Raw genomic sequence first — 57,671 nt, forward strand, 5'->3', positions numbered from 1 at the left:
CCGCGCGGGCGGCCGTCTACCGCGTCGCGATTACGCAGGCGGACGGCGCTGGCATCGCGAGGTTGGCGCTGCAACTCCGCCTGTGCCTCTCGCACCTGTTCGGCGGTTGATGACGGTGCGGCGATGATGCGTTTGAATTCCGCGCGACGCTGCGCAAAGCGGGCGACGACTACCCGACGCTGTTGATCGCGGGAGATTTTGCTCTTTTTGGCCATCTACTTAACGTTCCTCTTTGAACTCCACGTGCCGCCGTACTATCGGGTCGTACTTGCGTAATACGAGGCGCTCCGGATCATTGCGGCGGTTCTTCCGCGTGACATAGGTGTAGCCCGTACCGGCCGTCGATTTCAGCTTAATCACGGGGCGCAGATCGGTTGATTTCCCTGCCACGTCAGACCCTCTCGCCCTGCGCGCGCAGCCGCTTCACGACGGCCTCGATCCCCTGCTTGTCGATGGTCTTAATCCCCTTGGCCGACACTCGCAGTCTGACGTACCTGTTCTCGCTGGGCAGGAAGAACCGTTTGACCTGGATATTTGGGTCCCATCGGCGGCTGGTGCGCCGATGGGAGTGTGAAACGGACTTACCAAAGCTCGGCTTGGCACCCGTTACCTGGCAGTGCATTGACATGTGGTTCTCCTCGGATCGCTCCGCCGTCGTTCCGGCGGTCGCAGGGGACCACGATAGGCGCGCTACTTCCCTTGCACAAATGGGAAGTTGGCCATATTCGCACGCGAATATGAGTGCCTTCACGACACCGGTTCGCCAGTGACCGGCAGGCTGCGTAGGATCCGGTTATGTTCTCTGTTTTTGTATCTGCCCCTAACGCCGAAGACCCGATGGCCGCCTTGGAGCTAGGCGAACGCCCCGAACCGGCTATTGCCGATGGCTGGGCCCGCGTCCAGGTCAAGGCCGCTTCGCTCAACCACCACGACGTCTGGTCCCTGAAGGGTCAGGGCCTGCCCGAGGACAAGATGCCGATGATCCTCGGCACCGATGCCGCGGGGATCGATGAGGACGGCAACGAAGTCCTGATCCACTCGGTCATCTCCTCCCCGGGGTGGACCGGTGACGAAACGTTTGACCCGCGCCGTTCACTGCTCTCGGAGGTGCATCAGGGTACGTTCGCCGAGTACGTCACCGTGCCCAAGCAGAACCTCATCGCCAAGCCGGCCGAGTTGTCGTTCGAGGAGGCGTCGTGCCTACCGACCGCGTGGCTGACGGCGTACCGCATGCTGACCAAAGACTCGGGCCTGAAGCCGGGTGACACGGTGCTGATCCAGGGTGCCTCCGGTGGTGTGGCGACGGCTGCGACAGCCATCGCCAAGGCGATGGGTCTGCAGGTCTGGGTGACCGGCCGCACCGAGGAGAAGCGCGCCGCTGCCGCCGCCAACGGAGCACATCAGACGTTCGAGTCCGGCGCTCGGCTGCCTGGAAAGGTGGACGCCGTACTCGAGACCGTCGGCGAGGCGACCTGGTCGCATTCGCTGCGCTCGCTGCGTCCCGGCGGCACCGTGGTGTGCTGCGGCGCGACGAGTGGTTTCAACCCGCCGGCTGATCTCGCTCGCGTGTTCTTCCTGCAGATGCGCATCGTGGGATCGACGATGGGCAACAGCACCGAACTTGCCGCGCTGATGAACTTGCTGAAGACCACCGGAATCCGCCCGGCGATCGACAAGACGTTGCCGCTGGCCGAGGCGAAGGCCGGATTCCAGGCGATGGTGGACGGCGAGACGAACGGCAAGATCGTCTTTACCATCTAACTGCGACCATGACGGGCCCCGTAGCAGCCGCTACGGGGCCCGTTATGTTGTAACTCACAGCGCGTGCCGAACTCCGAAAGGACCCGCAGATGAGCACCTCAGCTATGGACCGCATCCTCGCCGCGCAGGAGTCGATCGCCTCCTGGCAGGATGACCTTTATCTACATTTCCACCGCAACCCCGAGTTGAGCTTCGTCGAGCACGCAACGCACGACAAGATCGCGGACGAGCTGTCATCGATGGCGGGCGTCGAGGTCGTGCGCAACGTGGGCGAGACTGGGCTTGTCGGTGTGTTGCGCAACGGATCCGGCCCTACGGTGCTGATGCGCGCGGATATCGACGGCCTGCCGGTACGGGAACTGACTGGGTTGGATTACGCCAGTACTGCGCGGGGAACATCGGTGGACGGTGAGGAGTCCGCAGTGATGCACGCTTGCGGGCACGACGTGCACATCACGGGCCTGCTGTCGGCGACACGGCTACTCGCGGAGAATCCGGACTGCTGGTCCGGAACCTTCTTGGCGTTGTTCCAGCCTGCCGAGGAGCGCGGTGGCGGGGCGCAAAAGATGGTCAATGACAACCTGACCGAGCGGATCCCGGTTCCCGACGTCGCGTTCTCACAGCACGTCACGCCGTACCCGGCTGGTGAAGTACACGCGTGCTCGGGGCCAGCGTACTCCACAGCCGACTCGATCAAGGTAACCGTGTTCGGACGCGGCGGACACGGCAGCGCACCCCATACGACGATTGATCCGGCGCTGCTAGTGAGCTCGATCGTGCTGCGGTTGCAGGGAATCGTCTCGCGCGAGGTCCGCCCCGGCGACTTCGCCGTGGTGACGGTCGGCAAGATCGCGGTCGGCAACAAGGTGAACATCATCAGCGATTCCGGCGAACTCCAGATCAATGTGCGCTCCTACAGTGACTCCACGCGTCAGCGCGTGTTGAGCGCGATCGAGCGGATCGTCACCGCAGAGTGTGAGGCGTCCGGATCGCCGAAGCCGCCGACATTCGAGTACTTCGATCAGTTCCCGCTCACCGTGAACGACGGGCAGGTGACCGAGCGCCTGCAGCAGGCGTTCGCGGCGGAGTTCGGCGATTGGTATACCGAACGGCCACGGTCCGGCGGCAGCGAGGACTTCAGCCATATCCCCAATGCGTTCGGAATCCCGTTCTGCTACTGGAACGTGGGCGGCATGGACCGCGAGACGTATAAGGATGCGGAAAAGCGCGGTGCGGTGATGAGCGAGATCCCAATGAACCACTCACCGTTCTTTGCGCCGGTAATGCATCCAACGCTGGATGCGGCTACCAAGGCGATCCTTGTCGCGGTGTTGGAGTGGGCGCCGACTGCGTGAGGCGAATCGCGTGCTTGACTGCTGATATCGCTCCGGGGCGGTAATCATTGCCGCCGTCCTGCAGGCCTAGATCCCGTCGCTCGGGGTGCCGTCGGCGTCGTAGATGGTGCCGTCCTCGTCGCCGTAGCCGACGAGATATCGCAGCGGGACGTCGACCTCGTACGGGTCCTGCCCGGCATCGGTGAGTTGCGTGTTCTCCTCGTCGCTGATGCCACGACTGACCTGCACGTACCGATTCGCCTTATCGATCGGCTCGGCGTTCGTAGCCGCGTCGCTGGCGTCGATCACCTGCTGCAACGCATCGCCGCTGACCTCGCTCAATGCGAAAGTCAGCGGTGGCGTTGAACTCACGATTGGGTCGTTGGTGGTGGCGAACCCGCCGTACGGTTGCTCGAGCCGAATCATATTGCCACCGACGACCATATCTATCGCGAAACCGGTACCTGCTCCCGACAGCGAGGATGCAAACGATCCGCCCCGAGAGCGCAGCACGTCGAAGCCAAATTCGTGCCCATTCTTGATCAGAATCGCCCCGAGGTCGAAGGGGGCATAGCCGAGTTCGTCAAGCGTGGCGCCTAGCTGCTCGTACCAGGCGTCCATATCGTCAAGAGCCCATAGCGGCGCGAGCGTGCCGTCGAGTCGGCCGTGCACATAGGTGTAGTTACCGCCCTCGCCGTACTGAAACTCGATCTCGGCTTGGCTCGGCGCTGGAGCGTCGGTGTCGACAGCAGCGATCTGGATATCCGTGGGTTCACCAAGCCCTGCGTCGGCATCAATCGTCTGGCTCATCGCGGCGAAATCAGGCAGATTACGGTCCGCGAGACTGAATGTCCCATCGGAGGACGCGAGTTCATCGTCGTACGTCGGCGTGAGATCGAAACTGTTCACGCTGATGTCCTGGCCGGTTTCGGGATCGTGGAATGTGCCGTATGCCCCGGATCCAGGCGTTACTCGCAGGCTCCGCACGTGCTGCGAACTGCCCGGTTTGAACTCGTCCGCGGCGTCCAGGAGGGCGAGGAACATATCGGTGGCCTCTCCGATGGTGACGGACTCGCCGCCACCGGTGGCAGAGTCGTCCGTAGCAGAGGTGATCGACGGTAACTGCGCCGATGACATAGTCACCGGGATGACGACACCGCCAACGACGATCGAAAGGCCCACCGCGGCGGCCGCCAGCGCTGGCCGGGTCCGCGGGCGCGGCGTACGCCCGAGCGGCACTGAGCGCGCTTCCTCGGTGTTCACTCGCGAATGCGCCCGGCCGATAGCGTCGACTCGTGATCGGCTCCCGGACGGGTCCGTGACCTTCAGATCACCCAGTAGCGAACTGAGCTGGTTACCCGGCACATGACCATCGACCACGGTGCGCTTGATAATCCACTCGTCACGTGAATCGCCCTCTGCCCGCCAGGCCAGGTCCACGCTCACTTTGCGACGGTCATCGTGACCGTCCGGGCCGTAGGTGCGCTCTGACTCAATGCCGAGCGGGCGAGCCGCCGTATCGCGGTTACCGACCGCAGTCACCGGCGGCAGCAGGTCGATTCCACTCTGTAAGTCTCGTATTGCACCGACTGACTTACGCAGCGCGCCGCAGATCCAGAAAGCCGATGCAACACCGAGCGTCGCTCCTATTGAGATCCCGAGCGGTCCGGGATTATCTCGGACGACTATCACCGCAAGGGATCCAAGCGCGGCGGATGCGGCACCGTTTACCATCGAGGCTACGGGCAAACTCCGGGGCTTCACGCCGCTGAGACTACAGCGGGTTTCTGGGTCGCCCTTGACTGGGACTGAGGGGCGATGACCACCGCCGACGACGAACACACCGAAGCCGACATGAGGCCGATGCCGTCGGACGTCGAGCCCGCGTGGTACGGCGCGTACATCCGTCAGCCGCACACCAATATGTCCGGGAAGCACCGACAGTTGCTGATGTTTCTGGCACTGGTGCTAGCCGGCATTGCGTTCCTGATTCTCGGCAGCGGATCGATTGCCATCACCGCGGTCATCGCCAGCGCCCTCGGGCTCACCTTCGGCGGGCTCGCGTACGCCACCTCCGGCGGGAAGCGGGTGGGGCTAAGCATCGGCCCGGATACGGTCTCCTTCGGTCGCGACGGCGAGATGCACCACTGGCGTCGTAGCGCCCTGAGATCGGTGCAGATCAATGACACCTACCGTGGCGGGCCAGTGTCACCTGCCATCGGCACGTATCTCGTGCAGGGGTACCGGTACTTGACGCTGCACCGAGTGGACGGCGTCGTCGCGCATGTGAGCTTGGACTCGGCTAATCCGTACGCGGACATCATCGAGGCTGCGTTGGTTGAGGGCGCGCCGCTACCGGAGCTCTCCCATCCGCCGGCACCGTCGGCGAAGTTCAGGAACACCAGCACCTGGCATAGCGCGGGTGCCGACGCGTCAGTGGAGCCGATGCCGTCGAATCCGCCCGTACCACCGACAATCTCGGCCAAGCCCGATGCGACAGGCGCCCCGACGGCAGACGGATCGCCTGGGGCGCACTCGGGACGCGCCGCGGCCGGTGTGCACACCGGTAACACCACCGGCATGAGCGGGCAGGCGCGCCCCGAACCGGAGGAGATTCTCTGGCGTCGGGCCCGCGAGCGGCACGACGCTGTCTTACTCGCGTACTCCCCGTACGAGGTGGACCCAGGCATGGTCATGCGGTTCCCCGCGATGACCGATGTGACCATCCCAGCGACGGCCGAGTTCATCGAGGCACTCAGCGATGCGTCCGCCTTTCGCACCGACGAGTTCCCCGACGGAAAGCTATCGGCGGCGTACCGCGACTCCATCAGCGCGCTGGAGATGGCGTGGAGTGCCGCAGAACGCCACGCTCGCAGCGTGGGTACCTCGTTGCTCGCCGATACCGACCGCAGGCGTCTGGACCAAGCCTACAAACTGTTGAAGCATGCCGAAGGTGCATCGACCGATGCGGAACGTGCGACCTACTTCCAGCAAGTCAAGACGCTGATGGATGATCTGGCGCGCAGCGGTGCGATCATGACGCCGCCGAAGGTGCGACAGGCGATTAGCACCAAGGTCCGTCTCGCCGTGGCCGCCGCAAACGATGCGTAGCGCCGCGGTTCAACCACCCGCGTGAATGCCTCTAAGCAGTCTGCGAAATAGGTCCGAGCGACGGTTTCTCGGCGCAGCGTCCGCGCCACGAATCACCGCTATAGAAGCGAAAACTACTTTGACTTGCCGGCTGGCTCGTCGGTGGACAGTGCTGCGATGAAGGCCTCCTGGGGCACTTCCACCCGGCCCACCATCTTCATCCGCTTCTTGCCTTCCTTCTGCTTCTCCAGCAGTTTGCGCTTGCGGCTGATGTCGCCGCCGTAGCACTTCGCCAGCACGTCCTTGCGAATGGCGCGAATCGTCTCGCGCGCGATGATCCGCGAGCCCACGGCTGCCTGGATCGGTACCTCGAATTGCTGGCGCGGAATCAACTCGCGCAGCTTCGCGGTCATCATCACGCCGTACGAGTACGCCTTGTCCTTATGCACGATCGCCGAGAACGCATCCACTTGCTCGCCTTGTAGCAAAATGTCGACCTTCACCAGGTCGGTTGCCTGCACGCCGGACTCCTCGTAGTCAAGGGAGGCATAGCCGCGGGTACGCGACTTCAGCGAGTCGAAGAAATCGAAGATGATCTCGGCTAGCGGCAGGTCGTAACGCAACTCGATCCGCGTCTCGGAGAGGTAGTCCATCCCCTTCATGACACCGCGCCGTGACTGACACAGCTCCATAATTGCGCCGGTGAATTCTGCGGGCGCGATCAACGTGCATTTCACGACCGGTTCGCGCACTTCGGCGACCTTCCCGACCGGCCAATCGCTCGGATTGGTCACCACCGTCTCGGTGCCATCGTCCATGGTGACGTCATAGATAACGTTGGGCGCAGTCGAAATCAGCGCCAGGCCGAACTCGCGCTCCAGTCGTTCGCGCACGATTTCCAGGTGCAGCAGTCCTAGGAAGCCGCAGCGGAACCCGAACCCGAGCGCAGTGGAGTTTTCCGGCTCGTAAGTCAGCGCGGCGTCGTTGAGCCGTAACTTGTCGAGGGCGTCGCGCAGTAGCGGGTAATCCGATCCGTCGATCGGGAACAAGCCCGAATACACCATGGGCTTGGGGTCGCGGTAGCCACCGATCGCGTCACTGGCTGGTGCAGCTTGAAGCGTGACCGTATCGCCGACGCGGGACTGACGAACGTCCTTCACGCCGGTAATCAGGTAACCGACTTCGCCGACCCCGAGCGACTTCACCGGCACCGGCTCGGGTGAGATCACCCCGAGTTCGAGCAGTTCGTGGGTCGCGTTCGTGGACATCATTTTGATCCGCTCGCGCGCGGAGATCCGTCCGTCGACCACGCGCACGTAGGTGATGACGCCACGGTAGATGTCGTAGACGGAATCGAAAATCATCGCCCGGGCAGGGCCTCCCATCTGCCCGACCGGCGGTGGGATCTCCTCGACAATGCGATTGAGCAGTTCGGGCACGCCCACACCGGTCTTGCCCGAGACCCGCAAGATCGAATCCGGTTCACAGCCGATGATCCCGGCGATCTCCTCGGCGTACAACTCGGGTTGCGCGGCGGGCAGATCGATCTTGTTCAGCACCGGGATGATCGTGAGGTCGTTCTCCATAGCCATGTACAGATTGGCCAGGGTTTGCGCCTCGATCCCTTGCGCCGCATCAACCAGCAGGATCGCGCCCTCGCAGGCTGCCAGCGACCGCGACACTTCGTAACTGAAATCGACGTGCCCGGGGGTGTCGATCATGTGCAGGGTGTAGCCACGCTCGTCCGTACCCGGCCACGGCAGCCGCACATTCTGCGATTTGATCGTGATGCCGCGCTCGCGCTCGATATCCATCCGGTCGAGGTACTGCGCACGCATCTGACGCTGTTCGATCACGCCGGTGACCTCGAGCATGCGGTCGGCCAGCGTCGACTTGCCGTGGTCGATGTGCGCAATGATGCAGAAGTTCCTGATCAGCGCGGGGTCAGTGTGCTCGGCGGTCACATGTTTCCTTCGATGGGGCGGTGCGGGACGCCGGCGATGCCCGGCGCACGCCGCGCGTGGCGCGACTCTAGCCATTCTGCCTTACCTTCACTCGAGCGGACTAATGTGGCGTGCGCCGCTGTCGTTTGTCTTCGCCTTGTGCCCCTTGGTACGCTGTCTCTTTGTGTGCGCGACGACTCGCGCCCAGAACCAACCCGGCATCATCAATCTGAAGAAGGCACCTTCGTGGCGAACATCAAGTCCCAGATCAAGCGCGTCAAGACCAACGAGATCGCGCGTCAGCGCAACCAGGCCGTCAAGTCGGCACTGAAGACCTCGGTGCGCAGCTTCCGTGAGGCCGCTGCATCGGGCGACGTCGAGAAGGCGACCGCCGCGCTTCGTAAGGCTTCGCGTGACCTCGACAAGGCCACCAGCAAGGGCGTCATCCACCGCCGCCAGGCCGCCAACCGCAAGTCGGGCATGGCCAAGGCGCTCGAGGCCATGAAGGCCGCAGCCTAACTCTCCGCTTCACTCGCGAAGCCGCACCCCTCGCCGGTTGGGGTGCGGCTTCGCGTCGTTGCCAGGCACCGCCCGGGCGTTCCCACACACCCCTGCTGACGATGCGGCCTTTGTGTACGAGATCCGCCGGGCCACTGCCGCTAGATCCGCCGGGTACTGCGTCAGGTCCGCCGGGCACTGCGTCGGACGGCCCATCGGAGCGCGCGACCTAGCGCACGGTGCGCGCCTCGGCGATGTCCAGTACTGCCTTCTCAATCGCGTATCGAGGATCAGCGGCCTGCCCCTTGACCTCGCCGTTGAGCCGAGCCGCGACGTTCATCGCGATCGTCAGCCCTGGGGCGCTCCAGCCTCCTGCGGTCTGCTGAATCTTGCGGATCTTCCATGCCGGCATCCCCAACCGAGAAGCCAAGGTATTCGGGTTCCCGCGACCGGCTGCGGCCACTTTCGCGACCGAACGTACCGATTCGGCGATCGCATCGGCAATCACCACCTCAGCGGTCCCCTCGTGCAGCGCCCACCGCAACCGCTCTAGACCCTGCTGAACGTGACCGGCCACTATCTCGTCGGCTACGGCGTACACCTTCACATCCGCGCGTCCACGGTGGTACCGCGCGACGATCTCGGCCGTTATCGCACCACCGGCGTCAGCGACGAGTTGCCGCGCCGCGCTCGACAGACTTCGCGAGTCCTCGCCGACCGCCTCGATCAGCGCCGCAGCGGCTTTCGGATCGATCTTGCCGCCGGCCGCCACGACCTCCGAACGTACGTACTTCACTCGATCGTCGGCCGACTTGATCGTCGGCGCCCGGTGGACCGCGGCACCTGCCTTCTGCAGGTCGGCGGCGAGCGTCTTGGCTCGCCCTCCCCCGGAATGCTCGACGAGCAGGCAGATATCGGCATCCGGCGCGGCGGCGTACTGCGTGAGGATCGCGACGAGATCCTTCGTCGAGGATTCGGCCGACTTCAGAACGACGATTCGTTCCCCGCCAAACAGTGCCGGGCTGAGCGCATCGGCCATCGCGTTGGCCGCATCGGTCGAGGTCGCGTCGACGCGCTCCAGCGATAACGTAGCGTCCGGTCGAGCCGCCCGTTGTGTCGCGATCACCTTCGTAGATTCCTGTGAGCGAAGGAAGTCGTCCTCACCCACGACAAGAACGAGGCGCTCTGCGATCTGCGGCATCACACGATCCTGTCACAGCGCCCAGACAAGGGACTGCACCGACCGACCGGTCGCGCAGCACACTGATCGGGCCCTACGATGACGTGAATACCAACCGGCGGAGGTTTATCCATGTCGACGGCTACCGAGGTCGATCACGAGGTCATCATCATCGGCGCAGGCGTGTGCGGTATCTATCAGGCCTATAAGTTTCAACAGCTCGGCCTGAGCCCACTCGTGCTCGATAGCGCGGGCGAACTCGGCGGCACCTGGTTTTGGAACCGCTACCCCGGCGCCCGGTTTGATTCGGAGAGCTACACCTACGGTTTCTCATTCTCCGAGGAGGTCCTGCAGGAGTGGGACTGGAAGGAGCGGTTCTCCGGCCAGCCCGAGAACCTGAAGTACCTACAGTTCATCGCCGACAAGTTCGACCTTCGCCAATACATGCGGTTCGGTGTCACCGTGCAGCGTGCCGATTTCGACGATGACGAGACGCTCTGGCGGTTGTCCCTGGACGACGGCTCCGAGTTGACGTGCCGGTACCTGTGCCTAGCTGTTGGACTGCTCTCGGTGCCCACGCTGCCCAAGTACGACGGCGTCGAGGATTTCGGCGGGCGCTCGTTCCACACGTACGACTATCCCGATGACGTCGACCTGCGCGGCAAGCGTGTCGGGGTGATCGGGACCGGCGCGACGGCGATCCAACTCATTTCGGCGATTGCGCCCGAGGTTGCCGAGCTCAAGGTGTTCCAGCGTCGTCCCAACTGGAGTGCCCCGCTGAACAACTCGGAGATTTCGCCTGAGGAAATGGCCGAAATCAAGAGCCGGTACGCCGAGATCTTCGAGATCTGCTCACGCACGCCGGGTGGATTCGTCCATGAGCCCGATCGGCGCCCGTTTTACGACGTGCCGCGCGAAGAACGGGTCGCGTTATGGGAGCGCCTCTACCAGGAGCCGGGGTTCGGTATCTGGTTGGCAAACTTCCGTGACACGTTCATGGATGAGGAAGCCAACGCCGAGCTCAGCGCGTGGATCGCAGACCGCATCCGCGAGCGCGTGAACGATCCGGAGGTCGCCGAGAAGCTGATTCCGACCGATCACGGGTTCGGAATCCAGCGAGTGCCGATGGAGACCAATTATTTCGAGGTCTACAACCGCGACAATGTCGAGCTCGTCTCAGTCAAAGACACGCCGATCGAGCGAGTCACCGAACGCGGGATCCGCACCACGGAACGGGAGTACGAGCTCGATGTGATCATTTACGCGACCGGTTTCGACGCGATCACCGGCGCATACGAGGCCATCGATATTCATGGTGTCGGCGGCAGGACGTTGCGCGAGGCTTGGGCTGACGGCCCCATCACCAGTTACGGCCTCCAGGTCCCGGGATTCCCGAACATGATCATGCCGAACGGCCCGCAGAGCGCATCAGCGACGACGAACTTCCCTCGCGGGATCGAGATCGGCGTCGACTGGTGCACTGATCTGCTCACCTACGCGTGGGATCACGGCTACTCGAGGATCGAGGCCACAGAGGAATCGGCGCAGGCGTGGGCTGCCGAGGTCAAGCGGCTCTATCAAATGATGCTGATGCGTAAGGCGCAAGGCTGGTTCACCGGCTACAACTCGAATATTCCTGGACATGAGGCCGGAACGATCCGTTACCTGATCTACAACGGCGGTACGCCGAAGTTCCGCGCGACGATTGCCGAGGAAGCCGCGGCCGGCTACCCGGGCACTATCTTCGCGTGATCGCTGAGGCCGGGGCGGTTCACGCGCCGGGTAGCGCCTGTTGGCTAGCAGCCATCATCATCAACGCCGCCGATTCGCCCGGGGCGTGCTGCACGAGCACCTTCGCATAGTCCGCTTCGACGACGTCGGTCGCGATGACATCAAGCCGGTCAGCGAACTCCGGGCCGTCAAACGCGTCGGCCGCTGCCGAGGCAGCGTCCGCGCCTCCTGGCAGGCACACCACGGACTGGATCTCGGCGGCTTCCTCCCGCACGCCTATCCCAATGAGTCCGCCGTCGCGTTCAGCGATCATCGCTGCGAGAACATCGCCCAGGCACGCCGCTACCGGCGCGACCTCGGGGTCAGCGAACAGACTCCCGGCATCCACCCAGCCAACATCGGCGGCACCGCCGCCGAGCACGACGTCGTCCTCAAGGGGTTTGATCTGTTGGACCGCGAGAGTCACCGGGTTCGCTGAATCCGCCTCCTGCGTCAGCACGACGTCCCCTGTATAGCCGGCCTTCGTTGCCGCAACTGTAATCGCCTCGGGGTCCTGACCGCCAACCAGCAGGCTTACCCGGGTGGGCCCGTCCGAGACCTCCACGGCGTACGTCGCGCCGTCTGGGTCGACGCCGATCGCGCTAGCCGACGATTCGACGGGCAGCAGTCGGTTGCCGGTCGCAGCGATCTCCAGCCACCGCTCATCAGCGGCCCCCAGGGCCAACAACTGCGCGGTCTGACCGAACCGAATCAGTGTGCCTTCAGCCAACGCGTCGGGACTAATTCGGCTCATCGCTTGAGCAAACACGGTCTCGGCGGCGGGCGCCGGCGCTGTCTCGGTGCCGTCCAGCGTCGGCACTGCGTCTTCATCGCCACACGCTGTCGCCGCTGCCAGTGCCAGCACGGCCCCGAGAGCCGTCACAACCCGACGCATGATCTGAACTCCTATTTTGAGCGAGTATCTAGACAATCTAGCGTGTCTGGGTTATAGGACTGCGAGGGCTCCGTCTGCGGTCAGCACCACCACGATGGTTCCGTGCAGGTCGGTGCGTCGCACGAGCATCCCCAGGCTGCGCAGTTCCTCAACGGTACTGGGCGCTGGATGACCATAATCGTTGCCCTCACCTGCGGAGATAAGCGCTATCCGTGCCTGGGTGCGCATGAAGAACTCGTCATCGCGGTTCTTACTGCCGTGGTGCGGCACCTTGAGTACATCGACACTCAGGCATCCGCAGTCCACGAGCTTGGCCTCCGCTTCTTCCTGCAGATCGCCGGTGACCAGCATCGTGACGCCTCGGGTGCTGACCCGGATCACCAGGGAGTTGTTGTTCGGGTCGCTGCTGGTGCCGATCATGGGTTCGCTCGGCGCCACTACCTCAAGGTGAACGCTGCCGAGGGTCAGCCGCCACCCAGCGCCCACTTCTTGCACCCCAACGTCGTGAGCGCCCGCGAGTTCGCGAACGGTGGTTTCCGCATTGCCCCCGTCGAACGTGCCGAAGACGACCTTCTGCACCTCACGTCTGCCTAGGACTGCCGGAATCCCAGCGACGTGGTCCGCGTGAAAATGCGTCAGCAGGATCAACGGGACCTCCGAGACACCCATCTCGTCCAAGCACTCATCCAGCGCCGCCGGGTCGGCGCCCGCATCTAGCAGGACCGCGGAATCGTCGGCGACCCGCGCCAGTGTCGCATCGCCCTGCCCGACATCGCAGGATGCGAAGACCCAATCGGATCCGGGACCACTGTCGATCATGCAGCGCGCCGGGACCGACAGCACCAACACACCGACCAGGAAGGCGCCAAGCGCAACCCGCATCCGCGCTCGTCGGCGGGTCAACACCGCCGCACCAACCAACACGATCAGCGCCGCCGTGACGATCAGCGTGGCGGCGACGCCGGCCGGCAGGGGGAACTCGAACGGGTCGGCGTCGGCCGCGATCCTCGCTACGAGTGCGATCCAGCGGACGCAGTAGCCCGCAGCCCAACACAGCAGTTCGGCAATCGGCATCGCGAAACTCGCGCACAGGGCGGCGAGCACACCACAGATTGTGGCCACCGGGACCGCCGGCGCAGCGACGATGTTTGCGAGGATTGACGCGGTGTTCACCACCGGCAGCAGCAGTACGATCACCGGCAGGGTGGCGATCCCGGCCGCGGCCGCCACGGCGAATGCTGCCGCGACAAACCGCGGCATATGGTCTGCCAGGACCTCAGTCCAGTATCCGCCGAGTACGACGACTCCGGCCGTCGCGAGTACCGACAGAATGAAGCCGATCGACACCGCGAGTTCTGGCATGAGCAACAGGAGCACGATGACCGCGCTACACAGCGCGGGCACTGCCGCGCGCGGCCTACCGGCACCGAGCGCGATGAGCATGACCACTCCCATACCCGCTGCCCGGACGACGCTCGGCTCGGACCCTGTGATCAGCACGAAAGCGATCAGCGCCGCTGCGGCTGCGGCCACCTGTAGCGCGAACGGCGCCCGCAGCAACCGCGCTGCCCAGAGCGCCGCGCCGGTGACGATCGCGACGTTAGCGCCCGATACCGCCAACAGATGGGCCAGCCCGGACCGACGGAACTCCTGTGTGGTCATATCGCTGATACCACTGGTATCCCCATGCACCAACGCCACGAGCAAACCTGCGGAATCCGGATCATTCACCGCTGCCGCGTGCTGCAAGCCATCGCGCACGTGTTGGGCCAGGACGCTCCAGCGTGGTGCTTGTAGCGCCACAGTTGAGTTTCCGGAATCAAAGATCAACGCGACTTCGGAGGACGACCCATCCGGCGTGTGCGCGGTACCGCGGACCTTTACGGGCATTCCTGGCAACGCGGACTGCCACATCTGGGCCTCACCCATCACGGCGACGCTGAGGTCAGTATTCAAAGTTTCAGCACGATACGTCACCGCATGCACGTGGACGTCGACAACAGCCAACCGCTGATCGCCCACCAGGCGAGCCCTGGACTGAGCGGTGCCGTCAATCGTGACGAAGGCATCGGCGGCGGCCGCTGCAGCTAGCGGAGAGGATTCACGCTCGTCCACACGCTGGGCCGCCAGCCACGCGGCAACGGCGCCTGCGAGCGCACAGCATCCAAGGAGAATCGCCACGCCGCGCCGAAGTACTGCCCACTTCGCGGCGGGCGCGGCAAGCAGCGCCAGCGCTATTCCGGCGACAACGCAGGCGGTGAGAGCCCCGCTGGCGCCGAACTCTCCGAGGGCGGTGACCGTCCAGATGGTCGCCGCAGCGGGCGCGAGGCGAGCATCGTGGTCACGCCAGTGCCTCACACTGTGACCAGGTCAGACAACTTCGCCAGGGTCGCCGGTCCGATCCCCGATACGTTCGCCAGTTCGTCGACCGTCGCGAACGGCCCACTCTGGTCACGAAAATCAATGATGCTCTGGGCCAGCACCGGGCCGACTCCCGGTAGTTCGTCCAGTTGCGTTGCGTTGGCCGAGTTGATGTTGATCTTGGCATCACCGCCTCCGGGTCCTGCGTCAGCACTGGACGCATCGGCGGCGCCGGGAATACCAACCGCAATCTGCTCGCCGTCGCTGACTTTGCGGGCGATGTTGATCGTGCTCAGATCGGTGTCGGGCAGCGCTCCACCGGCAGCTTCGATCGCATCGCTGACTCGAGCGCCTTCCGGAAGTGTCACAAGCCCTGGTGATTCAACGTGGCCGACCACCGCGACGACGATGAGGGCATTGTCAGGTTTATCCGTATCGGTGGCCACAGCTGACGACGGTGCCGCATCGGAGGATTCATCGCGTTCGTCGACGCCAATCGCCTCGCTATCGGCGCCCGAACCGGCCGGCACGGCGGTCGGGGTGGGACGCAGCAACCAGGTCACCAGCATCGTGGCGGCCGCGGTAAGCACCGCGACCAGTAGGAACATGGCGATCGAACCTCGTTGACGCACCAGCCGTGATCGCCAAGCAGTCCGCGGAGGCTCGAAGCCATCGCCGAAACCCTCGAGAGCGACCGCGTCGATCTCGCCGTCCTCCGCGACGTCCACCGCGCGCGCCGGCGGTTCGGCATTGCTGCCGCGCAACAGCGCCCTGAGGTCGGCAACCTGCCGGTCCCGCTCGAGCTCATGCGTCCTGGTCATGCTCGCCACGCTACGAACGCGCAACGCCAGCACCCAGCGAGATTCCGCGACTGTGGAAACACTCCGAACGTGTGGATAACGCACTCGCTGCTGTCGCGGATCGCGCACATAGCGAGTAAGTTCGGCGCCAACGGTTGACGAGACGAAGCGGGTTCGCCATGACTGACATCGTCGAGGTAACACAGGGCTCGATTCGCGGGCACACGCGAGACGGATGCCGAGTATTCCTCGGCATTCCGTACGCGGCCGCGCCGGTCGGCGATCTGCGGCTACAGCCCCCGGCGCCCGCGCCGCCATGGGCAGGCGTGCGGTCGGCGGATACGCCCGGACCTACGGCGCCCAAAGGCCCGTATCCCAATCCGTTCCAGTCGCTATTCAACGAGCCCGTCGTCGATGGCGATGAGTACCTCAACCTCAACGTGTGGACGCCGCACGATGCCGATAATGCAGCAGTGCTGGTGTGGATCCACGGCGGCGCCTACGTGAATGGTTCTGGGATCGTGCCGCAGTACGACGGTGCACCATTCGCTCGCGACGGGATCGTCTGCGTCACGATCAACTACCGCCTCGGCGCGGAGGGGTTTCTCGACCTGGGCGACGACGTGTGCAACCTGGGACTTCGCGACCAGATCGCCGCGCTGCAATGGATCCAGAACAATATCGCCGCATTCGGCGGCGACCCCGACCGCGTCACCATCGCGGGCGAGTCCGCCGGCGGGATGAGCGTGACGTCGTTGCTGTCCAGCCCGTTGGCGGCGGGTCTGTTTCACCGCGTCATTGCACAAAGCGGCGCCGGACATCACGCTCTGAGTCGACCCGACGGCCACCGGATCGCTACCGAGCTCGCCAGCCGACTCGGTGTGCTGACCGAACGATCCGCCATCGCCGCCGTGCCACGGCAGCGCCTGCTGGAGGCGCAGTTGAGCATCACCCGGGATATGGCGCTGAACCCTGATCCAGCAATCTGGGGCGGTGCGGTCGCCAACTCGATGGCCTTTGAACCGGTCATCGACGGCGAGGTGCTACCGGCGTTGCCGATCGAGTCGATCACCAACGGAGCGGGCGCCGGTATCGACGTACTCGCCGGCAGCAACCTGCATGAGCAGCGCCTATTTCTCGTGCCGACCGGTGTGTACGCGGCGTCCACCGAGCCCGCCGTGCACGCGATTCTCGCCGCGCGAGGGATCGATGCGACCGACGCTGCTGCCGCATACCCCGAGGCGGACACACCAGGTGCGCTGCTGGATGCCGTACTGACCGACTGGACATTCAGAATTCCAGCGATCCGCCTCGCCGAGGCCGTCGCCGGCAATGGCGCGAACGCATATATGTACCAGTTCGGATGGGAGTCACCGCTATTCGACGGCCTGTTGCGCTCGTGTCACTTCCTGGAAGTGCCGTACGTGTTCGACTCGCTCGATGCTGCCGGCAGCGCCGCACAGACGGGTCCGCAGCCCGATCGGGATCTCGCGCGCCGGATGCATTCCGCATGGGTGTCGTTCATACAGGACGGCGATCCGGGGTGGTCGGTGTATGGTGAGAGGCGCACCACCAAGCTGTTCGCAAGTACCGACGACGTCCTCGCCGATCCAGGTGCTGCATCCCGCCGGCTGTGGGAGGGACGCCGCTAATTGGCATCCGGGCGCGTCAACTCCGGGACGATGATGACCCCCAGCATGCCCGGACCGACATGCGCGCCGAGAACGGCGCCGACCTCGCTGATCACGATCTCGCTGGCGGCGGGAACGGCCTGCTGGAGTTCTGTACGCATCGCCTCGGCACGCTCCAGCGCGCCCAAATGATGCACGGCAATATGCACCGGCGCATCGAACTCATTCGCGGAGGCTGCGGCCAACGCGGTCAACCGCGCGATTGCCTTCGCCGCAGTACGCACCTTTTCCAGCGGCAGGATCATGCCATCGGAGATATGCAGAATCGGTTTGACCGCCAGCGCAGTACCCAATAAAGCTCGCCCGGCGCTGATCCGTCCGCCGCGGCGCAGGTGCTCCAGCGTGTCCACGTAAAAGAAGTTCGATCCTGCGCTCAACGAACCGACCGCAGCCTCGTACACCTCGTCAAGGCGAGCACCGACGACGGCACGCCGAGCCGCTACGAGTACGGCAAAACCGAGCGCCATCGCTGTCGTTCGTGAATCCACCACCCTGACAACTTCGGTGCCGACGTCGGAGTTGCACTGCACCGCCGCCAGCCGCGCGGCGTCCCACGTGCCCGACAGTTCGCTGGAAATATGCACGCTGACGATCCGCTCGTAGCCCTCCGCGAGCAGGCCGCGGTAGTGATCAACGAATTGCTCCGGTGTCGGCCGCGAGGTCGAGACTTTGATCGCCTTGTCCGCGAGCGCTTCAATAACGTCGTCCGGCGATACCTCGACGCCGTCCTCGCCTTGCCGCTCGCCCATGATCACGTGCAGCGGGATGACCCGGATCGGCAGCCCATCAGCAATCCGCGGCGGCAGGTACGCCGTGGAGTCGGTGACGACGGCGGTGGTAGCGGTCATTCTGCGACCTTACCGACCCGTCCGTCGGACTGCGCAAGGCACGAGCGAGATCAATCTCAGTGCGGGTGTTTGATCCGATCGTCACCGGCATCAGAGTCGACGTTCAGTTCGTCGCCCACCAGCGCCTCTGGGCTGCGCAGCGGGTACACATTGTGCGCATGTAACCGCCACTGCCCCGCTTCGGTTCGACGCAGTTCGCTCCAGTGACAGTTACGTAGCGGCGCCAGCAGCGACCAGGTCGATTCCGGTATCCCGATCAACGTCGCGGCGAGCGCCTTCAGCGAGCCGCCATGGGCCGTCAACACAACGGTCCCGCTGTGGCGTTCGAGGAGTTCATCCACCAACTCACGGCCACGCTGCGCCACCTGCGCCGCCGACTCCCCGTTACCTGGATTGCTTCGACCACCGCTGGTCCACGCCGCAAATTCGTCGGGGAATCGTTCGGCGACGCCTGCGCGGTCCAGACCTTCCCAACCGCCGAGGCTGGTCTCGCGCAGCCGCGGGTCGGTGTGCACGGGCAGACCCGCGAGTTCAGCGAGCGTACCGGCGGTTGTCGCGGCCCTGCTGAGGTCGCTGGCATAGATCGCGCTGGGCTCTTCGGCGGCCAGGTACGGTGCGGCCTCGCGCGCCTGCGCTAGCCCCACCTCGTCGAGCGCGGTGTCCAACTGGCCCTGAAATCGTCCGAGCGAATTCCAGGTGGTTCGTCCGTGTCGCCACAACAACAGGCGTTCGAGGCTCACGCCTCGCCCTCGGTGGTCGGTCCGGCCCCGACGAACGGGATCGTTGGACAATCACGCCACAGGCGGGGCAGGTCATAGAAGTTTCGTTCGTCGGAGTGTTGCACGTGTACGACGATGTCGACATAGTCCAGCAGTACCCAGCGGCCCTCGCGTGCCCCTTCACGACGTACCGGCTTGAGTTGCTCGGCGAGCAGCGCTTCTTCGACGGCGTCGGTGATCGCGCTGGCCTGCCGCTCATTGGTCGCGGTGACGACGACGAAACAGTCGGTAATCACCAGTTGGTCGCTGACATCGATGATCACGATGTCCTCGCCTAGTTTGCTGTCGGCTGCGGTAGCGGCGATGGTGGCGATCTCTATCGACCGCTCGGTGGCTGTCATGGGGGTGTTGCGCTCCTTAGCGGCTACTGCTCGCGGTACAGGTGCCGTTTCTCGATGTACTGCACGACCCCGTCTGGCACGAGATACCAGACTGGCATTCCTCGCGAGCGCCGCGCGCGACAGTCCGTCGACGAGATTGCCAATGCCGGCACCTCAACCAGGGTAACCGTGCCGTCGGGCAGCCCGCTGTCGTCGAGGTGATAGCCCGGACGCGTGACCGCAATGAAGTGCGCGAGGTCGAACATGTCCTGATGATCTTTCCATCCCAGGATCTGATGCAACGCGTCGGCACCGGTGATGAAGAACAACTCGGCATGTGGGTACTGCCGGCGCAGATCGTGCAGGGTGTCGATGGTGTACGTCGGGCCGGGACGGTCGATATCGACTCGGCTAACCGAGAACCGCGGATTCGACGCCGTCGCAATCACGGTCATCAGATAGCGGTCCTCGGCCGGCGACACGACGCTGTTCGCCTTCTGCCACGGCTGCCCGGTCGGCACGAAGATCACCTCGTCCAGACCGAACAGCGACGCCACCTCGGACGCGGCCGACAAGTGACCGTTGTGCACCGGGTCGAAGGTGCCGCCCATGATGCCCAGACGCGTCATCGACGAGCCTTAAGCACCCGGCAGCATGTCGTGTACGAAATCTGCAAGCTGCTGTGCCGTACGGCATTCCTTCATTTCGATGACATCCGCATAGCGCGTGGCCACCGAGTCGCCGCTGCCCCACATGCGCTGCGCCTCGGGGTTCAGCCAGTAGGCGTGTCGAGCACGGCTGACCATCTTCTTGAGGGTCTGCAGTGACGGATCGCGATAGTTACTGCGCGCATCGCCGAGGATCAGCAGGCTGGTCTTCGGCCCGATGGCCTCCGGCCACTTTTCCTCAAAGATCTCGAAGGCGTGCCCGTAATCGGAGTGTCCGTCGAACCACACCAGGTTCGCCTCGTTACCGATCCGCTGTACCGCGCGCGGCAGGTCCTCGCCCGGTGAGAAGAACGAGGTGACCTCGTCGGTGGTGTCGACGAACGCGAACGCGCGCACCTTGGAGAACTGCTCTCGCAAGGCCGCGGTCAGCATCAGGGTGAAGTGCGAGAAGCCCGCAACCGAACCCGACACGTCGCACAACACGACCAACTCTGGTTTGTGCTGTTTACGCGGCTTGTGATGGGTGTTGATCGGGATACCGCCGGTCGCCAACGACGCGCGCACTGTCCGCCGGAAGTCCAGTCGACCGCTGCGGCCCAGGCGGCGCCGCGCGGCGAGACGACTGGCAAGCCGCCGAGCCAATGGGTGCACCGTACGCCGCAACTCGGCGAGATCGTCGCTCTGTGCGCGCAGGAAGTCGACCTGGTCAGCCATCGGCCGCACCGTGGTCTTGGCGACCTGTTCCTTACCGCGATCCTCGGCCACTCGGCGCCGTACCTCGGCATCAACGTACTGCCGGAACTCCGCGAGGCGGTCCTTGATGGTCTGCCGAGCCACCTGCTCCTGCATACCGCCGCGCTCGGACTCGGCCTTGTTCAGCAGTCCGTCCAGCAACTGCGCCACCAGGGTGTCGGGATTGAGCGCACGCATGACCCGGTACGAGTAATACGACTCACGTCCGCCGCCGGCCGCGCCCTTACCCAACTTGGAGACGGCCCGACGCGCGAGCCGCTTCAGCGTTTCGGAGTCACCGTCCATCAGCGCATCGGCCAGCGCCTTACGCCAGGCGTCGATATCGGGTTCGCCGTCGCCGAACTCCCCGTCGCCGTCCTCGCCGTCCTGGCCGGGATCGCCACCGCCGGCCTCACCGAGCGCCTCGCCATCGCCGGTGGCCAGTGGCCACCACAGATCGAACATCGTGTCGAACGCCAGGCGGTACGCCGGACGCTTCACACAGACGGTCGCCAGACCTTCACGCAGATCCTCACGGTTAATGACGTCGACCGCCGCGAAGACCGAGGCCGTGTCCACGCATTCACCCACACCCACGGGGATTCCGGCCCCGCGCAGCGCTGCGACGAACCCAGTGAGGTGCGCCAGCAGGCCCTTCGTCTCGACGGTCGCGGTGCTCATGTCAGTTCAGCCGCAACTCGCCGGCGGCCTTAGCCGCATCGCTGGCGTGCTTAAGAACCACGCCGAGCGTTTCCTTGACCGCCGCCTCGTCCAGGGTGTTCAGCCCCAAGGCGAGCAGAGTCTGCGCCCAGTCGATCGTTTCAGCGATCGAGGGCGACTTCTTCAGTTCCATCGCGCGCAACGCGCGTGCCGTACGCACGATCTGATCGGCCAGCGCCGGGGCGATGTCCGGGACACGCGAGACGATGATGTCGCGCTCGCGCTCCGGGCCCGGGTAGTCCAGGTGCAGGTACAGCGCGCGACGCTTGAGCGCCTCGGACAACTCGCGAGTCGCGTTCGAGGTCAACAGCACGAACGGACGGCGCTTCGCGTGCACGGTACCCATCTCGGGGATGGTGACCTGGAAGTCCGAGAGGATTTCCAGCAGTAGGCCCTCGACCTCGACGTCCGATTTGTCGATCTCATCGATCAGCAGGACGGTGGGATCCTCGCGGCGAATCGCGGTCAGCAGCGGACGTTCGAGCAAGAACTCGTCGCTGAAGATGTCATCACTTGCGTCGTCCCACGTCTCACCGGACGCCGTGGCCGCATTACTACCCTGCTGGATCCGAAGCAGCTGCTTCTTGTAGTTCCATTCATACAGCGCGCGGGCCTCGTCCAGGCCCTCGTAGCACTGCAGACGGACGATGTCCGATCGCGTCGCTTCTGCGATCGCCTTCGCCAACTCGGTCTTCCCGACACCTGCCGGACCCTCGACCAGCAACGGCTTGCCCAGACGGTCAGCCAGGAACACCGTGGTTGCGGTGGCGCGGTCGGCAAGGTATCCGGCCTGGCCGAGACGAATCAGGACATCGTCGACGCCGCCGAACTGGGGACGGTGCTGGGCACCGATAGGGGCACTCGCGGACTGTTCAACGCTCAACGCAGACCACCTCAATAGAACTTGACGTTGGAATCACTTTACCGAATCTCGTTCGGGTACGTTACGCCGGATTGTCACGCAGAGCACATCCAGTGCCCCGGGTCACAACTCAGGTTCCATGTGATAACGCCTCAACTGGCGGGTCTGGTCTGGCCCTCGCCCTGCACGACATACGTGGTGGTCGTCAACTCTGGCAGCGCCATCGGGCCGCGCGCATGCAGTTTCTGTGTCGAGATCCCGATCTCGGCGCCGAACCCGAACTCACCGCCGTCGGTGAACGCGGTCGATGCGTTCACCATGACTGCGGCAGCGTCGACGCGCATCGTGAATTCGCGTGATGCTTGCAGCGACGAGGTCACGATTGCTTCGGTGTGCCCGCTGGAGTGCGTGCGGATGTGCGCGATCGCGTCGTCGATCGAATCAACGACGCCGACGTTGAGGTCGAGCGACAGGTACTCGGTGTCCCAGTCAGCCTCCGTCGCCGGAACCACCAATGCGCCAAGCAACTGCTGCGTGCGCTCGTCACCGTGCAGCGTCACCGACACGTCGCCGAGCGCTTTAGCCGCGCGCGGTAGGAACTGCTCGGCGATGTCCGCGTGCACCAGCAGTGTCTCGGCGGCGTTGCACACGCTCGGGCGGCGTGCCTTGGAGTTCACGATGATCTCTTCCGCCATCTGCAGGTTGGCGCTGGCGTCGACATAGACGTGCACGATGCCGATCCCGGTCTCGATCACGGGCACCGTGGAATCGGTGACCACCCGCTGGATCAGCCCGGCGCCGCCACGCGGAATCACGACGTCCACAAGCCCGCGCGCGTGTAGTAACGCAGCCACTGTCGAGCGATCGGTCGCCGGAACTCCCTGAATCGCGTCGGCTGGTACGCCGCTCGCGGCGCACGCGTCGCGTAGCACCTGTACCAGTGCCTCATTCGACTCGCGCGCCGAGGACGAACCGCGTAGCAACACGGCGTTACCGGACTTCAGGCATAGTCCTGCCGCGTCGACGGTGACGTTCGGACGCCCTTCGTAGATCATCCCGACGACGCCCATCGGCACCCGCAATTGCTGCACCCGCACACCGTTCGGCAGCGTGTAGCCGCGAATCACCTCGCCGACCGGATCCGGCAGCGATGCGACCATCCGCAACTGTTCGGCGATAGCCGCGATTCGCTCGACGCTTAGCGCGAGACGGTCGATCATCGCTTCGCTGATCCCGTCGGCTCGCGCGCGTTCGATATCGCGCGCATTGGCATCCAGCACGGTCTCGGTGTGCTTCACCAGCGCGTCGGCCATGGCGTTGAGTACCGCGTCCTTTACGCCACGCGGCAGCACGGACAAGTCCCCTGCTGCGACGCGGGCTCGCTTCCCGAGTTCATGGATGATCGCGGTGGCATCTGACATGTGTTCTCCTCAGAGGACGGCGATGTCGTCGCGATGCATGACCTCGCGACGGTTGTCGACGTCCAGTTCCTGCGTCTGCTTCCCCATCATCGCGCCCACAGCGCGAGACGGGTATTGCACGAGTCCGCGGGCGATCGGCGCGCCGTCGGCGGCGATGAGTTCAACCGCGTCCCCAGCATCAAAGTTACCGCGAACGTCGATGATTCCGGCCGGCAGCAGCGAGCTGCGCCGTACTGCTACGGCACGTACGGCGCCGGCGTCCAGCATGATCTGCCCACGCGGTTCACTCGCCCAGCGCAACCAGAACAATTTCAGCGGCGGCCGCTTGCCCATGGCCGGCACGAACGTGCCGACCCGGTGACCGGCGATGGCCTGCCGCGCCAATGCGGTCGAGGTGATGATGACCGACGTACCCGCACCCGAGGCGATACGGGCGCTGTTGAGTTTGGTGGCCATCCCGCCGGTGCCCACGCCCGCGCTCGCGGCGCCGGACGTGTCGATTTGGGAAAGGTCACGTACATCGCGGATGACGGGGATCAGATTCGCGGGGCCCTTCGCGGGGTTGGCGTCGTACACGCCGTCAACGTCCGAGAGCAGCACCAGACCCTGCGCACTGACCAGGTGAGCGGTCAGCGCGGCGAGCCGGTCGTTATCGCCGAATCTGATCTCATCGGTCGCCACGGCGTCGTTCTCGTTGACGATCGGTATGACGCCGAGCCCCAGCAGGCGGTCGAGGTTGCGTTGCGCATTGCGGTGGTGGGTACGCCGCTGTAGGTCGTCCGCGGTCAGCAGCACCTGCCCGACCCGCAGCCCATGACGAGCGAAGGCCGAAGCGTATGCCTCGGCTAGCAGCAGTTGCCCCACGCTCGCGGCAGCTTGCTGCGTGGCCAGATCCCGCGGGCGGCGACGCAGCGCAAGCGGTTCGAGTCCGGCCGCGATCGCACCGGAGGACACCAGCACGACCTCCCGTCCGCCGGCGACCGTTTCGGCCACCACGTCGGCCAAGAAGGCGATCCGTTCGACGTCCAGGCCGGTCGCCCCGTGGCTTCCGGGCTTTGTCAGCGAACTCGAGCCGACCTTGACGACGATGCGCTTGGCCGCGCCGAGCGCGGCATGCTCTGCGCCGTCATGCTCAGTTGTCATCGTCCTCTCCGATCACGTACCCGTCTGACTCCTGGATCTCATACGGCATGCGGCGCTGACGCTTGGCCGCGCGACGCTCATCCGCCGAAGGCCGGTCCGCGGTCTCGGCGGCTTCCAGCCTCGGGTCGGTGCCACGATGCCCGAATGCGACGACACCTGTTTCACCGGCGACCGATTCGGCCGTCGGTTCCCACGCGAAGGTGACTCCGCCGATGGTGACGTCACAGCCCGGCAGTGCGCCATTCCGCGATAGCGCAGCCTCCACGCCGAGTTTCGCCAACCGGTCGGCGAGGAAGCCGACAGCTTCATCATTGGTGAAGTCGGTCTGTCGGATCCAACGCACCGGCTTGGTGCCCTCGACGATGAATCCGCCGTCACTATCGGGGTCCGGTATGACGGTGAACTCCTGGCCGCCGATCGTCTTGGGCCGGATGATGACCCGTGGCGCCTCGTGCACCTCGTGCTGCAGGCGGTGTTGCTCCACCGCAGCACCGAGGGCGAACTTCAACGCATCCAGCCCCTCATGAGTCACCGCAGAGATCGGAAATACCTGGAATCCGCGCTCACGCAACTCGGCGGTGACGAATTCAGCGAGTTCGCGAGCATCCGGGACGTCGATCTTGGTCAGCGCGACGATCGTCGCGCGTTGCGCGAGTTCGCCGTACTCGTCGAGTTCACGCACCAACGCGTCGATGTCTGAGACCGGGTCACGCCCCGGCTCCAACGTCGCGCAGTCCACCACGTGCACCAATACGGACGTGCGCTCCACGTGCCGCAGAAAGTCCAGACCGAGCCCACGGCCCTGCGCCGCGCCGGGGATCAGCCCGGGCACGTCGGCAACCGTGTAGGTGCTTCCGCCAGCTTGAACGACGCCGAGGTTAGGCACGAGGGTGGTGAACGGATAATCGGCGATCTTGGGGCGTGCCGCCGAGATGACCGAGATCAGCGAGGACTTACCCGCCGACGGAAACCCGACGAGTCCGACATCGGCAACCGACTTCAGTTCGAGTACGACGTTCGTTTCCTCGCCCGGCTCGCCCAGCAGCGCGAAGCCGGGCGCCTTGCGCCGGGATGTTGCCAACGCGGCGTTACCGAGCCCGCCTCGTCCCCCGGGGGAAACGACGTACTCGCTGCCGGCGACGGCCAGGTCGGCGAGCACCTCGCCGTCCTTGGTGGTGACGACCGTGCCAGGCGGTACCCGTAGCGTCAGGTGCTCGCCGTTGGCGCCGGCGCGATGTTTACCCATACCCGGCTTGCCGTTACCGGCGCGCTGATGCGGGCGGTAATGGAAATCCAGCAACGTATGGACGTTCGCGTCGGCGAGGAGGCGTACGTCGCCGCCGTTACCGCCGTTGCCGCCGTCGGGACCACCCAGCGGCTTGAACTTTTCGCGATGGACCGACACACAGCCGTGTCCACCGTTACCGCCGGAGACGTGCAGAACGGTGCGGTCGATGAAATCAGCCATGCGGATCAGGTCCCTTTGACTCAGATGAAATGAGTCGAGGGGCTAGGAGACCCGTCCGGTCCCCTAGCCCCTCGACGAAAGTGTGCTCAGGTGCGAGCCTTAGCCCGCTGCCGTCTCGAGTTCGACGACGCTAACCTGCTTCTTGCCACGTCGCGTACCGAACTCGACCGCCCCGCTCGCCAGGGCGAAGAGGGTGTCATCGCCGCCACGGCCGACGTTCTCACCGGGGTGGAAGTGGGTGCCGCGCTGGCGAACGATGATCTCGCCCGGCTTGACGACCTGGCCACCGAAACGCTTCACGCCGAGGCGCTGGGCGTTGGAGTCGCGGCCGTTACGGGTTGAGGATGCGCCCTTTTTGCTTGACATATCTAAAAACGCCTACTTCCCGCTGTTGATTCCGGTGACCTTGACCAGCGTCAGCGGCTGACGGTGACCCTGGCGCTTCTTGTAGCCGGTCTTGTTCTTGTACTTGAGGATGTTGATCTTCGGACCCTTGACCTGGTCGACGATCTCGGCATCGACAGTGATCTTGGCGAGCGCGCCCGCGTCCGAGGTGACGTCCGCACCGTCGACCACCAGCACGACCGGCAGCGACACCGCAGCACCCGGCTCGCCCTCGAGCTTCTCGACCTCGAACTGGTCACCCTCGGCGACGCGGTACTGCTTGCCGCCAGTCTTGACTACGGCGTACACGGCAACTCCCTGGTTACGTATCTACTCGGGCGCAGGCAGCAATCGCCACCGACGCATTATGCAAAGTCTTTCGCGCCTCAGATCGTTACCAGGCGCGACGAACAAATATATCGCATCTCCCCCGGTTGGGGTCAATGAGTCCCGATCGGACCTGCCTCACATTTTAAGCTCACGCCGAGGACGTCGGCGGGCCGGCCGGACGGCGGGCCGCGCGACGACGCGTCCGCACCGGCCGCGCGATCGGCTCGTCGTTGGTCTTCGGAGCCACCTCGGACTGTTCGGCCGCCACCGGCGCGTCGGTCTTCAGCCGGTCTGCCGCGGTCTCAGTTGGCTTCCGCTGCTCCCCCACGGTGTCCGACGCGCCCGCCTCTGAGACTGGCGCCGACGGCGCGAGGCTCACGGTGGTCGCTGGTTCGTCAGGAACGCTGAACGTCTCGAACACGGAGTCGGCGTCAGCCTCCGGCGCAGCAGGGGTCTCGTCCTTCTGGCTCGCGGCGGCGATGGCGCTTAACTGCGGGGTCGAATCGCGGCGTGGTTCCTCCTTCGGCGCAGTGGCGATTTGCGTGTCGCGTCCACCCCGGCGTGAGCGGCTGCCACGGCGCGACGTCGGCTCGGAGCCGGTCGAGGCCGTTTTCTTCTCGATCGGTTCCTCGTGCACGATGATCCCGCGTCCGTCACAATGCGGGCATGGTTCGCTGAACGCATCTATGAGGCCCTGGCCCACCCGCTTGCGGGTCATCTGCACCAGACCGAGAGAGGTCACTTCGGCGACCTGATGTTTGGTGCGGTCGCGGCCCAGGCACTCGGTGAGCCGACGTAGTACCAACTCGCGGTTGCTCTCCAGCAGCATGTCGATGAAGTCGATGACTACGATGCCGCCGACGTCGCGCAGGCGCAGTTGGCGGACGATCTCTTCCGCGGCCTCCAAGTTGTTCTTGGTGACGGTCTGTTCCAAGTTGCCACCGCTGCCAGTGAACTTGCCGGTGTTCACATCGATGACCGTCATTGCCTCGGTGCGATCGATCACCAGCGAACCTCCGCTGGGCAGCCACACCTTGCGGTCGAGGGCCTTCGCCAACTGTTCGTCGATTCGGTGCTCCTTGAAGACATCCTGCTGTGACTCGCTCTGCGAAATACGATCGACCAGGTCCGGGGCAACGTGCTGAATGTAGCTCGAGATCGTGTCCCACGCCTGAGCACCGGAGACCACCATTTTCGCGAAGTCCTCGTTGAACAGGTCTCGGACGACACGAATAGCCAGGTCGGGCTCTTCGTAGAGCATCGATGGGGCCTTGGTCTTATCCTCGGCAGCTTTCTGCTCGATGACTTCCCATTGCGCCTTCAGCCGCTGCACATCACGATTGAGCTCTTCTTCGCTGGCGCCTTCGGCGGCGGTGCGGATGATTACGCCCGCGTCCTCGGGCACGATGCGACGCAGGATTTCCTTCAGTCGCGCGCGTTCCTGTTCGGGAAGTTTGCGGCTGATTCCGGTCATCGAGCCGCCAGGCACGTAGACCAGGTAGCGGCCCGGCAACGAGATCTGGCTGGTGAGTCGCGCGCCCTTGTGTCCGATCGGGTCCTTGGTGACTTGCACGAGAACCTTGTCGCCGGATTTCAGCGCCTGTTCGATGTTGCGCTGTTTTCCTTCGAGCCCGGCCTTGTCCCAGTTGACCTCGCCGGCATAGAGCACCGCATTACGGCGTTTACCGATATCGATGAATGCCGCCTCCATACTGGGCAGCACGTTCTGCACGCGCCCGAGGTAGACCCCGCCGGCAAAGGACTGCTCACTCGCGAGCGTCACGTAGTGCTCCACGAGCACGTCATCCTCGAGGACGGCGATCTGGGTGCGCTCGCCTTGCTGTCGCACCACCATCTCGCGGGTCACCGACTCACGGCGCGCCAGGAATTCGGCTTCGGTCAGGATCGGCGCGCGGCGCCGACCGTGATCGCGTCCTTCCTTACGACGCTGACGCTTAGCCTCCAACCGAACCGAGCCGCTGACGCCCTGCACCTTGTCGGCTGAACTGTCGCTGGAGGTGCTACCTGAGCTTCCATCGCTGTCCGAACCGCGGCGCCGGCGCCGGCGTCGGCGTCGCGAGCCCGACTCGTTCTCGTCGGCGGAGTCGTCGCTGTCAGCCTCGTCCTTACCGCCCTTGTCGGTGTCCTTCCCGGACTTTTCGACGTCCTTAGCGGACTTCTCCGCGTCTTTACCGGCGTTCTTGGCATCGTCCGCATCGGCCGAGCCCTTACCGTTGGACTTCCCGCTGCCGGCCGCTTCATCTTTCTCGGGTGCGGACGAGGCGTCGTCGGTGTCGTTGGTGCCCTCGTCGCCATCCTCCTTGCGTCGCCCGCGTCCACGACGCCCACGGCGACGGCGGCGCGACGACGAGTCGTCATCAGTATCGGAGGTGCCGTCGTCGCCTGACGCTTCACCGTCGTCCTCGTCGTCCTCCTCGTCGGCGGACGGTTCCGCCCGGGGTGGGCGCACGACTTCCTCAGGAGCCTGGAACAGGGCGAAGGGGTTGAACGAAGCCCGCGGTGTCACCTCGACGTCGGACGACCCGGTGTCCACGTGCGACAGCTGAGGGGCGAGCGAGGTCACAAACGGCTGGACGTCGGTCTCGACGCTCGGAGCCAGAATCGGGAATTCTTCCTCGACTGGCACGATCTCCACGTCCGTAGCCGACTGTTGCGCGAGTTCTTGATTCGCGCTCGCGCCGTCACCGGTCGCGTTGCCGGACGAGGTTGACTCCTCCGACTCCTCCGACTCGGGGGGCGCAACCTGCTCCGGTCCCCCGTCGTTCGACTGCTGCGGATCGTCGGTAAGGTCGGCTGCCGTTTCGGCGTCCGCCTGCGCTGCGTCGGTAGCGTCCGGCAGATCCGCGCTCTGATCGGGTGCGGTCGAATCGGGCTCGTCTTCACGTTCACGCATTCGCTGCGAAACTCCTTATCGGCCCGTGCAGCAGCGAGCACTCCGGCTATGCCGGAGGCAAGCGCGCGCGGGCCATGTCATGCGGTCGTGACCTCTGGCCGTCCAGGTCAGACCGAAAAGTCTGGTCGGTCGTCGCCACGGAGCGCCTCGCATCGTCCTGTGGGACGACGGTCGCTAACTCGCCGGCGACGGTGTGATGACGGTGCTGTCGACCGCGATCGGGTCCAGCAGCCGTCCGCTGTCGTCGAGGGATCCTTGAGCCAGCCGCAGCGCAACGGGCAACTGCGGCGGTACAAGTCCTGCGACGTCCCGCAGAGCGGCGTACACGTCATCTGGTCGTACGACAGGAATGGACTGTCGCACGATCGCGGTCATTATGGCACATGACGCCGGACCGTCGACCACGTCGGCGCTCGCGAGCGCGGCACCCACGTCAACCTGCTTACGGCCTGACTGCGTGATTCGCTCGACGGTAAACGTCCCGGTCGCCAGCAACGCGGCGACCGCGGGCCGCACCTGGTCGGCAGCCAGCCCGCCAAAGGTGAACTGCCACTGTGATGCATCTACCCGGTCGGCCAGCGATTTCGCACGGGCTTCGGCGACCTCGAGAATATCGAGATCGGCCGGCAGCGCCTCATCCAGACGGCGACGTACCTCATCGGGTTCGATAACGGCAGACAGACCGATCTCCAGGTACTCGGCCTCACTGGCCACACCGGTAGGTGCGGCGCCGACCCACGAGATCTTCGGGTGCGGGGTAAAACCGGCCGAGAACGCCACCGGCAGGCGTGCGCGGCGCACCGCGCGCTCGAACACCCGGGTGTAGTCGCGGTGCGACATGAATCGCAGGCGGCCGACCTTCGTGTATCTGATCCACAGCCGCTGCACGACCGGCGGTGGTGGCGGGCCGTCCGGCGTCCGCTGTTTACGTTTGCGCGGCTTACCGCTCATGCCTGGTCCCCGCCGTTGTTGACCACGGTCAACGGCAGCAGCGTCTTACCTGTCGGGCCGATCTGGATGTCAGTACCCATCCCCGGACACACGCCGCAGTCGTAACACGGAATCCACCGGCAGTCGTCAACCTCGGTCTCATCGATCGCGTCGAGCCAGTCGTCCCACAGCCACTGCTTGTCCAAACCCGAGTCGAGGTGGTCCCACGGCAAGATCTCGTCCTCGCCACGCTCCCGGGTGGTGTACCAAGCCAGGTCAACGCCGTACGGCGCCAGAGCGCTCGCGGCCGCGTCCACCCAGCGCTCGTGCGAGAAGTGTTCGCTCCAGCCGTCGAACTTGCCACCGGCCTCCCACACTGCACGGATCACCGCGCCGACGCGCCGGTCGCCGCGAGAGAGCAATCCCTCGACCTCGGACGGTTTGCCGTCGTGGTACCGAAAGCCGATGGAGCGCCCCAGGTTGCGATCGCTGGTGATCGCTGCCTTCAACTTCGCCAGTCGTTCATCGATGGTCTGCGCGCTGGCCTGCGAGGCCCACTGGAACGGCGTGTGGGCCTTCGGAACGAAGCCGCCGATGGACACGGTGCAACGGATGTCGTTGCGTCCCGAGGCCGCTCGACCGGCGGTGATGACCTCTTTCGCCATCTCGGCGATCTCCAGGACGTCCTCATCGGTCTCGGTCGGCAGCCCACACATGAAGTAGAGCTTGACCTGACGCCAACCGTTGGCGTACGCCGTGGTGACGGTGCGGATCAGATCTTCCTTGCTGACCATCTTGTTGATGACTTTGCGGATCCGCTCACTGCCACCCTCGGGCGCGAATGTCAGGCCGGAGCGCCGCCCATTGCGCGACAGTTCGTTCGCGAGGTCGATGTTGAACGCGTCCACCCGGGTTGACGGCAACGACAACGAGGTCTTCGAATCCTCGTATCGATCAGCGAGACCCTTGGTGATATCGGCGATCTCGGAGTGATCGGCACTGGACAGGCTCAGCAGCCCGACTTCCTCAAAGCCGGTCGCGTTCAGCCCGCGCTCAACCATTTCGCCGATACCGGTGATGGAGCGTTCGCGGACCGGCCTGGTGATCATGCCGGCCTGGCAGAAACGGCACCCGCGAGTGCAGCCGCGGAAGATTTCGACTGACATTCGCTCGTGCACCGACTCGGCCAGCGGCACCAGCGGTTGCTTCGGGTACGGCCAGTCATCGAGGTTCATCGTGGTGCGCTTGGGCACGCGGTCGGGAACGTCGCTGTGCCGAGGCGTCACGGACGCGATCGCTCCGTCGGGACCGTATTCGACGTCGTACAAGCTCGGCACATACACGCCAGGGATCTGCGCGAGGCGCCGTAGCAGTGCGCCGCGATCGCTGCCGCCGGCCGCCTTCCAGGCCTTGACGACGTCCGTGACGTCGCCGACGACCTGTTCACCGTCGCCGAGGGCGGCCGCGTCGATGAAGTTGGCGATCGGCTCGGGGTTGAACGCGGCATGTCCACCGGCTAGCACGATCGGGTGCTCGGAGGTGCGCTCGGCGGCATCGATCGGAATCTGCGCGAGGTCCAGGGCTTCGAGCAGGTTGGTGTAGCCCAGTTCGGTAGCGAACGAGACCCCAAGGACGTCGAAGTCTTTCACCGGGCGATGACCGTCGACGGTGAACTGTGGCACCTGTTCTTTGCGCATTAATTCGGCGAGGTCCGGCCACACGGCATAGGTGCGCTCGGCGAGCGTGTCAGTGCGCTCGTTCAGCACTTCGTACAGAATCATCAGGCCCTGATTGGGCAACCCGACCTCGTACGCGTCGGGATACATCAGCGCCCATCGGACATCGGCGGACTCCCACTCCTTCACCGTGGAGTTGAGTTCGCCGCCGACGTACTGAATCGGCTTTTGGACCTGAGTGAGCAGCGGCTCCAGGTCGGAGAAGACAGAGTGTGAGGTCATAGCCCCTCAAGGGTAACCGCCTGTCGCCGATCAAGCCTCGCACCAACGAGTGATCACGCCCGCCGCGCTCCCATCGGTCTTCGGTAGCGCAGACTGCGGCGCACCGCGCCCAACAAGCCACGCACCTCTGCGGACGGGATCTGTCCTATTTAAGCGGCATTCTCGAGGATGTCAAAGAGACATCGACCTGAGGAGCCGATCATGTACCTGCCCGCCGTTGACGATGAGCGCACCACCCTTCGTAACTACCTGGAGATGCAGTTGGACGCCGTCCGTGACGCCGGCTACGGCCTGAACGACGAACAACTTCGCGACACGCCCCTGCGTTCCTCCCTCTCGGTCGCCGGCATCATCAAGCACGTCGCCTGGTGTATGGCGGGCGCGCTCAACGCGTCCGGCCAACTCGATGACTCACCCCTCGATCTCGCCGACTACTTCGGCGCGTTCACAATGGGCGAGGGCGAGTCCGGCGACTCGCTGCGCGCGACCTACGAAGACTTGAAGGCCAAGTACCTGGTGATGGTCGAAAACACCGACCTCGATGCCGTGATCGTCGCACCGCCTGCGCCGTGGTACGGGCTGCCCGGCGGCAATGACGTCGCGCTGCGCTACCTCGTCGTCCACCACGTCGAGGAGTTCGCTCGACACGCCGGTCACGCAGACATCATTCGCGAGCAGATCGACGGCGCGACAGCCGCGGCGTTGAACGCCGCCGTCGAGGGCCGAGCCGCGAACGAGTTCGTCACGCCTTGGCAGCCCTCGGCCGCCGTCTGAGCGCACCGGTTCTGACCCGCCGGGGTGGATGTGGTTATTGTCAGGCGAACTACGACAATCCGTCCCCGACGCTTCAGGAGCCGCACATGTCAGAATCGCCCGTCCTGATCGAGGTCCAGAACCGGATCGCCACGATCACTCTCAACCGGCCTGAGGTGCGCAATGCGCTCAGCCGCGAACTACTCGAACTGCTGCCGCAGGTGTTGCAGGCCGCCGACAACGATCCCGAGGTCGATGTCCTGGTCATGACCGGCACCGATCCGGCGTTCACCGCAGGCTTGGATCTCAAGCAGGTCGGCGAAGGCCAGATCATCGATTCGTTCACGGCGGGGCAGGTCAAGAAGCCTTGGCCCGACCTCACCAAGCCGCTGATTGGCGCCGTCAACGGGGTCGCGGTCACGGGTGGATTCGAGCTCGCGCTGAATTGCGACCTGCTGATCGCATCGGAGAAGGCCTACTTCGCCGACACCCACGCACGCGTCGGGGTTCAGCCGGGCTGGGGCCTGACCGTGCTACTGCCGCAGGCGATCGGCGTACGCCGCGCCCGCGAGTTGAGCATGAGCGGCCGATTCCTGGACGCGCAGACTGCCTACGACTGGGGATTGGTCAACCGCGTCGTCGCCCACGAGGATCTGCTGCCGACGACGTACGAGTTGGCTGCGTCGATCATCGATAACGATCAACTCGGCGTACGTCGCGTACTGAAGACCTACGCGGAGAACAACGCCGAACTCGAGCAGTGGCAGAATGAAGCCACGGCCGGAGCGGACTGGAAGCGCGAGCAGTTCTCCCCGGAGAAGGTCGCCGAACGTCGCGCTGCGATCCAGGCGCGCGGACGGGCACAGACCAGCTAGTCACCCCGCCATGAAGAAGGCCACCGTCAGCGTGCTGACGGTGGCCTTCTTCATGCTGTTGGGAAGACTCGTTAGTCGGTGCCGGCTTCCAGGGCGGCACGGTCGAGCGCCTCATCATCTGCACTCGTACCGTCGAGCGCGCGGATCGACTCAGATCCGCCGTGCTCCAACTCGCCGACGAGATCGCCCTCGGCACCAAGCTGTCCGCGGGAGGCGTAGAACTCCAACTTGGAGCGCGAGTCTGCGATGTCCAGATTGCGCATCGTCAGCTGCCCGATCCGGTCGGTCGGACCGAACGCGGCGTTCTCGACCCGTTCCATCGACAACTTGTCCGGGTGGTAGCTGAAATGCTCACCCTGGGTATCGAGGATCGCGTAGTCCTCGCCGCGGCGCAGCCGAAGCGTGACACTGCCGGTGACCGCGGAACCGACCCAGCGCTGCAGTCCTTCGCGCAGCATCAACGACTGCGGGTCCAGCCAACGACCTTCGTACAGCAGCCGGCCGAGGCGACGACCCTCGTTGTGGTACTGCGCGATCGTGTCCTCGTTATGGATCGCGTTCAGCAGCCGCTCATACGCGGTGAACAGCAACGCCATCCCCGGGGCCTCGTAGATTCCGCGGCTCTTCGCCTCGATGATCCGGTTCTCGATCTGATCGCTCATCCCGAGTCCATGGCGTCCGCCGATCGCGTTCGCCTCCAGCACCAGATCGACGGCGGACTCAAACTCCCGGCCGTTGATGGCGACCGGACGCCCCTCGTCGAAGGAAACAGTCACGTCTTCGGTGGCGATGTCGACGGCCGGGTCCCAGTGCGCGACACCCATGATCGGGCTGACGATCTCCACGGACTGATCGAGATGCTCCAGGCTCTTCGCTTCGTGCGTCGCGCCCCAGATATTCGCGTCGGTCGAGTAGGCCTTCTCTACCGAGTCGCGGTACGGCAGGTCGCGTTCAGTCAGCCACTGCGACATTTCGGTGCGGCCGCCGAGTTCGCGCACGAAGTCGGCATCCAGCCATGGCTTGTAGATCCGCAACTGCGGGTTTGCCAGCAAACCGTAGCGATAGAAGCGTTCGATGTCGTTGCCCTTGAACGTCGAGCCGTCGCCCCAGATATTCACGTCGTCCGCGTGCATCGCGCGCACCAGCAGGGTGCCGGTGACGGCGCGGCCGAGCGGAGTGGTGTTGAAGTATGTGCGCCCACCGGATCGGATATGGAACGCACCGCAGGTGATAGCGACGAGCCCTTCTTCCACGAGTTGCTCACGGCAGTCGACCAGCCGGGACAACTCGGCGCCATACTGCGTGGCGCGGCCCGGGACCTCATCGATCTCGGGTTCGTCGTACTGGCCCAGGTTCGCGGTGTAGGTGCACGGTACGGCACCCTTCTCGCGCATCCAGGCGACGGCTACCGAGGTATCGAGGCCACCGGAAAAGGCGATCCCGACGCGCTCACCAACAGGAATACTCGTTAATACTTTGGACACGCCCTGAGCCTAGACGCCGCCGCGATGTGACCACGCACGGCCTGGCGACTCAGTCCTCGGAGTACCCGCGGTACGACGCCCGCGAGAGCCAGACGGCGCCGAGCGAGGCGATCAGCAGGACGCCGAACGCGATGGGGACGCCGTTGAGCAGGCCCTCCCGGAACTCTTCGGGAATCATCGCGTCGGCGATGGCATACACCGCGCTCTTACCTTCCTGCGGCAGCAATATGGTGACGCTGGCTAATGCGACCGCCGTACCGGCCACGATGCCGGTGCCTTGAATCATCACGCGTAAGGATCCGACGACGCCGAGGCGTTCAGGTGGGGTCGCCTTGGTGATCGCCGACGCGTTAGCGGTTTGCACCATGCCGCCCGCTGCGCCGGCGAGCGCGCCACCGATCGCGACGAGTACCCACGCCTCGTGCCACCAGATCATCGAGGCGCAGAACAGGACGGCGACGACACCTATCGCTGCCCCAGCCGTACTGACCCAGGCACTGCCCTTCCGCATTTCGATCGTCCCCGCCAGCGGCGAGGCGATGAGCGTTCCGACGGCGATCGGCAGCACCAAGAATCCCGCCATGGTCGCGCTCATGCCGTAGGCGGACTGGTAGATCAGCGCGACCAGGATCAGGATGGCGAACCGGACCAGGTGAGTGAGCATGGTGGTGAAACTGGTGCCGAGGAAAAGTCGGTCGCGAAACAGGCTCATGTCGATCAGCGGCAAACTCGCCCTGGCCTCGCGCCAAATGAACAGCGGCACGAGTACCGCGAGGCACGCGCACGACACCGCGATGTAAGTAAGGTCCAACCCGCGGGAGGCTATTTGGGTCAGCATCGCCACGAAGGTGGTGGCGATCGCGATGACCAGCGTCGAGCCGAGCATGTCGAAGTCTTTGCCGTGCCCGGCGGCATCGCGCGGTAAGAAACGCAGCGCGCCCACGAGCATCAATACGCAGAACGGGATGTTGATCCAGAACATCCACGGCCAGCCGATGGTGTCGACCATGACGCCGCCGATGACCGGGCCGAGCAGTTGCGCGGCCGAGTTGCAGGCGTAGTAGATGCCCATTGCCTGGCCGATTCGAGCACGCGGCACGGCCCGAGCGATGATCGCGCTAGTGGTCGAGAACATCATTGCCGAACCAACACCGCTGACCGCGCGCCCAGCGATCAGCACGCCACCGTTGGTCGCGATCGCGCTCAGCACTGACCCGAGCCCGAACACGACGACGCCGGCGGTAAACAGATTGCGCCGTGAGGCCAAATCTCCAAGGCGTCCGAAAGACACCATCAGCGCGTTGCTGGCCAGCATGTTGGCCAGCAGAATCCAACTTGACTGCGCGGCGCTCGCATCGATCTCATGCGAGATCGTCGAGAGCGCGATGTTGACGATGGACATGTTGAGCCCACCGACAAACATGCACAGCGACGCAATCGCCACCACGTTCCGAGCGTGTGCCCGCGACGTGGTGGCGATTGCCGGTGCTGTGCCGCTATTCATGCAGCATCCGCTAGTTAGCGACCACCGTTCACGTGCAGGGTCTGGCCCGTGACAAAGCTCGACTCGTCCGAGGCGAAGAACGCCACGACATTAGCGATGTCGATCGGCTGGCCGATACGCCCCAGCGGGGTGGCCGCCGCCGCGCCCTTCTGGAAGTCTTCCTTGGCGACGCCAACGCGAGCGGCGGTCGAATCGGTCATCGGGGTCTCGATGAAGCCGGGAGCGACAGCGTTCACGTTGATGTTGAACTTGCCCAGTTCCAGGGCGAGCGTCGCGGTAAGGCCGATGATGCCGGCCTTGGCGGCCGAGTAGTTGGCCTGGCCACGGTTGCCGAGCGCGGAACGGCTGGACAGGTTCACGATCTTGCCGTACTTCTGCTCGGTCATGACCTTGCTGGCCTGCTTGGTGGTGTTGAACGCGCCGCGCAGGTGTACGGCCATGACCATGTCCCAGTCCTCTTCGGTCATCTTGAAGAGGAGGTTGTCGCGAATGATCCCAGCGTTGTTGACCAGGATGTGCAGGCCACCGAGTTCGTCGACGGTGCGCTTGACGCCGGCCTCGACCTGATCCATCTTCGAGACGTCTGCGCCGATAGCGATCGCCTTCCCGCCGGCGAGGTTGATCGCCTCGACGGTGCCCGCGAGCGATTCTTCCTTCAGGTCGACAGCAGCGACGGACGCGCCACCCTTGGCCAGAGTGACAGCGATCTCCTTGCCGATGCCCTGGGCCGCGCCGGTGACGAACGCTACCTTTCCGCTGAAGTCATGAGCCATAGTCCTGCTCCAAAAGTTCGTTGGTGAAATTCCGCCCATGAGTAGATCACGCACTCGTTTGCACTACGAAGTAGGGTCCGAGGCGCGCTGAGAAGTGTGAGTGCTAGCGCTCGAGGGCGTGCTGGGCGTGGCGCAGCACCTGAGAAGCTAGCGAACTTGCTGCGGATGATCTCGAGGCTCGCGCACCGGCAGCATCACCAGGAATCCGGCTAGGAGCACGAGCACGATTCCCATGATCCCCCAGTACTGCGTGTTCGTTTCGTCGGTGATCGCCGAGCCGAGCAACACGAACAGCGCGAACATCGCCGGCGACAAGAAAGACACGGCACGGCCCGTGGTCTGGTACAGCCCGAAGATCTCCCCCGATTTACCGGCCGGGATGGCTCGCGCCAAGAACGTGCGGGACGCCGACTGCGCGGGTCCGACAAAAATGGTCATCAGCAGTCCGCACACCCAGAACGCCATCTGTCCGGCGTCGTGCAGCGTGAAGATGAGCGTGCCGAGTACGACGAGGCTCCCCAGCGAGATCAAGATGACCCGTTTCGGGCCGATCTTGTCGTCGAGAACACCGAATGCGATCGTGGCGATTCCGGCCACGACGTTGGCAACGGCGCCGAAGATGATCACGTCACCATCGCTGAAGCCGTAGGTTCGCGCGGCAATCACCGCGCCGAAGGTAAACACCCCGGCGAGCCCGTCGCGGAACAATGCCGAGGCCAGCAAGAAATAGGCGGTGTGCCGACTGCCGTGCCAGATCCGCCCGATCGAGGCGAAGAGCAAACGGTACGACTGCAGAATGCCGACGCGTTCGGTGACCCGATCTGTGCCGCGATCCTTCAGGTTCAAGAACGTGGGGATCGTCCACAGCAGGGTCCAGACGCCGCAGATGACCATGGACACGCGAATGTCCATTCCGTGCTCGTCTGTCACGCCAAACAAGCCGACGTCCGGTGAGATGAGCAAGAAGTAGAGCAGGAGTAGGACGACGATGCCGCCGAGGTAGCCCAACCCCCAGCCGAACCCGCTGATACGACCGACGTTTTTCTGGTCCGCGAGGTCTTCCAACGCGGCGTTGTAATTGACCTCGGCGACAGATGCGACGACAGACCCTATGGCGAGCAGTCCGAGCCCCAGCCACAGGTACGCCGGGTCCGGTGCAACAAAGAACAGTGCGGCCGACAGCATCACCAGCAACCAGGTGAGGTTGCGCAGGGTCGATATGTTCCGACCCTTACGGTCTGCGTTTTGCCCGAGCACCGGGGCGATCAACGCGATGAGTACACCGGCGATGACGGTAGCGACGGCGAGCGAAATCGACGTCGAATTCTCACTGCCGAAGCTGTCGCTGGTGATGTAGACACTGAACACGAACGTCGTGATCACCGTGTGGAAGGGTTGCGTGCCCCAATCCCACAACGCCCAGGAGATCAGCTTCTTCTTCGATGTCCCGCGGTGGGCGCCCAGTGCTCGGGCATGCGGCGCGGCGGGGTCGGACGGCGGGTGCGTGTCGGTGCTCACCTGGTGAACGTATCTAGTTCGCGTGAACTTGGCGAGTCAGCGCGCTTGCGGTACGGTCACGGATCCGCGACCGTACGACGCACGCTGCCCTACAGGTTCGGGAAGAAGATCTTCGCCTCGCGTACGCCGTTCTCCGGCGAATCGGATCCGTGCACGATGTTGCGGTTCATCAGCGTGGCGAAGTCCCCGCGAATACTTCCGGTCTCGGCCTTGATCGGATCCGTGGCACCGGCCAGCTGACGGAACGCGGCGACCGCGTTCTCCCCCTCGGCGACGATCGCAACGAGCGGCCCGGAGGTAATGAACTGCATCAAGTCCGGGTAGAACGGCTTTCCCTCATGCTCGGCGTAGTGCGTGGCCGCCGTCTGCTTGTCCAGCGTACGCAGCTCCATCGCGACAAGGGTCAGTCCCTTACGTTCGATACGGCTGATGACCTCGCCGACAACCTGCTTGGCCACGCCGTCAGGCTTGACCAGAATGAGCGTGCGCTCGATAACCATGCGGAAAACTCCCTGAGTTCTTCTCGGATTCCGGCTCATCCTACGGGCAGTGGGCGCCAGCACTCGCGCCTGAGGGGCACAGACGCTGCGCGACGTCAGGCGTCGGGGTCGAGGTCCGGGCGTGCTCGCAACTGCCGGTGTAGGTGTCCGGCGTACCACCACAGCACCACGAAGAATCCACCGAGCACCCACATGGCCCAGACCCAGAACCCCATCGCGACCACGCATACTTGCAGCACCCAACCTGCGGCGTTCGCCCACGGCTTCTTAATGAACGCGCACAACGCGATCAGCGCCGCAACAATCACCAGAATCGTGGTCAACCGGAAGCCGGTAAGTCCGACATCGAACTGCCGGATCGTCGCCGGCACCATCAACACGATCAGCGCCTCGAAAATCAGCAGCGCGGAATAGATACCGCGCATCGACCGCTCAAGTTTCACCTTGTCGACCGGCGGCAGGCCTTGACGTTCCTCGTCGCTCGGCTCAGGCGTCGGCGCTCCTGACGGGCCGGTCAGACCGAAGCGCTTGTTCACTTCTGCCATGGCTTCTTCCGATCCGGGTTGAACAGCTTCCGCGCGTCGCCGGCGGTGTAGACCGACCCCGTGACGATGACGCCGACCCCGGCAAAGTGCTCACCGTCCTCGGCGAGGCTCACGGCCGTCTCCAACGCTTCGGGCAGTCGGGGTTCGACAACGACGCGATCTGACCCGAAGTACTCGACAGCGATCGCGGCGGTGGAATCGATGTCACGGGAGCGCGCTGAGTTGTTTGTGGTGATGACGATTTCGTCAAGCACCGGTTCCAGCAGTTCAATCATCGCTGGGATGTCCTTGTCCGACGACGCCGCGAACACCCCGATCAGCCGGGAGAAGTCGAAGGACTCCTGCAGGGTCTGAACGGTCGCCTTCATACCCGCCGGATTGTGGCTGGCATCCACCAGAGTGGTCGGCGAGGTCCGCACAATCTCCAGCCGTCCCGGCGACGTGATCTCAAAGAACGCCTCACGCAGCACTTCCTCGTCAATGGTCTGCGGTGAGTCATGCCCGAAGAACGCCTCGATCGCCGCGAGCGCGCAGGCCGCGTTCGATGCCTGGTGGGTCCCCCACAGGTGCAACAGCAGGTTGTCGTATCGCGCGGCGAGCCCTTGGATCGACAGCATCTGACCACCGACCGCGACCTGCCGATCGAGGACGCCGAACTCGACTCCCTCGCGCGCCGCCACCGCACCGACGTCGGCGCAGCGTCGCAGCAAAATCTCCGCGACCTCTTGCGTCTGCGCGGCCAGGATCGCGGTCGCACTGTCCTTAATGATCCCCGACTTCTCGGTAGCGATCTGCTCGACGTTGTCACCGAGGTAGTTCGTGTGCTCCAAAGCGATCGGCGTGACAATGGCGATCCGGCCGTCGGCGACGTTCGTCGCATCCCACGAACCACCCATGCCTACTTCGACGATTGCCACATCCACCGGCGCATCGGCGAACGTCGCGTACGCCATTGCAGTCATCGCCTCGAAGTACGAAACCGGGACCTGCGTGGAGTCCTGGTCAATGCCGTGCCCTGCGTCGACCAATTGCAGGTACGGCTCGAGTTCGGTGTATGCCGCGACGTACCGCTCCTCGCTGATCGGCTCGCCGTTCAGGCAGATCCGCTCGCGCGACGATTCCAGATGCGGGCTGGTGAAGCGGCCAGTACGCAGACCGAGCGCGCGGAACAGCTCGTCCACCATCCGCGCGGTCGAGGATTTCCCATTGCTGCCGGTGATGTGCACGACGGGGTACCGCGTTTGCGGCTGGTCCATGAGATCCATGAGCGCGCGCATACGAGCCAGGCTCGGCTCAATGCGGGTCTCCGGCCACCGCCGCTGCAGCAACGCTTCGACGGCATCGGCACTCAGGTCGCTACTCACGCGGGCACGATCTCATAGGTCAACGCGGTGCCTTCGACAACGGTGATCTTCGTGGCGCGGGCGGCGCCTTGCAGATCACTCGCGACAGCTTCGAGGACGGCGACATTGGGTGCCGTGAGCCGCACCGCGGCAACCTCCGCAAAGCCTTTGATACCGGCCTCAGACTTCGCCTTACGGATCCCGGAGATTGCGGTGAACGCGGCGTCCAGTACGTCGGCATCAACCGCCGCGCCGCGCAGCCCATCGGGCGTCGGCCACGACTGCAGATGAATCGAACCGGTCTGCCACCACGACCAGACCTCTTCGGTGACGAACGGCAGGATTGGCGCGAACAGCCGCAGCAGCACCGACAGTGCTTGGGCAAGTGCGCTCCGGGCCGAATCCGCGCCTGGCCCCTCCCCGTACGCACGAGCCTTGACCAGTTCGACGTAATTGTCGCAGAACGACCAGAAGAACGACTCGGTGCGCTCCAACGCGATGGCGTAGTTGTAATCCTCGAACGCCTTGGTGGCGGCGTTGACGACGTCGGCGAGGGCTGCGAGCATCGCCAGGTCCAGCGGTTCAGTGACCGGCTTGGTAGCGTCTTCGGCCGTGGCGCCGGTGCCGAGCGCGAACTTCGAGGCGTTCAGAATCTTGGTCGCCAGGCGCCGTCCGACCTTCATCTGTGACTCGTCGAATGCCGTGTCGGTGCCCGGGCGGCCGGAGGCGGCCCAGTAGCGGACGGCGTCCGAGCCGTACTGCTGCAACAACCCCAGTGGGGTCACGACGTTGCCTTTGGACTTGGACATCTTCTTGCGGTCTGGATCCAGAATCCAGCCCGAGAGCGCCGCGGTCTTCCACGGCGTCTTGCCGAATTCGAGCTCAGAGCGTACGACGGTCGAAAAGAGCCAGGTGCGAATGATGTCGTGTCCCTGCGGACGAATGTCCATCGGGAACACTCGCTCGAACAGATCGTTATCGCGACCCCATCGACCGGCGATCTGCGGGGTCAGCGAGGACGTCGCCCAGGTATCCATGACGTCCGGTTCACCCATGAATCCGCCCGGCTGGTTGCGTTGCTCGGCGGCGAAACCGGCCGGCAGATCACTAGACGGATCAATCGGCAGACTGGCGTCGTCCGGCACGATGGGGTTGTCGTAGTCCGGCTGGCCCTGATCATCGAGTCGGTACCACAGCGGAATCGGAATACCGAAGAAGCGTTGGCGCGAGATGAGCCAGTCTCCGGCGAGGCCCTCGACCCAGTTCTCATAGCGATGCCGCATGTGCTCGGGAACCCAGCGCAGGTCACGACCGCGGTTGATCATTCGCTCACGTACGTCGGCCTCGCGGCCACCGTTGCGGATGTACCACTGCCGGGTGGAGACGATTTCCAGCGGGCGATCGCCGCGCTCATAGAACTTCACCTGCTGGTTGGTCGGCTTCGGATCGCCCTCGATGGCACCGGCCTGAGTGAGCATCTCGACGACGGCCTGCTTGGCCGCGTGCGGGGTCTTCCCCGCGAGCTCGGCGTACTTCGCGCGCCCGGTCTCGGAGGTGATCGCGTCAGGAGCGTCCGCGAGCATGCGGCCGTCCCGACCGATCACCGCGCGAGCCGGCAACTGCAGTTCGCGCCACCAGATGATGTCGGTGGAGTCACCCCAGGTACAGATCATCGCGATACCCGAGCCCTTTTCGGGGTCGGCAAGTTCGTGCGCGACGACAGGAACGTCGACCCCGAAGACCGGCGTGGTCACCGACGTGCCGAACAGGTCGGCGTAACGCTCGTCGCTCGGGTGCGCGACCAACGCAACGCAGGCCGGGAGCAATTCGGGGCGGGTGGTCTCGATGAATACGGGTTCGCCGTCGGCCTTGACGAACCCGACGCGGTAGTAGTTGCCCTGGCGCTCGCGATCCTCCAGTTCCGCCTGCGCGACCGCTGTGCGGAACGTGATGTCCCACAGCGTCGGCGCTTCCTGGTTGTACGCCTCACCGCGGGCGTAGTTCGCTAAGAATGCCCGTTGGCTGGTGGCCTGCGAATCGTCGTCGATGGTGCGGTATTGCAGGTTCCAATCGAACGACGAGCCAAGGGTTCGGAAGACTTCCTCGAACGCTTTCTCGTCCTCGACGGTGAGGATCTCGCACAACTCGAGGAAGTTGCGTCGGGAAATCGGGATCTCCTGCTTACCGGGTTTGGCCGGAGGCTGGAAGTCGGCGTCGTACGCCACGGAGGTATCGCCGCGGACGCCGTAGAAATTCTGCACTCGCTTCTCGGAGGGCAGGCCGTTGTCGTCCCACCCGATCGGGTAAAACACGGACTTGCCGCGCATCCGCCAGAAGCGGGCGACGGTGTCGGTGTGCGTGTAGGAGAAGACGTGCCCGATGTGCAGCGAGCCAGAGGCGGTAGGTGGCGGCGTATCGATCGCGAACACGTTCTCGCGCGGCTGGGTGCGGTCGAAGGCGTAGGTCTGCTCGGCCTCCCACCGGGCTGCCAACTTGGCCTCGACGCCGTCGAGGGTGGGCTTTTCGGGCAGCGCGGAAGAAGCAGATGTCATGCGCCCATTCTATGGCCCCGACCAACGCTCTCCTCAGGCAGCATTACGACGTTGACATCCCCACCTCAGCCGATAACCTGCCGGTAATCCACGCCACGACAAGTTGGGAACCCCATGTACAAGTTGTACGCATTCTGGTCAGCGCCACGCAACGAGGACGTCGAGGCGTTCGAGCAGCACTATGCCGAGGTGCACCTACCGGCCGCACTCGCCGTACCTCACCTGGTCGGCCTGACCGAAACGCTGACCTCCGACGGGTTCGAAGGTGCGACGCCCGCTACCTACCGCGTCGCGGAGATGATTTTCGACAGCAAGGAGGCTCTGCAGCAAAGCGCAGAGTCGCAGCAGTGGGCAGCGATGCGCGCCGACTCCGGCGTCATGATCGAGAAATTCGGCGTGACGCTGCAGGTCTCGATGGGCCATGCAGAGCGGGCCAACCTCTGACGTCACGAGCGCGCTGACGTAGTCTGCTTAGGTACACCTAAGCAGCGGGGAGGCGGGTCGGATGTTCGGCGCGACGTTCGGGCCGCGAGAGGCTGCCTGAGGCCTCATGTGGGACGACGTACCCGTCACGATCATCTTCGTCGTGTTGTGGTCGATCGCGATGCTGCGCGGACAGGCGACGTACTGGATCGCGCGATGGGCGACGGAGGCAACTGCTGACGGCACGGCACTGCCCGATTCCTTTCGAGCGCGCTTCGCTGCATGGTTGCAGCGGCCGTTGTTGGTGCGCGCCCGTCGGATGCTGGAGGGGTGGGGTTCGCCGCTTATCGCGCTCTGCTACCTCACCGTCGGTCTACAGACTGCCGTGCTCGCGTCCGCCGGCGTCCTGCGGATGCATTGGCTGCGTTTCACGCTGGCCCAAGTCGTTGGCGCGCTCGGGTGGGCGGGTTTCTACACCTTCGTCGGAGCGTCTGCGTGGAAGGCGGTGCTCGGCGGCGTCTCCGGCACAACCTGGCTGCTGATCCTTGCCGTCATCGCGGTGGTGATGCTCGGGATGTATTTGGTGAAGCGCACCCTGGTGCGCAGACGCATGCCCGCCGAACCGGTCGGCTAACTCGTCAGCCGAAACTCAGTCGCACACTCTCGCAGGTGGTCGCGACGCGACACGTGCCCGACCCTACGCCGACTTCGACTCCGGCTTGTCCTTGGTGGACTTCGTCTTCTTCCGGCCCACGATCGTCGGGTATACCTCGGACTCAACGGTGTCCTTGGTGATAATGACCTTCGCGACGTCGTCATCCCCGGGGATGTCGTACATCACGCTCATCAGCACCTCTTCGAGGATCGAGCGCAATCCACGAGCACCGGTGCCGCGCTTGATGGCCTGGTCGGCGATCGACTCCAGCGCGTCCTGCTCAAACTCCAGCTCGACCCCATCGAGTTGGAACAGGCGCTGGTACTGACGCACGAGAGCATTCTTCGGCTCGGTCAGGATGTTGACGAGCGCTTCGCGGTCCAGGTTGGCCACCGACGCGGTGACCGGAACGCGGCCGATGAACTCGGGAATCATGCCGAACTTGACCAGGTCTTCAGTCATCACCTGACCGAAAAAGTCGGTCGTGTCGATCTCCGCCTTCGAGCGGATCTCGGCACCGAATCCCATCCCCTTCTTACCGACGCGAGACTGGATGATGTCGTCCAGACCGGCGAACGCGCCACCGACGATGAACAACACGTTGGTCGTGTCGATCTGCAGGAACTCCTGGTGCGGGTGCTTGCGTCCGCCCTGCGGCGGCACAGCGGCCGTCGTTCCCTCGAGGATCTTCAGCAGCGCTTGCTGCACACCCTCGCCGGACACATCCCGAGTGATCGACGGATTCTCGCTCTTACGCGCGACCTTGTCGATCTCGTCGATGTAGACGATGCCGGTCTCGGCTCGTTTGGTGTCGTAATCAGCGGCCTGGATCAACTTCAGCAGGATGTTCTCGACGTCCTCACCGACGTACCCGGCCTCGGTGAGCGCGGTCGCATCAGCGATGGCGAACGGGACGTTCAACATCCGCGCGAGCGTTTGCGCCAGGTGGGTCTTACCAGAGCCGGTCGGCCCGATCATCAGGATGTTGGACTTCTGCAGCTCGACGGCGTCCTTGGCCTTCTCGTTTCCGGACGCCTGCACGCGCTTGTAGTGGTTGTAGACAGCAACCGCGAGCGTGCGCTTGGCCTTGTCCTGACCCACGACGTACTCGTTCAGGAAGGCGAAAATCTCAGCGGGCTTGGGCAACTCATCGAGTTTGACCTCGCTGGTCTCAGCAAGTTCCTCCTCGATGATCTCGTTGCAGAGATCGATGCACTCATCGCAGATGTAGACGCCAGGTCCCGCGATGAGCTTCTTCACTTGCTTCTGCGACTTGCCACAGAACGAGCACTTCAGCAGATCAGCACCTTCACCGACACGTGCCACGCGTTACTCTCCCTCATGAACGTCGCGCCGAAATCAGCGCATATTCGACGGTACCCGGTAGCGACGACAGAAACCGCTCATTAATCTCGCGATTCGCAGGCGTGTCTCACGCCCTGGGCTCACCCGCCACATCAAGCCCACCAGCCACGCCGCCGTACGACACCGGGCCCTCTCCGCGTCGGAGAGAGCCCGGTGATCGTCGGTCAGTGACTACGCGTCCCAGGTCTGGCCCGACAGCTTGCGGTACGGCATGACCGTATCGATGAGGCCGTACTCCTTGGCCTCCTCTGCCGAGAGGATCTTGTCGCGCTCGATATCCTTGCGGACCTGCTCAATCGGCTGGCCCGAGTGACGCGCCAGGATCTCCTCAAGCAGTTCACGCATCCGCAGGATCTCGTTCGCCTGGATCTCCAGGTCTGAGACCTGGCCCTCGCCACCGCCGGAAGGCTGGTGGATCAGAATGCGCGAGTTCGGGGTCGCGGCGCGCTTGCCGTGCGTACCCGCTGCGGCGAGTACCGCAGCCGCGGAGGCTGCCTGCCCGAGGACGACGGTGGCGATATCGCAGTGCACGTACTGCATCGTGTCGTAGATAGCCGTGAGCGCGGTGAACGAGCCGCCCGGCGAGTTGATGTACATCGTGATGTCGCGGTCCGGATCGTCCGACTCCAGCGTCAACAACTGCGCCATCACGTCGTTGGCCGACGCATCGTCGACCTGCACGCCGAGGAAGATAATGCGCTCCTCGAACAGCTTGTTGTACGGGTTGGACTCCTTCACCCCGTACGACGTCCGCTCGACGAACGACGGCAGCACGTAACGGCTCTGCGGCATCTGGATGCGGGACTCGCCGCTCAGGTTGTAGTTCATCGGTGTAGCTCCTTAGCGGCGTCCGCCGGAGGGAAGATCCTCCGCGCGAGAAATGATGTGGTCGACGAAGCCGTAGTCCTTGGCCTCCTGTGCGGTGAACCAGCGATCGCGCTCGGAGTCCTCGGTCACCTGCTCAACGGTCTGACCGGTCTGTTCCGCGATCAACTCAGCCATCTCGCGCTTGGTGCGCTTGAACAGGTCCGCCTGGATCTTGATGTCGGACGCTGTACCTTGCACACCGGCCGACGGCTGGTGCATCAGGATGCGCGCATGCGGCAACGCGTAGCGCTTGCCCTGCGCACCTGCAGAGAGCAGGAACTGACCCATCGATGCCGACAGCCCCATCGAGTACGTGGCCACATCACACTCGATGAACTGCATCGTGTCGTAAATGGCCATACCGGCGGTGACCGAACCGCCCGGCGAATTGATGTAGAGGTGAATATCGCGCTCGGGATCCTCGGCGGCGAGCAGCAGCATTTGAGCGGCGAGCATGTTGGCGTTCTCGTCCATGACGGCCGACCCAAGGAAGATGATTCGCTCCCGCAGCAGTCGGTCGTAGACCGAGTCGGAGAGGTTCATGCCAGACGCACTGGCCATCATCGGGTTTGAGTTCACGTTGGGTGCCTACCTTCTTATGCCTCGTGGCGAGGCGGACTTTCGTTCGGCTTGCAGAAGGTTAACGCGCGCGGCGGCACAAAGAGTCCCGAGATCGGGCTCGTTCGCTGTCAGCGCACGAGAGGGCGTCGGGTGAGCCGTGGAAAACGCAACGGGCCGGCCCGCTGACGCGGCCCGGCCCGTTGTGAATGCGCGTTCGACTACTTTGCGTCCGTCTCGTCAGAGGCCTCGGCGGCGTCCGACTCATCGGCTTCATCAGCGTCGGTCTCGTCCGAGGAGTCCTCGGCCCCATCTGCGTCGGCGGCGACGTTACGGGTCATCGCGGCGATCGCGTCAGCGCGGATCTGCTCCAGATCCAGAACCTCACCAGCCGAGTCCTTGATCACGACCTTCTGCAGTACGAGTTCGACGGCTTTGTTGCGGCGGACGTCGGCCACCAGCGCACCGACCTGACCGGCCTTCGCGACCTCGTCAGCGAACTGCTGCGGGTTCATCTGGAACCGCTGCGCCTGCTCAACGATGTACTGGGTGACCTCGGCATCGCCAACGTCGACACCCTCATCTTCGACGATCTGGTCGAGCACGAGCTGAGCACGCAGGCTCTTCTGCGCGTTCTCCTCAATGTCCTTGTCGAACTCTTCGCGAGTCTGACCCTGCTCCTCAACCCACTTGTTGAGCGCGTCCTCGTTGTGATCGAACGAGTGCACGGCATCGTGCTGGCGGGCTTCAAGCTCCTGCTTATAGGCGCCCTGCGGCAGTTCGAAGTCGAGACCCTCCACGATCTTCTCCAGCACGGCTTCGCGAGCGCGACCGATACGGCCGAACGACTTAGCGTTCTCCAACTTCGTACGAAGGTCGCCACGCAGCTCATCGATCGTGTCGAACTCGGAGGCCATAGCGGCGAAATCGTCGTCCAGCTCGGGGAGTTCCTTCTCCTTGACCGCCTTGACGGTCACGGTGACCTCGGCGTCCTTTCCGGCCTGATCGCCCGCGACGAGCTCAGAGGTGAAGGTCTTCGAGTCGTCAGCCTTCATACCGACGAGCTGCTCATCGATGCCCGGGACGAGCTGACCTGTGCCGACTTCGTACGACAGCCCGTTCGCCGAGCCGCCCTCGACCTCTTCGCCGTCGACTGTCGCCGTCAGATCGATGGACACGTAATCACCCTCGGCGACTTCACGCTCGACACCCTTGAGGGTGCTGAAGCGCTCGCGCAGACCAGCGACCTGCTCCTCGACCTCCTCATCGGTGGTCTCTTCGTCTTCGACGACGACCTCAATGGCCTCGAGGTCGGGAACGGTGATCTCGGGGCGCAGATCGACCTCGGCGGTGAACTTGAAGGCGTCATCGGCGATCTCGGTGACCTCGATCTCCGGCTGACCGATGACGTTGAGTTCGTTCTCTTCAACCGACTGGCTGTACGCCTCCGGCAGCGCGTCGTTCACGACGTCCTGCAGTACGGCGCCGCGGCCAACTCGAGCTTCGAGAATCTGCGGCGGAACCTTTCCGGGTCGGAACCCCGGAACACGAACCTGCTGGCCGATGCGGCGGTACGCAGCGTCGAACTTATCCTTGAGCTGGTCGAACGGCACCTCGACCGCCAGTTTGACCCGAGTCGCGCTCAGGTTTTCGACGATGCTCTTCACAGAATCTCCTCGTAGTTGTGCTTCAGTCGCGGTGCTGACTAGGTTTCGCCTAAGGCACCTGAATGCTTGTTGAGGTCGAGCGCGACTGGAATGCACTGGACCCAGCCGCCCAGTCTAGGTTGTCTGGGCTCTGCTAGCACCAGGCAGGTGCATGACGAGAGGACTGTTACACATGTGCTTCGAACCCGACGCCGTTCCCCCGCCGCTGCCAAGCGGCCGCGCACCCCTGCCTGGCGAGGACATCACGCTCACCTCGGCTGATGGTTCCCAGGTGCTTGCACACCGGGTACGACCAGACAACCCTAACGGCCGCGCGGTGATCGTGCTGCCCGACGTTCGTGGCCTGTACTCGTTCTACAAGAACCTCGCGGGAGCGTTTGCCGCGGAGGGTTTCGATGCGCTGGCACTGGACTATTTCGCGCGCACCGCCGACGACGCCAACCGCACCGGCGACTTCGATCCGTGGCCCCACGTGCGTGCGGCAGAGCCCAAAACGGTGCGCGAGGACATCGCTGCGGCGAAGAACGAACTTGCTTCTGCGGCGACGTACGCCGTGGGCTTCTGCTTCGGCGGGTCGCACGCGTTCTGCCTATCGGCCGTCGATCACGATTTTGCCGGCGTCGTGGGCTTCTACGGAAAGCCGTATAACCAGGCTGGTTCGGATATGAGCCCGATCGAGATGACCGACCAGATGAAGGTGCCGGTGCTCGGCTTGTTCGGCGGCGGAGACAGCAGCATTCCGCAAGACATCGTCGATGCGTTTGGCGAGGAGATGACCGCTTCGGGGGTGCCGCACGAGTTGCACACCTATCCACGCGCGCCGCACTCGTTCTTCGATCGCACCTCGGATGAATGGGCAGAGGCCTGTCAGGACGCGTGGACGCGGACGCTGTCGTTCATGTCCGCGTAGTCGCTCTTCCGCGGTGGGGTCTCCCTCGTCCTCTCGATCTGCGGGGTAATTACGCGCGTCCTCGCGATCTGCGGGGTAGTTACGCACAATAACGGGCGATTATCGTGCGTAACTACCCCGCAGATTCATCACCTGGCCGGCGCGGGCGCAGGCAGTGAGGGTTACACATTCAGACCGACGACCCGTTTGGGTTCGTACGGCGGCGCGAACGTCGCGCGGTGGCGAGCCACCTGCCCAACGAGCGCATCCTGATACGCGAGCTTGCGAACCAAATACGAATGGGTCTCCTTCGGGTCCAGGTACAAGTTGAACAATTTGCCGTAGGGGAACTTTTGGAACGCTCCGCTGAATCCCCCACCTCCCTGGGTGTCCGCCTGGCTGATCGGATCGTCGCTGATCGCATTGAGCACGAGCTTGTACTCCCCGCAGCGCAAACCTGAGAACGCCTGCCCTAGCCAGTAGTAGTGGTACTTACGGTTCGAGAGGCCATTGGAGGCGAGCAAGAATGACGACTGGTCGACGCCGTCGATGAAGCGGTCAGACGGGATGAGGTCTGTTCGCTCAGCCAACGACATCAGCGTCGGCAGTACGTCGTTGAAGTCGAAAAGCCCGTCGGTGACACGTCCGGGATCAATCATCCCCGGCCACGCGACGACCATCGGGACACGCACGCCACCCTCCCAGGTCGACCCCTTCGCGCACCTGAATGGGGTGTACGCCGCATCGGGCCACGTTTCTTCCTCCGGTCCGTTATCCGATGAGATCACGATGATCGTGTCCTCAAGCTGCCCCGTTTCGGTGAGGACATCCACTAGCCGACCAACAATGTCGTCGAGTTCAACGATGGTGTCTTTGTAGGGATGTTTGGCCGGCGACACACCGAGGTAGGACTCATGCGGGTAGTTATCGAAATGCGCACCGCGCGTGTTGTGGTAGAGGAACCAGGGCCGATCCTCGCCAGCCATTCGATGCAGGAACTTTTCCGAGTACGCACACCATTTTTGATCCAGCTCAGACAGCACCGGAATCGTTACTTCTTCGACAGGTTCGAGATCACCGTCTCGAGTGGCGTGCACGAACGACTTGTTGAAGGGCTGATTCTCGACCCAATCGGTGCGCGCCTTCGAGTAGACGATCTCTGGGAAGAAGTACGGGTCGCGCCATTCGGTGTACATGTCTGAGACCGACAGGAACCCGTAGAAGTCGTCGAATCCGACCCGCTGCGGCTGGGACTCGATGTTCTCGCCGAGGTGCCACTTCCCCACTGCTTGGGTGATGTAGCCAGCGTCCGAGAGCAACTCAGCTAGCGTGACCTCCCCCTGCAACCCGCCGGGTTCGCCGTACATCGGCGGACGCTGTAGCCCGTGGCGCATCGGCAGCCGCCCGGTGAGCAAAGTGGCGCGCGAGGGCGTGCACGAGGGTTCGGAGTATGCCGAGGTCAGTTGGACCCCGCGGCGTGCGAGCGCATCGATGTTCGGGGTTGGTGCGCCAACGGCGACTCCGCCGCCGTAGCAGCCGAAGTCGCCCCACCCGACATCGTCCATCAGGACGACGAGGATGTTGGGCTGTTTCGTGCCATGTCGGTTGGTGAATTGTGCCTGCTTTGCTTCTGCTTCGGCGATGTCGGCCTCGTGCACGAAAGCGGGCTCGTGATTGGCGGCGATGGGCGTGGTGGCGCTGGCGATCGGATCGAATTCCATTGGGTGAACCTCCGATAGGCGAGATCCTCAGCGAGAGTATCCCTAACTGTAGTCAATCGACTACAGTTAGGGAATGGGTCAACCGACATCTCTCCCGAAGGGCCGGCACGAGGCCATTCCTGCGCTTATCGCGGCCGCCACGCATGAGTTCGCCGAACGCGGATACAACGCCACGAGCGTTCGCGCGATCAGCGTCCGAGCGGGGGTGAACCACGGTTTGGTGCACCGGCACTTCGGTTCGAAGGCGAACCTGTTGAGCGCCGTACTCGACGACCTGGCCGCGCAAGTCGCCCGGGATCTCGAGGCCTCGCCGCAAGCGCGAACCCAGCGCACGCCCGCGACCCGACTCTTTCAACAGGTGTTAGCCCGCGCTCTGTTGGACGGCGCCGACCTCGGCGGCCAGCGCACACACCCAGTGATGGACTGGGCGATCGCGCAAGCAACTCACACCACGGGCGGTACGCCGGAATCGGTGCGCATCGGCGTGACGCACGCACTGGCATTGGATCTCGGCTGGGCATTGTTCGAACCATTTCTGGTCGGCGCCGCGAGATTGGACGACACCGAAGCGAGAGCAGCGCACGACTCGATACCGGCGGCGCAACAAGCGTTGGTTCGACTCCACACCGACAGCGCGTAGCCACCCTCGAAACCCGCGGCCAGCTAGGCAGACCCGAGGTCAGCAAGGCCCCGCGTGAGTGCGGGCAGACGGTCGATTCCGTGTCGCGACCTTCGGCATCGCGCCTCGCACGTCAACGTACTGGAACCGAACCGCCGTCCACAGTGAGCGTTTGCCCTGTCATGTAACTGCTTTCGTCCGACGCCAGAAAGGAGAACGTCGGCGAGATTTCTTCAGGTTCCGCCCAGCGCTTCATCGGAATCCGATCACGATAGACGTCCTTGAACCTCTCATCGGTACGAATAACCTCAGTCATTGGCGTTGCCGCGGCGGGCGAAACCGCGTTCGCAGTGATGCCGATGTCGGCTAGTTCCTTGGCGGCCGAGCGCATCAGCGCGAGGATCCCGCCCTTGGCTGCCGCGTAGTTACATTGGCCGATCGTGCCGTTGATCCCAGCGGACGAGGTGACGTAGATGAGCCGCCCAAAGCGTTGCTCACGCATGTACGTCAACGCCTCTTGAGTGCAGATCCAACTGCCCTTCAAATGCACATTGAGCACGGCGTCCCACTGCTCGTCGGTCATCTTCCACATCATCGCCGGGCGAGTGATGCCGGCGTTCGCGACCAGGACACTGAGTGGGCCCCATAGGTCGTTCGTTTCTAGCAGCACCTGTCGCATATCGCCGCGATTGCTGACATCCCCGACGAACCCTCGTGCCGAGTCGCCTAACTTCGCTGCGATATCACCGATCTGTTCGTTGGCATCGACTAGCGCGACCTTCGCGCCATGTGCGACGAAGTCCTTAGCCACGGCAAGTCCGATCCCTTGCGCGGCACCGGTAACGACCGCGATCCGGCCATCCAGCTTTCCCATCGATACTCCGATCTGGTGCGTGCTATGTCGATCTGCGGCGCCTCGCGTCCGTCATTGGGGCACGAAGCGCCGCAGGTCGATGTTCGCGTTACTGCTTGACCGTCGCCTGACCGCTGTAGACGACGACGTCCTTCTGATTGGTGACCGTGATCGTCAGGGCCGCTACGTCGCCATCGACGGAGTCGACCGCGATCTTGTTGGTAAGCGTGTCCCCCGGCCACACCTGCGAGGTGAACCGACCGCCGAACGAGGTGATGTTCTCGACGCCGACAAGTTCGTCCAGTGCGCGCGACGACATCCCCATGGTGAGCATGCCGTGCGCAAACACAGACGGGTAGCCGGCGACCTCGGTCGCGAAGCGCTCATCAGTGTGTACTGGGTTGTAGTCACCGGACGTACCGGCGTACTGCACGAGCTGGGTGCGAGTCAGGTCGTCGACCAGCACCGACTCGAAGGTCTGCCCTGCATTCAACTTCGTGCTCATGCCTGCTCCACTACCTTCTCTGGGACGACGCCTACCTGGCGGACGGTCACAACCGGTTCACCGTTCTGGTCCTCAAAGATCGTCAGCGCCTCGGAGAACCGCAACGTTCCGCCGCGGCGGCCGGTCTTCGTCCAGGTCTCACCCTTCTCGTGGCGTGCGCTCAATACATCGCCAACCTTGACCGGGCGGTGGTAGGTGTAATGCTGCTCGGCGTGCAGGGATCCGCCTCGGTCGCCGCGCTGCTCCGCGGTCGCTCCGCTGGCGTTCTTGCCTGACCCGATCCACGACTCACCCGGCTTGGGCCGCAGGCCCTCGTTCGGGTCGAACTGCCGAATTCCGGCCAGGAAAGTCGGCGGGGCGTAGATCGACTGACCGCCGTCTTTCTTGATCTCGTCGAGCAACTCATCGTCCTTGTAGCCGACCGAGCGCGCGAACATCAGCACGTGGCTTGCCTCGATGGGCATCGTTATTTCTGACATACAGTCTCCCTTTCCTGGGTACCTGTGCGTTTCGCTGGCGACGCAGCAGCGTCACAAGCGGTTGGTTGTGACCGTAGTCGCACGGGTGCCTGCGTATCTAGAGCAGACCGCATCCCAGGATCAGCCCGCCGCGCTCGTCCGTACATACTTTTCGGCGAGCGAAGCGTAAGCGCGCCGTAGTAGTCGGTTCCATGCCAAGATTTCACAATCGGCTGGCCCGTCCAGGACGGCTTCGCCCCGATTGAAGGAGTCGCCATGGTGATCGTCGGGCTCGTACTCGCGGGCGCTGCCGCGCTATTGCACGTGTTCATTTTCTATCTGGAGTCCGTGGCATGGACGAGTGCACGGGCCAGGAAAGTGTTCGGCACAACGCCGACAGAGGCGACGGCGACCAAGGCCTTAGCGTTCAATCAAGGGTTCTACAACCTCTTCCTGGCCGTCGCGGTGATTCTCGGAATCGTGCTCTACGCGACTGGCCACACCACGGTGGGCGCGACACTCGTATTTACCGGATCCGGGTCGATGTTTGCTGCCGCACTGGTTCTCCTACTCTCTGATCCCAGCAAGGCCTCCGCAGCGATCAAACAAGGCACCGTCCCCGCGCTCGGCGTCCTCGCGTTGGCTATCGGATTGGCGCTCTGAGCCAACTCTGTTGTTCTCAGCGTCACGTTCTGGACACTCACGGTTGCTAGCTTCAAACGCTGGGAGAGGACGAGGGTGCTGGAGTTCATCGACAGGTTTACCGAGAAGCGGTTCCGCGACGAGCCGGAGTTGCGCGCCGGGGCCTTCTGGATCGGCCACATGCCGGCGCGGGAGCTAGCGAAGTATCTGTCCGCGGATTCGCCGGAGGACAGTGCCTTCGTCGCCGACGTCGGAAGCGACTGGTACGACGCCGATTACTTGGAGACACATCGGTGCCGCTCGGCGTCGTCGGAGCGCGTGATCGGCGAACTTGCAGCATCGCTACGGTTGCCCACCGAAGTGCAAAGCGCGCTGCTCGAGCGATGCCACGAGCACGAGATCGTGTCCGCCAACACCGTCGTCATCCTGAACCAGCACGCCTGGGATGGCGTTGGTGCCTCCGAACCCACGCTTCAGTTCCTGGGCAATTTCGAGTACGCACCGCGTCCGCCGGCCGTGGAACTGGAATTCCGCCTCTTCCTGGCCGGCATGACCACCGCCGACCGCGACAAGTTCGCACGGTACATACAGGATGGGGACTTCGCTGCAGATATCGCAGCGGCGCTACCCGAGAGTTCGCTCTACCCCGAACTAGACGTCCGATGGGATCTTGTCGAACCATCTGAGCCTGTCGATGCGCTTACACCCGCGCATTTCTTCAGCACCCTCCCCACCCCGATCGAGTTCCCAGCTGGATTCGACGTCGACGCGCAATGCGAAAGCGCCGGGGTCGACAGGATCAATGCCGTTATCCGCCTGCGCGACCACCCTGCGTTGAAGGCCCACAGACTCGAAGCCTCACGGCGATTTCTTGGGCTTCGACAAGTCGGCTGGATGTGGGTAGCAGTCGCCGAACCCACTGATCATCGCGAAAGTTGAATGGTTCATTGTCGCCAACGGTCACTCGACATGCGTGGTTGGCCGTTTACCGCCCGTGACCTGGAATTTTAAAGTCGGGGTGACAGGATTCGAACCTGCGACCCTCCGCTCCCAAAGCGGATGCGCTACCAAACTGCGCTACACCCCGAGTCGTGCGTCCAACAGTCTACGCAGGCCTGATGGGCACCTCGTCGGCAGTACCTATGGGAGCGTGTAGACTCGATCCGGCCGCTCAAGCAGGCCGCGCGGATGTAGCTCAATGGTAGAGCCTCAGTCTTCCAAACTGATTACGCGGGTTCGATTCCCGTCATCCGCTCCACGAATTCTTCGACTTCGAGCCAGATCGCCTCATCGGCGCTATCCCGACATCTCCCAGGTGCCACAGCCTTCGGTCTTGAAGGCAACGTCCATGGCGTCGATTTCCACGTACACCTGTCCCCCATCGCTGAGGCCATTAGCAATGATGTCCTCGAAGTCTCCGGATAATCCGGCAAGCCGCTCCCAGTAACACAACGTCCCACCTGGGGCTAGATAGGTACCGGGCGCAATGTCGACTCCGACGAGGTAGGTGCCAGATCCGAAGGTCGTCGCGGGTCCTTCCGGCTCGGGCGGTGCAGACGGCGTCGCGGTCACCGTCTCCGTTTCTGTCTCGATGAGGGTTTCGGTTTCGACGATGGTCTCAGTCGCCGTCGAAGTCTGCGCCCGCACGTGATTGCGGGCATCGCGAAAATAATCAGCATCCGCTTGCGCCTGCGAATACATCGGCAGCAGCACCGCTAACGCAATACCGGCGCCAAGCAATAACCCGACTGCACCGACGATCGGACCAACAAGGCGGCGTTTTCGACGGGGCGTCGCGGGCG

54 protein-coding genes and 2 tRNA genes (2 of these 56 only partly in view) are annotated in these 57,671 nt (G+C 64.0%); 15 read left to right on the forward strand and 41 right to left on the reverse strand.

Going from position 1 to position 57,671, the window contains the following annotated elements; translation table 11 throughout:
- The 3 genes in view from rpsN to rpmB are tightly spaced (at most 31 nt apart) and all read right to left on the reverse strand, a layout consistent with a single transcriptional unit that may run on beyond the window.
- Positions 1-215, reverse strand: partial view of a 30S ribosomal protein S14 gene (rpsN, locus tag E1H16_RS14375; protein WP_134324603.1) — the 5' portion only. The gene continues 91 nt to the left of window position 1, outside the view; only the first 215 of its 306 coding nucleotides appear in the window; it begins with the start codon at positions 213-215; the stop codon falls past the left edge of the window.
- 4 nt (positions 216-219) lie between these two features.
- Complete coding sequence (rpmG, locus tag E1H16_RS14380) at positions 220-360, reverse strand: 50S ribosomal protein L33 (protein WP_481764299.1); 141 nt, start codon at positions 358-360, stop codon at positions 220-222.
- Positions 361-391: 31 nt separating this feature from the next.
- Positions 392-628, reverse strand: coding sequence for a 50S ribosomal protein L28 (gene rpmB, locus E1H16_RS14385; RefSeq protein ID WP_134324605.1), 237 nt, complete (start codon positions 626-628; stop codon positions 392-394).
- A 167-nt stretch (positions 629-795) separates the two neighbouring features.
- Here rpmB and E1H16_RS14390 point away from each other — a divergent pair, with 167 nt between their 5' ends.
- A complete protein-coding gene (locus E1H16_RS14390; RefSeq protein ID WP_134324606.1) occupies positions 796-1,761 on the forward strand; it encodes a zinc-binding dehydrogenase in 966 nt (321 codons plus the stop codon).
- An 89-nt stretch (positions 1,762-1,850) separates the two neighbouring features.
- Positions 1,851-3,116, forward strand: coding sequence for an amidohydrolase (locus tag E1H16_RS14395; RefSeq protein ID WP_134324607.1), 1,266 nt, complete (start codon positions 1,851-1,853; stop codon positions 3,114-3,116).
- 66 nt (positions 3,117-3,182) lie between these two features.
- Here E1H16_RS14395 and E1H16_RS14400 read toward each other — a convergent pair whose 3' ends face one another.
- Positions 3,183-4,859: a hypothetical protein gene (locus E1H16_RS14400; protein WP_134324608.1), complete on the reverse strand. Its 1,677-nt coding sequence runs from the start codon at positions 4,857-4,859 to the stop codon at positions 3,183-3,185.
- A 54-nt stretch (positions 4,860-4,913) separates the two neighbouring features.
- Between E1H16_RS14400 and E1H16_RS14405 the strand changes: the two genes are divergently transcribed.
- The gene (locus tag E1H16_RS14405) at positions 4,914-6,206 is read left to right on the forward strand and encodes a hypothetical protein (RefSeq protein WP_134324609.1); all 1,293 of its coding nucleotides are present in this window, start codon (positions 4,914-4,916) and stop codon (positions 6,204-6,206) included.
- 113 nt (positions 6,207-6,319) lie between these two features.
- On the opposite strand, the gene lepA is transcribed toward E1H16_RS14405, so the two are convergent.
- Positions 6,320-8,149, reverse strand: a complete 1,830-nt coding sequence (gene lepA / locus E1H16_RS14410; protein ID WP_243837867.1) for a translation elongation factor 4 — start codon at positions 8,147-8,149, stop codon at positions 6,320-6,322.
- Positions 8,150-8,374: 225 nt separating this feature from the next.
- Here lepA and rpsT point away from each other — a divergent pair, with 225 nt between their 5' ends.
- Positions 8,375-8,647, forward strand: a complete 273-nt coding sequence (rpsT, locus tag E1H16_RS14415; protein ID WP_134324611.1) for a 30S ribosomal protein S20 — start codon at positions 8,375-8,377, stop codon at positions 8,645-8,647.
- Between the two features lie 208 nt (positions 8,648-8,855).
- On the opposite strand, the gene holA is transcribed toward rpsT, so the two are convergent.
- Entirely contained in the window at positions 8,856-9,827 is a 972-nt protein-coding gene (gene holA / locus E1H16_RS14420; protein WP_134324612.1) for a DNA polymerase III subunit delta, read from the reverse strand.
- Between the two features lie 111 nt (positions 9,828-9,938).
- Between holA and E1H16_RS14425 the strand changes: the two genes are divergently transcribed.
- Positions 9,939-11,558: a flavin-containing monooxygenase gene (locus E1H16_RS14425; protein ID WP_134324613.1), complete on the forward strand. Its 1,620-nt coding sequence runs from the start codon at positions 9,939-9,941 to the stop codon at positions 11,556-11,558.
- Between the two features lie 19 nt (positions 11,559-11,577).
- Here E1H16_RS14425 and E1H16_RS14430 read toward each other — a convergent pair whose 3' ends face one another.
- From E1H16_RS14430 to E1H16_RS14440, 3 genes are read right to left on the reverse strand one after another with little or no spacing between them, the layout of a single operon-like run.
- On the reverse strand, positions 11,578-12,471 hold the full coding sequence (locus E1H16_RS14430) for a hypothetical protein (RefSeq protein ID WP_134324614.1): 894 nt from the start codon (positions 12,469-12,471) through the stop codon (positions 11,578-11,580).
- 51 nt (positions 12,472-12,522) lie between these two features.
- Positions 12,523-14,829: a ComEC/Rec2 family competence protein gene (locus tag E1H16_RS14435; RefSeq protein WP_134324615.1), complete on the reverse strand. Its 2,307-nt coding sequence runs from the start codon at positions 14,827-14,829 to the stop codon at positions 12,523-12,525.
- Positions 14,826-15,653: a ComEA family DNA-binding protein gene (locus E1H16_RS14440; RefSeq protein WP_134324616.1), complete on the reverse strand. Its 828-nt coding sequence runs from the start codon at positions 15,651-15,653 to the stop codon at positions 14,826-14,828. The genes E1H16_RS14435 and E1H16_RS14440 overlap by 4 nt, the downstream gene beginning before the upstream one ends.
- A 158-nt stretch (positions 15,654-15,811) precedes the next feature.
- Between E1H16_RS14440 and E1H16_RS14445 the strand changes: the two genes are divergently transcribed.
- Positions 15,812-17,284 carry a carboxylesterase/lipase family protein gene (locus E1H16_RS14445; RefSeq protein ID WP_134324617.1) on the forward strand — a complete coding sequence of 491 codons (1,473 nt, stop codon included), beginning with the start codon at positions 15,812-15,814 and terminating at the stop codon, positions 17,282-17,284.
- On the opposite strand, the gene E1H16_RS14450 is transcribed toward E1H16_RS14445, so the two are convergent.
- The 14 genes from E1H16_RS14450 to E1H16_RS14515 form a co-directional block, all read right to left on the reverse strand.
- Positions 17,281-18,171, reverse strand: coding sequence for a DegV family protein (locus E1H16_RS14450; protein WP_134324618.1), 891 nt, complete (start codon positions 18,169-18,171; stop codon positions 17,281-17,283). The two genes, E1H16_RS14445 and E1H16_RS14450, sit on opposite strands and share 4 nt — an antisense overlap.
- Before the next feature lie 56 nt (positions 18,172-18,227).
- On the reverse strand, positions 18,228-18,911 hold the full coding sequence (locus E1H16_RS14455) for a histidine phosphatase family protein (RefSeq protein ID WP_134324619.1): 684 nt from the start codon (positions 18,909-18,911) through the stop codon (positions 18,228-18,230).
- The gene (gene rsfS, locus E1H16_RS14460) at positions 18,908-19,291 is read right to left on the reverse strand and encodes a ribosome silencing factor (protein WP_134324620.1); all 384 of its coding nucleotides are present in this window, start codon (positions 19,289-19,291) and stop codon (positions 18,908-18,910) included. The genes E1H16_RS14455 and rsfS overlap by 4 nt, the downstream gene beginning before the upstream one ends.
- 23 nt (positions 19,292-19,314) lie before the next feature.
- A complete protein-coding gene (gene nadD / locus E1H16_RS14465; RefSeq protein WP_134324621.1) occupies positions 19,315-19,899 on the reverse strand; it encodes a nicotinate-nucleotide adenylyltransferase in 585 nt (194 codons plus the stop codon).
- A gap of 9 nt (positions 19,900-19,908) precedes the next feature.
- Positions 19,909-21,351, reverse strand: coding sequence for a vWA domain-containing protein (locus E1H16_RS14470; RefSeq protein WP_134324622.1), 1,443 nt, complete (start codon positions 21,349-21,351; stop codon positions 19,909-19,911).
- Position 21,352: 1 nt separating this feature from the next.
- A complete protein-coding gene (locus E1H16_RS14475; RefSeq protein ID WP_243837868.1) occupies positions 21,353-22,273 on the reverse strand; it encodes an AAA family ATPase in 921 nt (306 codons plus the stop codon).
- Between the two features lie 131 nt (positions 22,274-22,404).
- Entirely contained in the window at positions 22,405-23,673 is a 1,269-nt protein-coding gene (locus E1H16_RS14480) for a glutamate-5-semialdehyde dehydrogenase (RefSeq protein ID WP_134324623.1), read from the reverse strand.
- Between the two features lie 9 nt (positions 23,674-23,682).
- Positions 23,683-24,816 (reverse strand): glutamate 5-kinase, encoded by a 1,134-nt coding sequence (proB, locus tag E1H16_RS14485; RefSeq protein ID WP_134324624.1) that lies wholly within the window; start codon positions 24,814-24,816, stop codon positions 23,683-23,685.
- On the reverse strand, positions 24,806-26,284 hold the full coding sequence (gene obgE / locus E1H16_RS14490) for a GTPase ObgE (protein ID WP_134324625.1): 1,479 nt from the start codon (positions 26,282-26,284) through the stop codon (positions 24,806-24,808). The genes proB and obgE overlap by 11 nt, the downstream gene beginning before the upstream one ends.
- 99 nt (positions 26,285-26,383) lie before the next feature.
- Positions 26,384-26,650 (reverse strand): 50S ribosomal protein L27, encoded by a 267-nt coding sequence (gene rpmA, locus E1H16_RS14495; RefSeq protein WP_134324626.1) that lies wholly within the window; start codon positions 26,648-26,650, stop codon positions 26,384-26,386.
- 12 nt (positions 26,651-26,662) lie between these two features.
- Complete coding sequence (gene rplU, locus E1H16_RS14500; RefSeq protein ID WP_134324627.1) at positions 26,663-26,977, reverse strand: 50S ribosomal protein L21; 315 nt, start codon at positions 26,975-26,977, stop codon at positions 26,663-26,665.
- 169 nt (positions 26,978-27,146) lie between these two features.
- Positions 27,147-29,912, reverse strand: a complete 2,766-nt coding sequence (locus E1H16_RS14505; protein ID WP_134324628.1) for an Rne/Rng family ribonuclease — start codon at positions 29,910-29,912, stop codon at positions 27,147-27,149.
- 174 nt (positions 29,913-30,086) lie between these two features.
- Positions 30,087-30,863, reverse strand: a complete 777-nt coding sequence (locus E1H16_RS14510) for a TIGR03936 family radical SAM-associated protein (protein WP_134324629.1) — start codon at positions 30,861-30,863, stop codon at positions 30,087-30,089.
- A complete protein-coding gene (locus tag E1H16_RS14515) occupies positions 30,860-32,800 on the reverse strand; it encodes a TIGR03960 family B12-binding radical SAM protein (RefSeq protein WP_134324630.1) in 1,941 nt (646 codons plus the stop codon). Before E1H16_RS14515 ends, E1H16_RS14510 begins: the two co-directional genes overlap by 4 nt.
- 201 nt (positions 32,801-33,001) lie before the next feature.
- Here E1H16_RS14515 and E1H16_RS14520 point away from each other — a divergent pair, with 201 nt between their 5' ends.
- Positions 33,002-33,574, forward strand: coding sequence for a mycothiol transferase (locus E1H16_RS14520; protein WP_134324631.1), 573 nt, complete (start codon positions 33,002-33,004; stop codon positions 33,572-33,574).
- 86 nt (positions 33,575-33,660) lie between these two features.
- Positions 33,661-34,428: an enoyl-CoA hydratase gene (locus E1H16_RS14525; protein ID WP_134324632.1), complete on the forward strand. Its 768-nt coding sequence runs from the start codon at positions 33,661-33,663 to the stop codon at positions 34,426-34,428.
- A gap of 71 nt (positions 34,429-34,499) precedes the next feature.
- Here E1H16_RS14525 and argG read toward each other — a convergent pair whose 3' ends face one another.
- From argG to valS, 8 genes are all read right to left on the reverse strand, one after another.
- Entirely contained in the window at positions 34,500-35,912 is a 1,413-nt protein-coding gene (argG, locus tag E1H16_RS14530; protein ID WP_134324633.1) for an argininosuccinate synthase, read from the reverse strand.
- A gap of 49 nt (positions 35,913-35,961) precedes the next feature.
- Positions 35,962-37,416 (reverse strand): MFS transporter, encoded by a 1,455-nt coding sequence (locus tag E1H16_RS14535; RefSeq protein WP_134324634.1) that lies wholly within the window; start codon positions 37,414-37,416, stop codon positions 35,962-35,964.
- 14 nt (positions 37,417-37,430) lie between these two features.
- Positions 37,431-38,189: a glucose 1-dehydrogenase gene (locus E1H16_RS14540; RefSeq protein WP_134324635.1), complete on the reverse strand. Its 759-nt coding sequence runs from the start codon at positions 38,187-38,189 to the stop codon at positions 37,431-37,433.
- A gap of 147 nt (positions 38,190-38,336) precedes the next feature.
- Entirely contained in the window at positions 38,337-39,707 is a 1,371-nt protein-coding gene (locus E1H16_RS14545; RefSeq protein WP_208379067.1) for an MFS transporter, read from the reverse strand.
- An 89-nt stretch (positions 39,708-39,796) separates the two neighbouring features.
- Entirely contained in the window at positions 39,797-40,207 is a 411-nt protein-coding gene (gene ndk, locus E1H16_RS14550; RefSeq protein ID WP_134324636.1) for a nucleoside-diphosphate kinase, read from the reverse strand.
- A 95-nt stretch (positions 40,208-40,302) separates the two neighbouring features.
- A complete protein-coding gene (locus tag E1H16_RS14555; protein WP_134324637.1) occupies positions 40,303-40,752 on the reverse strand; it encodes a DUF4233 domain-containing protein in 450 nt (149 codons plus the stop codon).
- A complete protein-coding gene (locus E1H16_RS14560; RefSeq protein ID WP_134324638.1) occupies positions 40,740-42,116 on the reverse strand; it encodes a bifunctional folylpolyglutamate synthase/dihydrofolate synthase in 1,377 nt (458 codons plus the stop codon). Before E1H16_RS14560 ends, E1H16_RS14555 begins: the two co-directional genes overlap by 13 nt.
- Positions 42,113-44,647 carry a valine--tRNA ligase gene (valS, locus tag E1H16_RS14565; protein ID WP_134324639.1) on the reverse strand — a complete coding sequence of 845 codons (2,535 nt, stop codon included), beginning with the start codon at positions 44,645-44,647 and terminating at the stop codon, positions 42,113-42,115. Before valS ends, E1H16_RS14560 begins: the two co-directional genes overlap by 4 nt.
- A gap of 114 nt (positions 44,648-44,761) precedes the next feature.
- Here valS and E1H16_RS14570 point away from each other — a divergent pair, with 114 nt between their 5' ends.
- Both E1H16_RS14570 and E1H16_RS14575 read left to right on the forward strand, forming a co-directional pair.
- Positions 44,762-45,091: an EthD family reductase gene (locus E1H16_RS14570; protein WP_134324640.1), complete on the forward strand. Its 330-nt coding sequence runs from the start codon at positions 44,762-44,764 to the stop codon at positions 45,089-45,091.
- A 106-nt stretch (positions 45,092-45,197) separates the two neighbouring features.
- Positions 45,198-45,704: a DedA family protein gene (locus E1H16_RS14575; RefSeq protein ID WP_134324641.1), complete on the forward strand. Its 507-nt coding sequence runs from the start codon at positions 45,198-45,200 to the stop codon at positions 45,702-45,704.
- Positions 45,705-45,767: 63 nt separating this feature from the next.
- Here the strand turns inward: E1H16_RS14575 and clpX are convergent, their stop codons facing one another.
- From clpX to tig, 4 genes are all read right to left on the reverse strand, one after another.
- A complete protein-coding gene (gene clpX, locus E1H16_RS14580) occupies positions 45,768-47,051 on the reverse strand; it encodes an ATP-dependent Clp protease ATP-binding subunit ClpX (RefSeq protein ID WP_134324642.1) in 1,284 nt (427 codons plus the stop codon).
- 210 nt (positions 47,052-47,261) lie between these two features.
- Positions 47,262-47,918: an ATP-dependent Clp protease proteolytic subunit gene (locus E1H16_RS14585; RefSeq protein ID WP_134324643.1), complete on the reverse strand. Its 657-nt coding sequence runs from the start codon at positions 47,916-47,918 to the stop codon at positions 47,262-47,264.
- A 12-nt stretch (positions 47,919-47,930) separates the two neighbouring features.
- Positions 47,931-48,521, reverse strand: coding sequence for an ATP-dependent Clp protease proteolytic subunit (locus E1H16_RS14590; RefSeq protein WP_134324788.1), 591 nt, complete (start codon positions 48,519-48,521; stop codon positions 47,931-47,933).
- A gap of 215 nt (positions 48,522-48,736) precedes the next feature.
- Positions 48,737-50,182: a trigger factor gene (gene tig, locus E1H16_RS14595; protein WP_134324644.1), complete on the reverse strand. Its 1,446-nt coding sequence runs from the start codon at positions 50,180-50,182 to the stop codon at positions 48,737-48,739.
- A gap of 172 nt (positions 50,183-50,354) precedes the next feature.
- Here tig and E1H16_RS14600 point away from each other — a divergent pair, with 172 nt between their 5' ends.
- Entirely contained in the window at positions 50,355-51,092 is a 738-nt protein-coding gene (locus E1H16_RS14600; protein WP_208379068.1) for a dienelactone hydrolase family protein, read from the forward strand.
- A 161-nt stretch (positions 51,093-51,253) separates the two neighbouring features.
- Here the strand turns inward: E1H16_RS14600 and E1H16_RS14605 are convergent, their stop codons facing one another.
- The gene (locus E1H16_RS14605; RefSeq protein WP_134324646.1) at positions 51,254-52,792 is read right to left on the reverse strand and encodes an arylsulfatase; all 1,539 of its coding nucleotides are present in this window, start codon (positions 52,790-52,792) and stop codon (positions 51,254-51,256) included.
- A 73-nt stretch (positions 52,793-52,865) separates the two neighbouring features.
- Here E1H16_RS14605 and E1H16_RS14610 point away from each other — a divergent pair, with 73 nt between their 5' ends.
- A complete protein-coding gene (locus tag E1H16_RS14610; protein WP_134324647.1) occupies positions 52,866-53,432 on the forward strand; it encodes a TetR/AcrR family transcriptional regulator in 567 nt (188 codons plus the stop codon).
- 112 nt (positions 53,433-53,544) lie between these two features.
- Here E1H16_RS14610 and E1H16_RS14615 read toward each other — a convergent pair whose 3' ends face one another.
- The 3 genes from E1H16_RS14615 to E1H16_RS14625 all read right to left on the reverse strand — a co-directional run bounded on the left by E1H16_RS14615 (position 53,545) and on the right by E1H16_RS14625 (position 55,248).
- Complete coding sequence (locus tag E1H16_RS14615) at positions 53,545-54,285, reverse strand: SDR family NAD(P)-dependent oxidoreductase (RefSeq protein WP_134324648.1); 741 nt, start codon at positions 54,283-54,285, stop codon at positions 53,545-53,547.
- Between the two features lie 88 nt (positions 54,286-54,373).
- Positions 54,374-54,769: a MaoC/PaaZ C-terminal domain-containing protein gene (locus tag E1H16_RS14620; protein WP_134324649.1), complete on the reverse strand. Its 396-nt coding sequence runs from the start codon at positions 54,767-54,769 to the stop codon at positions 54,374-54,376.
- The gene (locus tag E1H16_RS14625) at positions 54,766-55,248 is read right to left on the reverse strand and encodes an FAS1-like dehydratase domain-containing protein (protein ID WP_134324650.1); all 483 of its coding nucleotides are present in this window, start codon (positions 55,246-55,248) and stop codon (positions 54,766-54,768) included. The genes E1H16_RS14620 and E1H16_RS14625 overlap by 4 nt, the downstream gene beginning before the upstream one ends.
- 255 nt (positions 55,249-55,503) lie before the next feature.
- On the opposite strand from E1H16_RS14625, the gene E1H16_RS14630 reads away from it, so the two are divergent.
- Together E1H16_RS14630 and E1H16_RS14635 are read left to right on the forward strand one after the other, a co-directional pair.
- Entirely contained in the window at positions 55,504-55,890 is a 387-nt protein-coding gene (locus tag E1H16_RS14630) for a DUF1304 domain-containing protein (protein WP_134324651.1), read from the forward strand.
- A gap of 75 nt (positions 55,891-55,965) precedes the next feature.
- Positions 55,966-56,808, forward strand: coding sequence for an immunity 22 family protein (locus E1H16_RS14635; protein ID WP_134324652.1), 843 nt, complete (start codon positions 55,966-55,968; stop codon positions 56,806-56,808).
- 74 nt (positions 56,809-56,882) lie between these two features.
- On the opposite strand, the gene E1H16_RS14640 is transcribed toward E1H16_RS14635, so the two are convergent.
- Positions 56,883-56,956 (reverse strand) — tRNA-Pro (locus tag E1H16_RS14640).
- Positions 56,957-57,053: 97 nt separating this feature from the next.
- Between E1H16_RS14640 and E1H16_RS14645 the strand changes: the two genes are divergently transcribed.
- Positions 57,054-57,127, forward strand: a tRNA-Gly gene (locus E1H16_RS14645).
- A gap of 38 nt (positions 57,128-57,165) precedes the next feature.
- On the opposite strand, the gene E1H16_RS18645 is transcribed toward E1H16_RS14645, so the two are convergent.
- Positions 57,166-57,671, reverse strand: partial view of an Rv1352/Rv1906c domain-containing protein gene (locus E1H16_RS18645; RefSeq protein ID WP_208379069.1) — the 3' portion only. 82 nt of this gene lie beyond the right edge of the window; the window shows 506 of its 588 coding nt (coding positions 83-588); its start codon lies beyond the right edge, outside the window; it ends in the stop codon at positions 57,166-57,168.

The organism is Cumulibacter soli (assembly GCF_004382795.1).
GTDB lineage: Bacteria > Actinomycetota > Actinomycetes > Mycobacteriales > Antricoccaceae > Cumulibacter > Cumulibacter soli.

Excerpts from the sequence above, each read along its gene's own strand:
- E1H16_RS14395 (WP_134324607.1), top strand. The coding sequence starts at position 1,851 with ATGAGCACCTCAGCTATGGACCGCATCCTCGCCGCGCAGGAGTCGATC.
- E1H16_RS14525 (WP_134324632.1), top strand. The coding sequence starts at position 33,661 with ATGTCAGAATCGCCCGTCCTGATCGAGGTCCAGAACCGGATCGCCACG.
- E1H16_RS14440 (WP_134324616.1), bottom strand. The coding sequence starts at position 15,653 with ATGACCAGGACGCATGAGCTCGAGCGGGACCGGCAGGTTGCCGACCTC.
- E1H16_RS14505 (WP_134324628.1), bottom strand. The coding sequence starts at position 29,912 with ATGCGTGAACGTGAAGACGAGCCCGATTCGACCGCACCCGATCAGAGC.
- E1H16_RS14620 (WP_134324649.1), bottom strand. The coding sequence starts at position 54,769 with ATGAGCACGAAGTTGAATGCAGGGCAGACCTTCGAGTCGGTGCTGGTC.
- E1H16_RS14625 (WP_134324650.1), bottom strand. The coding sequence starts at position 55,248 with ATGTCAGAAATAACGATGCCCATCGAGGCAAGCCACGTGCTGATGTTC.
- rpmA (WP_134324626.1), bottom strand. The coding sequence starts at position 26,650 with ATGTCAAGCAAAAAGGGCGCATCCTCAACCCGTAACGGCCGCGACTCC.
- E1H16_RS14575 (WP_134324641.1), top strand. The coding sequence starts at position 45,198 with ATGTGGGACGACGTACCCGTCACGATCATCTTCGTCGTGTTGTGGTCG.
- E1H16_RS14520 (WP_134324631.1), top strand. The coding sequence starts at position 33,002 with ATGTACCTGCCCGCCGTTGACGATGAGCGCACCACCCTTCGTAACTAC.
- E1H16_RS14615 (WP_134324648.1), bottom strand. The coding sequence starts at position 54,285 with ATGGGAAAGCTGGATGGCCGGATCGCGGTCGTTACCGGTGCCGCGCAA.
- E1H16_RS14480 (WP_134324623.1), bottom strand. The coding sequence starts at position 23,673 with ATGTCAGATGCCACCGCGATCATCCATGAACTCGGGAAGCGAGCCCGC.
- E1H16_RS14600 (WP_208379068.1), top strand. The coding sequence starts at position 50,355 with ATGTGCTTCGAACCCGACGCCGTTCCCCCGCCGCTGCCAAGCGGCCGC.
- valS (WP_134324639.1), bottom strand. The coding sequence starts at position 44,647 with ATGACATCTGCTTCTTCCGCGCTGCCCGAAAAGCCCACCCTCGACGGC.
- E1H16_RS14630 (WP_134324651.1), top strand. The coding sequence starts at position 55,504 with ATGGTGATCGTCGGGCTCGTACTCGCGGGCGCTGCCGCGCTATTGCAC.
- E1H16_RS14570 (WP_134324640.1), top strand. The coding sequence starts at position 44,762 with ATGTACAAGTTGTACGCATTCTGGTCAGCGCCACGCAACGAGGACGTC.
- E1H16_RS14540 (WP_134324635.1), bottom strand. The coding sequence starts at position 38,189 with ATGGCTCATGACTTCAGCGGAAAGGTAGCGTTCGTCACCGGCGCGGCC.
- E1H16_RS14445 (WP_134324617.1), top strand. The coding sequence starts at position 15,812 with ATGACTGACATCGTCGAGGTAACACAGGGCTCGATTCGCGGGCACACG.
- obgE (WP_134324625.1), bottom strand. The coding sequence starts at position 26,284 with ATGGCTGATTTCATCGACCGCACCGTTCTGCACGTCTCCGGCGGTAAC.
- E1H16_RS14610 (WP_134324647.1), top strand. The coding sequence starts at position 52,866 with ATGGGTCAACCGACATCTCTCCCGAAGGGCCGGCACGAGGCCATTCCT.
- E1H16_RS14430 (WP_134324614.1), bottom strand. The coding sequence starts at position 12,471 with ATGCGTCGGGTTGTGACGGCTCTCGGGGCCGTGCTGGCACTGGCAGCG.
- rsfS (WP_134324620.1), bottom strand. The coding sequence starts at position 19,291 with ATGACAGCCACCGAGCGGTCGATAGAGATCGCCACCATCGCCGCTACC.
- proB (WP_134324624.1), bottom strand. The coding sequence starts at position 24,816 with ATGACAACTGAGCATGACGGCGCAGAGCATGCCGCGCTCGGCGCGGCC.
- E1H16_RS14450 (WP_134324618.1), bottom strand. The coding sequence starts at position 18,171 with ATGACCGCTACCACCGCCGTCGTCACCGACTCCACGGCGTACCTGCCG.
- holA (WP_134324612.1), bottom strand. The coding sequence starts at position 9,827 with ATGCCGCAGATCGCAGAGCGCCTCGTTCTTGTCGTGGGTGAGGACGAC.
- E1H16_RS14425 (WP_134324613.1), top strand. The coding sequence starts at position 9,939 with ATGTCGACGGCTACCGAGGTCGATCACGAGGTCATCATCATCGGCGCA.
- E1H16_RS14585 (WP_134324643.1), bottom strand. The coding sequence starts at position 47,918 with ATGAACTACAACCTGAGCGGCGAGTCCCGCATCCAGATGCCGCAGAGC.
- E1H16_RS14515 (WP_134324630.1), bottom strand. The coding sequence starts at position 32,800 with ATGACCTCACACTCTGTCTTCTCCGACCTGGAGCCGCTGCTCACTCAG.
- E1H16_RS14605 (WP_134324646.1), bottom strand. The coding sequence starts at position 52,792 with ATGGAATTCGATCCGATCGCCAGCGCCACCACGCCCATCGCCGCCAAT.
- E1H16_RS14470 (WP_134324622.1), bottom strand. The coding sequence starts at position 21,351 with ATGAGCACCGCGACCGTCGAGACGAAGGGCCTGCTGGCGCACCTCACT.
- ndk (WP_134324636.1), bottom strand. The coding sequence starts at position 40,207 with ATGGTTATCGAGCGCACGCTCATTCTGGTCAAGCCTGACGGCGTGGCC.
- E1H16_RS14510 (WP_134324629.1), bottom strand. The coding sequence starts at position 30,863 with ATGAGCGGTAAGCCGCGCAAACGTAAACAGCGGACGCCGGACGGCCCG.
- E1H16_RS14390 (WP_134324606.1), top strand. The coding sequence starts at position 796 with ATGTTCTCTGTTTTTGTATCTGCCCCTAACGCCGAAGACCCGATGGCC.
- E1H16_RS14590 (WP_134324788.1), bottom strand. The coding sequence starts at position 48,521 with ATGATGGCCAGTGCGTCTGGCATGAACCTCTCCGACTCGGTCTACGAC.
- rpmB (WP_134324605.1), bottom strand. The coding sequence starts at position 628 with ATGTCAATGCACTGCCAGGTAACGGGTGCCAAGCCGAGCTTTGGTAAG.
- E1H16_RS14535 (WP_134324634.1), bottom strand. The coding sequence starts at position 37,416 with ATGAATAGCGGCACAGCACCGGCAATCGCCACCACGTCGCGGGCACAC.
- E1H16_RS14405 (WP_134324609.1), top strand. The coding sequence starts at position 4,914 with ATGACCACCGCCGACGACGAACACACCGAAGCCGACATGAGGCCGATG.
- E1H16_RS14555 (WP_134324637.1), bottom strand. The coding sequence starts at position 40,752 with ATGGCAGAAGTGAACAAGCGCTTCGGTCTGACCGGCCCGTCAGGAGCG.
- nadD (WP_134324621.1), bottom strand. The coding sequence starts at position 19,899 with ATGACGCGTCTGGGCATCATGGGCGGCACCTTCGACCCGGTGCACAAC.